Annotated in this window: 52 protein-coding genes and 1 pseudogene (1 of these 53 running past the window's edge); 23 read left to right on the forward strand and 30 right to left on the reverse strand. The window is 36.3% G+C overall.

Annotated features, from left to right (window positions below):
• Positions 1-174 precede the first annotated feature (174 nt).
• Positions 175-678 (reverse strand): YkgJ family cysteine cluster protein, encoded by a 504-nt coding sequence (locus JK139_RS03110; RefSeq protein WP_074420158.1) that lies wholly within the window; start codon positions 676-678, stop codon positions 175-177.
• A 225-nt stretch (positions 679-903) separates the two neighbouring features.
• On the opposite strand from JK139_RS03110, the gene xerD reads away from it, so the two are divergent.
• A complete protein-coding gene (gene xerD, locus JK139_RS03115) occupies positions 904-1806 on the forward strand; it encodes a site-specific tyrosine recombinase XerD (protein ID WP_074420790.1) in 903 nt (300 codons plus the stop codon).
• 62 nt (positions 1807-1868) lie between these two features.
• Positions 1869-2711, forward strand: a complete 843-nt coding sequence (locus JK139_RS03120) for a DUF2911 domain-containing protein (protein ID WP_074420157.1) — start codon at positions 1869-1871, stop codon at positions 2709-2711.
• 99 nt (positions 2712-2810) lie between these two features.
• Here JK139_RS03120 and JK139_RS03125 read toward each other — a convergent pair whose 3' ends face one another.
• A complete protein-coding gene (locus JK139_RS03125) occupies positions 2811-4070 on the reverse strand; it encodes an aminotransferase class I/II-fold pyridoxal phosphate-dependent enzyme (protein WP_074418173.1) in 1260 nt (419 codons plus the stop codon).
• 251 nt (positions 4071-4321) lie between these two features.
• Between JK139_RS03125 and pafA the strand changes: the two genes are divergently transcribed.
• Positions 4322-5986, forward strand: coding sequence for an alkaline phosphatase PafA (pafA, locus tag JK139_RS03130; protein WP_218330576.1), 1665 nt, complete (start codon positions 4322-4324; stop codon positions 5984-5986).
• 88 nt (positions 5987-6074) lie between these two features.
• Here the strand turns inward: pafA and JK139_RS03135 are convergent, their stop codons facing one another.
• Together JK139_RS03135 and JK139_RS03140 are read right to left on the reverse strand one after the other, a co-directional pair.
• Complete coding sequence (locus tag JK139_RS03135) at positions 6075-7307, reverse strand: NADP-dependent isocitrate dehydrogenase (RefSeq protein ID WP_218330577.1); 1233 nt, start codon at positions 7305-7307, stop codon at positions 6075-6077.
• 134 nt (positions 7308-7441) lie between these two features.
• The gene (locus JK139_RS03140; protein ID WP_218330578.1) at positions 7442-9328 is read right to left on the reverse strand and encodes an Nramp family divalent metal transporter; all 1887 of its coding nucleotides are present in this window, start codon (positions 9326-9328) and stop codon (positions 7442-7444) included.
• Positions 9329-9416: 88 nt separating this feature from the next.
• On the opposite strand from JK139_RS03140, the gene JK139_RS03145 reads away from it, so the two are divergent.
• Both JK139_RS03145 and glgP read left to right on the forward strand, forming a co-directional pair.
• Positions 9417-10376: a hypothetical protein gene (locus JK139_RS03145; protein ID WP_074418169.1), complete on the forward strand. Its 960-nt coding sequence runs from the start codon at positions 9417-9419 to the stop codon at positions 10374-10376.
• Positions 10377-10571: 195 nt separating this feature from the next.
• Entirely contained in the window at positions 10572-12224 is a 1653-nt protein-coding gene (gene glgP / locus JK139_RS03150; RefSeq protein ID WP_074418168.1) for an alpha-glucan family phosphorylase, read from the forward strand.
• Between the two features lie 192 nt (positions 12225-12416).
• Here glgP and JK139_RS03155 read toward each other — a convergent pair whose 3' ends face one another.
• A complete protein-coding gene (locus JK139_RS03155) occupies positions 12417-13781 on the reverse strand; it encodes an OmpA family protein (protein ID WP_218330579.1) in 1365 nt (454 codons plus the stop codon).
• 89 nt (positions 13782-13870) lie between these two features.
• Entirely contained in the window at positions 13871-14281 is a 411-nt protein-coding gene (locus tag JK139_RS03160) for a septal ring lytic transglycosylase RlpA family protein (RefSeq protein ID WP_074418166.1), read from the reverse strand.
• 597 nt (positions 14282-14878) lie between these two features.
• Between JK139_RS03160 and JK139_RS03165 the strand changes: the two genes are divergently transcribed.
• A complete protein-coding gene (locus JK139_RS03165) occupies positions 14879-15259 on the forward strand; it encodes a M15 family metallopeptidase (protein WP_074418164.1) in 381 nt (126 codons plus the stop codon).
• A 40-nt stretch (positions 15260-15299) separates the two neighbouring features.
• On the opposite strand, the gene JK139_RS03170 is transcribed toward JK139_RS03165, so the two are convergent.
• The 11 genes and pseudogenes from JK139_RS03170 to JK139_RS03220 all read right to left on the reverse strand — a co-directional run bounded on the left by JK139_RS03170 (position 15300) and on the right by JK139_RS03220 (position 25860).
• Entirely contained in the window at positions 15300-15599 is a 300-nt protein-coding gene (locus tag JK139_RS03170) for a thiamine-binding protein (RefSeq protein WP_074418163.1), read from the reverse strand.
• A 10-nt stretch (positions 15600-15609) separates the two neighbouring features.
• A pseudogene (locus JK139_RS03175) lies at positions 15610-15801 on the reverse strand (DUF952 domain-containing protein); the annotation flags it as partial.
• Between the two features lie 147 nt (positions 15802-15948).
• Positions 15949-16944 (reverse strand): chorismate synthase, encoded by a 996-nt coding sequence (locus JK139_RS03180; RefSeq protein ID WP_074418162.1) that lies wholly within the window; start codon positions 16942-16944, stop codon positions 15949-15951.
• Between the two features lie 18 nt (positions 16945-16962).
• A complete protein-coding gene (aroA, locus tag JK139_RS03185) occupies positions 16963-18243 on the reverse strand; it encodes a 3-phosphoshikimate 1-carboxyvinyltransferase (protein ID WP_218330580.1) in 1281 nt (426 codons plus the stop codon).
• Between the two features lie 14 nt (positions 18244-18257).
• Positions 18258-19277: a 3-dehydroquinate synthase gene (gene aroB / locus JK139_RS03190; RefSeq protein WP_074420797.1), complete on the reverse strand. Its 1020-nt coding sequence runs from the start codon at positions 19275-19277 to the stop codon at positions 18258-18260.
• A gap of 150 nt (positions 19278-19427) precedes the next feature.
• Entirely contained in the window at positions 19428-20513 is a 1086-nt protein-coding gene (locus JK139_RS03195) for a chorismate mutase (protein WP_081300519.1), read from the reverse strand.
• Between the two features lie 92 nt (positions 20514-20605).
• The gene (locus JK139_RS03200) at positions 20606-22279 is read right to left on the reverse strand and encodes a DEAD/DEAH box helicase (RefSeq protein ID WP_074418571.1); all 1674 of its coding nucleotides are present in this window, start codon (positions 22277-22279) and stop codon (positions 20606-20608) included.
• Positions 22280-22391: 112 nt separating this feature from the next.
• Positions 22392-23240, reverse strand: coding sequence for a prephenate dehydrogenase (locus JK139_RS03205; RefSeq protein ID WP_074418570.1), 849 nt, complete (start codon positions 23238-23240; stop codon positions 22392-22394).
• Between the two features lie 8 nt (positions 23241-23248).
• Positions 23249-24397: a pyridoxal phosphate-dependent aminotransferase gene (locus JK139_RS03210; protein WP_228733098.1), complete on the reverse strand. Its 1149-nt coding sequence runs from the start codon at positions 24395-24397 to the stop codon at positions 23249-23251.
• 1 nt (position 24398) lies between these two features.
• On the reverse strand, positions 24399-25226 hold the full coding sequence (locus tag JK139_RS03215) for a prephenate dehydratase (RefSeq protein WP_218330581.1): 828 nt from the start codon (positions 25224-25226) through the stop codon (positions 24399-24401).
• 445 nt (positions 25227-25671) lie between these two features.
• The gene (locus JK139_RS03220; protein ID WP_218330582.1) at positions 25672-25860 is read right to left on the reverse strand and encodes a hypothetical protein; all 189 of its coding nucleotides are present in this window, start codon (positions 25858-25860) and stop codon (positions 25672-25674) included.
• 146 nt (positions 25861-26006) lie between these two features.
• On the opposite strand from JK139_RS03220, the gene JK139_RS03225 reads away from it, so the two are divergent.
• Both JK139_RS03225 and JK139_RS03230 read left to right on the forward strand, forming a co-directional pair.
• On the forward strand, positions 26007-26573 hold the full coding sequence (locus JK139_RS03225; RefSeq protein ID WP_218330583.1) for an RNA polymerase sigma factor: 567 nt from the start codon (positions 26007-26009) through the stop codon (positions 26571-26573).
• Between the two features lie 5 nt (positions 26574-26578).
• On the forward strand, positions 26579-27691 hold the full coding sequence (locus tag JK139_RS03230; protein ID WP_218330584.1) for a S1C family serine protease: 1113 nt from the start codon (positions 26579-26581) through the stop codon (positions 27689-27691).
• Between the two features lie 70 nt (positions 27692-27761).
• Here JK139_RS03230 and JK139_RS03235 read toward each other — a convergent pair whose 3' ends face one another.
• Positions 27762-28667, reverse strand: coding sequence for a nucleotidyltransferase family protein (locus tag JK139_RS03235; RefSeq protein WP_218330585.1), 906 nt, complete (start codon positions 28665-28667; stop codon positions 27762-27764).
• A 77-nt stretch (positions 28668-28744) separates the two neighbouring features.
• Between JK139_RS03235 and JK139_RS03240 the strand changes: the two genes are divergently transcribed.
• Positions 28745-29644: a 1-aminocyclopropane-1-carboxylate deaminase/D-cysteine desulfhydrase gene (locus tag JK139_RS03240; protein WP_218330586.1), complete on the forward strand. Its 900-nt coding sequence runs from the start codon at positions 28745-28747 to the stop codon at positions 29642-29644.
• Between the two features lie 25 nt (positions 29645-29669).
• Entirely contained in the window at positions 29670-30518 is an 849-nt protein-coding gene (locus JK139_RS03245) for a hypothetical protein (protein WP_218330587.1), read from the forward strand.
• Here the strand turns inward: JK139_RS03245 and lipB are convergent.
• Positions 30515-31207: a lipoyl(octanoyl) transferase LipB gene (gene lipB, locus JK139_RS03250; protein ID WP_074421246.1), complete on the reverse strand. Its 693-nt coding sequence runs from the start codon at positions 31205-31207 to the stop codon at positions 30515-30517. The two genes, JK139_RS03245 and lipB, sit on opposite strands and share 4 nt — an antisense overlap.
• A gap of 141 nt (positions 31208-31348) precedes the next feature.
• On the opposite strand from lipB, the gene JK139_RS03255 reads away from it, so the two are divergent.
• From JK139_RS03255 to bioB, 3 genes are read left to right on the forward strand one after another with little or no spacing between them, the layout of a single operon-like run.
• Entirely contained in the window at positions 31349-32398 is a 1050-nt protein-coding gene (locus JK139_RS03255; protein WP_228733099.1) for an RluA family pseudouridine synthase, read from the forward strand.
• A complete protein-coding gene (locus JK139_RS03260; RefSeq protein WP_179855961.1) occupies positions 32395-33135 on the forward strand; it encodes an FkbM family methyltransferase in 741 nt (246 codons plus the stop codon). The genes JK139_RS03255 and JK139_RS03260 overlap by 4 nt, the downstream gene beginning before the upstream one ends.
• A 57-nt stretch (positions 33136-33192) precedes the next feature.
• Positions 33193-34185, forward strand: a complete 993-nt coding sequence (gene bioB / locus JK139_RS03265) for a biotin synthase BioB (protein ID WP_218330588.1) — start codon at positions 33193-33195, stop codon at positions 34183-34185.
• Positions 34186-34206: 21 nt separating this feature from the next.
• On the opposite strand, the gene porQ is transcribed toward bioB, so the two are convergent.
• Positions 34207-35283, reverse strand: coding sequence for a type IX secretion system protein PorQ (porQ, locus tag JK139_RS03270; RefSeq protein WP_317196290.1), 1077 nt, complete (start codon positions 35281-35283; stop codon positions 34207-34209).
• Between the two features lie 68 nt (positions 35284-35351).
• Between porQ and mutS the strand changes: the two genes are divergently transcribed.
• Positions 35352-37988 carry a DNA mismatch repair protein MutS gene (gene mutS / locus JK139_RS03275; protein ID WP_218330590.1) on the forward strand — a complete coding sequence of 879 codons (2637 nt, stop codon included), beginning with the start codon at positions 35352-35354 and terminating at the stop codon, positions 37986-37988.
• Between the two features lie 162 nt (positions 37989-38150).
• On the opposite strand, the gene JK139_RS03280 is transcribed toward mutS, so the two are convergent.
• Positions 38151-38702, reverse strand: coding sequence for a fasciclin domain-containing protein (locus tag JK139_RS03280; RefSeq protein ID WP_074420294.1), 552 nt, complete (start codon positions 38700-38702; stop codon positions 38151-38153).
• A 148-nt stretch (positions 38703-38850) separates the two neighbouring features.
• On the opposite strand from JK139_RS03280, the gene JK139_RS03285 reads away from it, so the two are divergent.
• From JK139_RS03285 to JK139_RS03295, 3 genes are read left to right on the forward strand one after another with little or no spacing between them, the layout of a single operon-like run.
• Positions 38851-40101, forward strand: coding sequence for an MFS transporter (locus tag JK139_RS03285; RefSeq protein WP_074420295.1), 1251 nt, complete (start codon positions 38851-38853; stop codon positions 40099-40101).
• A gap of 28 nt (positions 40102-40129) precedes the next feature.
• Positions 40130-41632, forward strand: a complete 1503-nt coding sequence (gene treA / locus JK139_RS03290) for an alpha,alpha-trehalase TreA (RefSeq protein ID WP_074418367.1) — start codon at positions 40130-40132, stop codon at positions 41630-41632.
• Between the two features lie 21 nt (positions 41633-41653).
• Positions 41654-42649, forward strand: coding sequence for a LacI family DNA-binding transcriptional regulator (locus JK139_RS03295; protein WP_074418368.1), 996 nt, complete (start codon positions 41654-41656; stop codon positions 42647-42649).
• Here JK139_RS03295 and JK139_RS03300 read toward each other — a convergent pair.
• The 3 genes from JK139_RS03300 to JK139_RS03310 form a co-directional block, all read right to left on the reverse strand.
• Entirely contained in the window at positions 42641-43540 is a 900-nt protein-coding gene (locus JK139_RS03300; RefSeq protein WP_074418369.1) for a glycerophosphodiester phosphodiesterase family protein, read from the reverse strand. The two genes, JK139_RS03295 and JK139_RS03300, sit on opposite strands and share 9 nt — an antisense overlap.
• The gene (locus tag JK139_RS03305) at positions 43537-44166 is read right to left on the reverse strand and encodes an FMN-binding negative transcriptional regulator (protein ID WP_074418370.1); all 630 of its coding nucleotides are present in this window, start codon (positions 44164-44166) and stop codon (positions 43537-43539) included. The genes JK139_RS03300 and JK139_RS03305 overlap by 4 nt, the downstream gene beginning before the upstream one ends.
• A gap of 95 nt (positions 44167-44261) precedes the next feature.
• On the reverse strand, positions 44262-45356 hold the full coding sequence (locus JK139_RS03310; RefSeq protein WP_074420297.1) for an Mrp/NBP35 family ATP-binding protein: 1095 nt from the start codon (positions 45354-45356) through the stop codon (positions 44262-44264).
• Between the two features lie 237 nt (positions 45357-45593).
• Here JK139_RS03310 and JK139_RS03315 point away from each other — a divergent pair, with 237 nt between their 5' ends.
• The 3 genes from JK139_RS03315 to JK139_RS03325 all read left to right on the forward strand — a co-directional run bounded on the left by JK139_RS03315 (position 45594) and on the right by JK139_RS03325 (position 48039).
• Entirely contained in the window at positions 45594-46265 is a 672-nt protein-coding gene (locus tag JK139_RS03315) for a carboxypeptidase-like regulatory domain-containing protein (RefSeq protein ID WP_074420300.1), read from the forward strand.
• Between the two features lie 41 nt (positions 46266-46306).
• The gene (locus JK139_RS03320; RefSeq protein ID WP_074418372.1) at positions 46307-47197 is read left to right on the forward strand and encodes a 3-hydroxyacyl-CoA dehydrogenase family protein; all 891 of its coding nucleotides are present in this window, start codon (positions 46307-46309) and stop codon (positions 47195-47197) included.
• Positions 47198-47283: 86 nt separating this feature from the next.
• Positions 47284-48039 carry a YdcF family protein gene (locus JK139_RS03325; RefSeq protein ID WP_218330591.1) on the forward strand — a complete coding sequence of 252 codons (756 nt, stop codon included), beginning with the start codon at positions 47284-47286 and terminating at the stop codon, positions 48037-48039.
• Here the strand turns inward: JK139_RS03325 and JK139_RS03330 are convergent, their stop codons facing one another.
• Positions 48040-48648 carry an IMPACT family protein gene (locus JK139_RS03330; protein WP_218330592.1) on the reverse strand — a complete coding sequence of 203 codons (609 nt, stop codon included), beginning with the start codon at positions 48646-48648 and terminating at the stop codon, positions 48040-48042.
• Positions 48641-49693 carry a bifunctional diaminohydroxyphosphoribosylaminopyrimidine deaminase/5-amino-6-(5-phosphoribosylamino)uracil reductase RibD gene (gene ribD / locus JK139_RS03335; RefSeq protein WP_074418375.1) on the reverse strand — a complete coding sequence of 351 codons (1053 nt, stop codon included), beginning with the start codon at positions 49691-49693 and terminating at the stop codon, positions 48641-48643. The genes JK139_RS03330 and ribD overlap by 8 nt, the downstream gene beginning before the upstream one ends.
• 51 nt (positions 49694-49744) lie before the next feature.
• On the opposite strand from ribD, the gene prmC reads away from it, so the two are divergent.
• From prmC to JK139_RS03350, 3 genes are read left to right on the forward strand one after another with little or no spacing between them, the layout of a single operon-like run.
• Positions 49745-50617 carry a peptide chain release factor N(5)-glutamine methyltransferase gene (gene prmC, locus JK139_RS03340; RefSeq protein WP_218330593.1) on the forward strand — a complete coding sequence of 291 codons (873 nt, stop codon included), beginning with the start codon at positions 49745-49747 and terminating at the stop codon, positions 50615-50617.
• 21 nt (positions 50618-50638) lie between these two features.
• Positions 50639-51535, forward strand: a complete 897-nt coding sequence (locus JK139_RS03345; protein ID WP_074420712.1) for an ABC transporter ATP-binding protein — start codon at positions 50639-50641, stop codon at positions 51533-51535.
• A 31-nt stretch (positions 51536-51566) separates the two neighbouring features.
• Positions 51567-52394, forward strand: a complete 828-nt coding sequence (locus JK139_RS03350; RefSeq protein ID WP_074419697.1) for an ABC transporter permease — start codon at positions 51567-51569, stop codon at positions 52392-52394.
• 6 nt (positions 52395-52400) lie between these two features.
• Here the strand turns inward: JK139_RS03350 and JK139_RS03355 are convergent, their stop codons facing one another.
• From JK139_RS03355 to JK139_RS03370, 4 genes are all read right to left on the reverse strand, one after another.
• Positions 52401-53336, reverse strand: a complete 936-nt coding sequence (locus JK139_RS03355) for a TIGR01777 family oxidoreductase (protein WP_074420711.1) — start codon at positions 53334-53336, stop codon at positions 52401-52403.
• 133 nt (positions 53337-53469) lie between these two features.
• A complete protein-coding gene (ftsZ, locus tag JK139_RS03360) occupies positions 53470-55317 on the reverse strand; it encodes a cell division protein FtsZ (protein ID WP_074420710.1) in 1848 nt (615 codons plus the stop codon).
• Positions 55318-55379: 62 nt separating this feature from the next.
• Positions 55380-56810 carry a cell division protein FtsA gene (ftsA, locus tag JK139_RS03365; RefSeq protein ID WP_228733101.1) on the reverse strand — a complete coding sequence of 477 codons (1431 nt, stop codon included), beginning with the start codon at positions 56808-56810 and terminating at the stop codon, positions 55380-55382.
• Positions 56811-56852: 42 nt separating this feature from the next.
• Positions 56853-57671, reverse strand: partial view of a cell division protein FtsQ/DivIB gene (locus JK139_RS03370; protein WP_218330594.1) — the 3' portion only. The gene runs 261 nt beyond the window's last position; only the last 819 of its 1080 coding nucleotides appear in the window; its start codon lies beyond the right edge, outside the window; it ends in the stop codon at positions 56853-56855.

Below are 57671 nucleotides of genomic sequence, written 5' to 3' on the forward strand. Positions count from 1 at the left end.
TTTAGACCTCAATTTACTAATTTATTTAGTTATTTCACCCCCCTATCTCTTATTTGTAAATGTTCTACCTAATCCTATACATTTAAACTTTGGGGCAATTTTTCTTAAATTTAAGCAATAGATTCACTTTCTTTAAATTTTAAAAAGGAACGATAAGTCTTAAACAAGCAAACATCAGGAGGGCAACTGCTCCATCATTTTTTCAACCATTTTATAAGTAGCCGGACAATAAGCAACATTTTGTTGATGTACGTGAATATATTGTACTACCGGCTTTTTGGCCAAATGCGGGAAACCGGCACAACTTTGTGGGCGTACAGAATATATACTGCACTTATTATCTTTTAAATTTAAAAACTGGCAGGGTTGTTTGTTATTCACCCAGTCTTTGTCTTTTTTATCAAAATGCAACCAATAATCTTTCATTTCTGCAACACTTATATTTAAATAAGCAGCAATTCGCTTCATGTCGGCAGTTGTAAAAGTAGGTGTCATTGTTTTACAACAATTGGCACAGCTAAGGCAATCAATTTCATTCCACACAGCTGTATCTAACATTACCACCAATTTATTTAAAGATGTGGGTGCCTTTTTTTCTATTTTACCTAAATATTTTTTAAAAGCAGATTTATGATAACGAACTTTTTGTTTAAATGAACGGAGATTAACAGGTTGCATAAATGTGAAATAAATTGTTTTAGAAAGTATTAACGGTAAAAATATTGTGGATTGAGCAATTACTGAAATAAATATTACAAGATTGATGGAATTGACCCTGCTTAAAAAAGCACTACTATCGCCACTTTACTGCTTCATCTTCTAAAAATGATATCAAATACTAAACAGCTAAAAATATTGTATTTTTATGGGTTGTAACCTGCAATGATGCAACAATGAAATGTTATGTGGGAAGCATATAAAAAAGGATTTAAAACCTATTTACAATTAGAGCGCTCATTAAGTGAACATTCGGTTGAGGCGTATTTGCGTGATGTTGATAAATTAACTCAATACATTCAATTACAATCAACACCTAAAACCCCGGCCGACATTCAATTAAATGACCTGCAACATTTTTTGGAATGGATTGGCAATTTAGGAATGCTGGCCACATCGCAGGCCAGAATTATTTCAGGCATTAAACAATTTTATAAATACTGCTTAACTGAACAAATTGTAATTACAGATCCTTCCACACTTTTAGAGGCACCTAAAACAAAAAGAAGTTTACCTGATGTACTCAGCTTTGAAGAAATTGAAAGCATTATTGCTCAAATTGACTTAAGTACACCAGAGGGTACCCGCAATAAAGCTATAATAGAAACCATGTATAGTTGCGGATTAAGGGTAAGTGAAGTAATTAATTTAACCATCAGCCATATTTATTTTGATGTTGAATTTATACGTGTTACCGGAAAAGGCAATAAAGAACGCCTTGTGCCCATTGGTGCACCTGCTTTACGGTACATTCAATTATATATGGAAACCATCCGCAAACACCTTCCCATCCAAAAAGGTTTTGAAGATGTTTTATTTTTAAACAGAAGAGGCAAGAGCCTAAGTAGAATCATGATTTTTTATATTATAAAAGGTCTGGTTTTAAAAGCAGGAATTCAAAAAAATATTTCACCCCATACTTTCCGCCATTCTTTTGCCACACATTTAATTGAAGGAGGAGCCGATTTAAGGGCCATTCAGGAAATGCTGGGGCATGAAAGCATTACCACAACAGAAATATATACCCACTTAGATCGTAATTTTTTAAGAACCACTTTACAGGCTTTTCATCCTGCCTTTAAAAATTAACAACAAAAGCTGGTATATTCAACAAACGTTTAATAGGTTTGCAGCACATTAAACACTATTATATGAAAAAAACATTGTTTGCAGTCCTTGCTTTACTGACTGTACAATTTGGTTTTAGCCAAATAAAAGTACCCGCAGCAAGCCCTACAGAAACCATTATCCAGGATTTTGGTATGGGCAGATTAGAATTAACGTACTCAAGACCCAATTTAAGAGGTAGAAATGTTTTTAAAGAAAACAGTGAATTAGCACCATTGGGAAAAGTTTGGCGTACAGGTGCCAATGCTTCAACCAAATTAAAAGTAACCGACGAAATTGATTTGGCCGGTAACAAATTGGATTCAGGTACCTACGCCATTTTTACCATCCCGGGTAAAAAAAAATGGACCATTATCATCAATAAAGACTCAAAGAATTGGGGAACGGATTATGCGCAGGCCGATGATATATTCCGGTTTACAGTTCCTGCAGAAAACATGAAAGAAACGATGGAAACTTTTACCATGCAATTTACCAACATACAACCCGAAAGTTGTGAGCTGCATTTAATGTGGGGTAATGTGGCAGTAAAAGTGCCCATTATTACGCATATTGTAAGCCGGCTGAATGCACAGTTTGAGCAGGCGCTGCAAGCAGATAATGTTAACCCCAATCTCTATTTTGCAGCAGCTAATTTTTATTACGATATAGCCAAAGATTACAATAAAGCTTTAACCAACGTTACCAAAGCAACTGAAAATAATCCTAAAGCCTATTATATGTTTTTATTAAAAGCAAAAGTTGAAAAAGCCATTGGCGATAAAGCCAGTGCTAAAGCTGATGCTGAAAAATGCATGCAATTGGCCACCGAAGCCAAAAATGATGATTATGTGCGTGGTGCCAATATGCTGTTGAAATCATTATAATTTAGATTAATGCATTATTAAGTGTTCATTTACCCATAAAAAAGCTGCTGTCACTAATTTGAGAAACAGCAGCTTTTATTTTTTAAGCTATTGGAAAACTTAATGCACTTCTGCCATATCTGGAATAGCATCAACTTTATAAACACCTGCATCTAACTTAGCCTTGGTTTCGCTAAATGCTTGTAAAGTTTCCTGAATATCTGCATCGGTATGCGCAGCAGTAGGTATTAACCTGTAAATGATGTGTCCTTTGGGAATAACAGGATACACCACAATAGAACAGAAAATATGATAGTTTTCACGTAAGTCCATTACCATTGCAGTTGCCTCTTCTACCCCACCTTTCATGTAAACGGGAGTAACTACTGAATCGGTATTCCCAATATCAAAACCTCTTTCTTTTAATCCCTTTTGCAATTGAATGGCATTACTCCACAATTTTGCCTTCATTTCAGGCATATTTCTTAACATTTCCAAACGCTTCAAATTACCAATTACAATAGGCATTGGTACACTTTTGGCAAAAATTTGAGAACGGATATTATAGCGGATATAATCTATAATTGCTTTAGGCCCTGCCATAAAAGCACCAATAGAAGCCATTGATTTGGCAAAAGTTGAAAAATATAAATCAATTGCATCCTGACAACCCTGTTCTTCACCTGCTCCAGCACCGGTTTTACCCAAGGTACCAAAACCGTGGGCATCATCTACCAGCAATCTAAACTCAAATTGTTTTTTTAGTGCAGCTATTTCTTTTAATTTTCCCTGATCGCCGGCCATTCCAAATACACCTTCTGTAATTACTAAAATACCGCCGGCATTTTGCTTTTCAATTAAAGCAGTAGCCCTCACCAATTGCTTCACTAAATCTTCAATATCATTGTGTTTGTAAACATAACGGTGGCCGGTATGTAAACGCAAACCATCTATAATACAGGCATGGCTTTCTGCATCATACACAATTACATCATGCCTGCTGCAAAGCGCATCAATTGCACTCATAATACCCTGATAACCATAATTCATCAGAATGGCATCTTCTTTCTGTTCAAACGCTGCTAATTCTTGCTCTAACTGTTCATGGTAATTGCTGTTACCACTCATCATTCTTGCGCCCATTGGTGCAGCCAATCCAAATTGTTTGGCAGCTTCAGCATCGGTTTTTCTGATTTCAGGATGATTGGCTAAACCTAAGTAATTATTCAGGCTCCAAACAATCATTTCTTTACCACGAAATTGCATTCTATTGCTTATTTCTCCATCTAATTTAGGAAATGCAAAATAACCATGTGCTCTTTCCCGATGCTGGCCAAGAGGGCCATAATGTTTTACTAATCTTTCAAAAATGTCTGCCATGCCTAATTTTTATTTTAAATGAGGAATGCTTCAGGAGGTTGCCAACAAAGCAATATTGATTGATTGGTTGGTAAACAAAAACCCAACATATTTGCTACAACACTGAAATATATTCGGCTGCAAAATTAATAAATTGGTAAGATGAAGGAATAAAAAAGATTTTTTAATTACCATATACACCGATTTATACAATAAATTAATAGCTGCAAAAAATCAGGCAACTTATCTTTAACACCTTAAATATGGAAAAAATGAATAGAAAAAGTTTATTAATTGCTCTGGGATTTATGGTGTTATCCATTCCGCAGTTGCATGCACAGCCAAAGATGAATAATACACAAACGGCAACTATTGCAAGACCAAAATTAATAGTAGGAATTATTGTAGACCAAATGCGGTGGGATTATTTGTACCGCTTTTATAATGTATATGAGCCCAATGGCGGTTTTAAACGATTGTTGCATCAGGGATTTTCCTGTGATAATACTTTAATGCCTTATGTGCCAACGGTTACGGCTGTGGGCCATACTTGTGTGTATACCGGCAGTGTACCTGCTTTAACAGGCATTACGGGCAATAACTGGTTTGATAACAACATCTTAAAAAACGTGTATTGTACTGATGACGCCGGTGTTGCTACAGTTGGCAGTATTACCAAAGCAGCCGGTGAAATGAGCCCACGCAATTTATGGGTTACTACCATAACCGATGAATTACGCCTCGCTTCTAATTTTAAAAGTAAAACAATTGGTATTTCCATTAAAGACAGAGGAGCTATTTTGCCTGCAGGACATGCCGCCAATGCAGCCTACTGGTACGATTACCAAACCGGCAATTTTATAACCAGTACCTATTACATGAATCAATTACCTGAATGGTTAACTAATTTTAATAATAAAAAATGGGTAGATACTTATTATGAAAAAAGATGGTCGCCCATTTTACCGCAATCAACCTATCAGCAACTGTGTGATGTTGATGAAAACAATTATGAAGGCAAGCCTTTTGGAAAAGATGAGAAAGGATTGCCGTATGATTTGTCAAAATTCAAAGGAAAAGATTACAGCAAAATTGCCAGTACACCTTATGCCAATGATTTGTTAGAAAACTTAGCCGAAACCACCATTGCCAACGAGCAAATGGGGAAAGGCAACGAAACAGATTTTTTGGCAGTAAGTTTTTCAAGCACCGATTATATTGGCCATGCATTTGGACCCAATAGCTGGGAATTATTAGATACCTACGCCCGTTTAGATAAAACATTGGGTAAATTATTGGATTATTTAGATAAAACCGTTGGTAAAAATCAATACACTCTGTTTTTAACTGCCGACCATGCCGGTGCACAAATTCCTGAATTTTTAACCAAACACAATATTCCCGGCGGCAGGGCTGATGATCGTGATTTAATGAAAGAATTGAATCAACATTTAGCAGCACAATTTCACCAACCCAATTTAATTCATGCTATTTGGGAATTTGATATTTATTTAAATCATGGTTTAATAGATTCACTGCAACTGAATCAGGCTGCTATTGAAAAAAGTATTGCACAATATTTACAAACAGATAACCGAGTGTTAACTGTTGTAAACAAAACCACTGCTGCAACTGCTTCTTTACCTGTCAGTATCAGAGAAATGATTGTAAATGGATATACACCCAAAAGAAGTGGCGATTTACAGATAGTGATGAAATCCGGCGTTATGGATGCCGGAAAAACCGGTATGAGCCATGGCGTTTCTTATACTTATGATACCCATATTCCTTTGTTATGGTTTGGATGGGGCATACAGAAAGGCCATACCAACAAAACTACTTACATGACCGATATTGCCGCAACTTTAGCTGCATTATTAAAAGTTCAAATGCCCAGCGGTTGCATTGGAAAACCCATTACAGAAGCCTATCAATAAAATTTCAACTTGCTGATAAAAAAGCAGTGCTCCTAATGGAACACTGCTTTTTTAGTTTTATCAATGCGATAAGCATAAGCTATGCAAATTATTTTGCCAGCTTAGCCTGAAGGTTTTGATTCAAAGCTTCTAAAAATTCTTCTGTATATAAATAATGCTCACCGTGATTTACTTTATTGCCATAAATGCAAACAGCCAAATCTTTCGTCATTTTTCCACTCTCAACAGTTTCAACACAAACGGTTTCCAAAGCATGGCAGAAATAAATCAATGCCTCATTATTATCCAACTTACCGCGAAATTCCAGGCCTCTTGTCCAGGCAAAAATAGAAGCAATGGGATTGGTAGAAGTTGGATTCCCTTTTTGATATTCACGATAGTGGCGGGTAACCGTACCATGTGCAGCTTCTGCTTCCATTACAGTACCATCCGGTGTAATTAAAGTAGAGGTCATTAAGCCCAATGAACCAAAACCCTGGGCAACGGTATCGCTTTGTACATCGCCATCATAATTTTTACAAGCCCAAACAAAGTTGCCATTCCATTTTAAAGCAGAAGCCACCATATCATCAATTAAGCGATGTTCGTAAGTAATGCCGGCTGCATCATATTTGGCTTTAAATTCATTTTGATAAATTTCTTCAAAAATATCTTTGAAACGGCCATCGTATTTTTTCAGGATGGTGTTTTTAGTAGATAGATAAAGGGGCCATTTTTTGCTCAATGCCTGATTAAAGCAGGCACGTGCAAAACCTTTAATGCTTTCATCGGTATTATACATAGCCAGAGCAACACCATCTCCTTTAAAATTATATACTTCAAATTCCTGAACAGAACCATCATCACCTTCAAACTTAATGGTTAGTTTTCCTTTCCCTTTAGTTACAAAATCGGTAGCGCGGTATTGATCGCCAAAAGCATGGCGGCCAATGCAAATAGGGGCAGTCCAGTTAGGTACCAATCGTGGTACATTTTTGCAAACAATGGGTTCACGAAATACAGTTCCATCTAAAATATTGCGGATGGTACCATTGGGGCTTTTCCACATTTGTTTTAAGTTGAATTCTTTTACACGAGCTTCATCAGGTGTAATAGTAGCGCATTTAATACCAACACCTGCTTTTTTGATGGCATTGGCAGCATCAATGGTTACCTGATCATTGGTGGCATCGCGGTGTTCAATACCCAAATCAAAATATTGAATATCAACATCTATATAAGGCAGAATAAGTTTGTCTTTAATATATTTCCAGATAATTCGTGTCATTTCATCGCCATCCAGTTCTACTACCGGATTTGTTACTTTAATTTTTTGTTCCATATTGCTAATTTAGTTTTTAAAGGGATACAAAAGTAGGGGTTTTGCTATTTTGAATAGAAAAGATGAAAGCATTAGGTAATAAAACCATCAACAGCACATCTGCTATGAAAAAAGTTTACATGTATATATTCAATCTAAACATTCACAACCAAAACGGGAATATGCACATGGTGCCTGACCGATTCAATAGTTTCGCCAAATAAATAATCTTTAATACCCCGGTGTTGATGTGCCCCCATTACCAATAAATTAGCTTTGTTTTTTTCAACGATACGCACAATTTCTTTTTTTCGGTTACGATAACCCAGCTCATATATTGCCTCATAGCCCAATTGTTGTAATTGCATGGCATAATTTTCAAGCCGGTCTTTATCTTTCCGGGTTTCATCATCATCACTTTCTTTTCCTAAAAAAAGAGCCGATACACTTTCCACCACATGTATTAAAATAAAAACAGAAGCTTTATTACCCTGTGCCAAGGCATAAGCAATTAATTTTTCATCTTTAGCAGTAAAATCTAAAGCAATGGCAATTTTATTATTTTCTTCTAAACGCAAAGCATGTAATTGAGGGGTTTCACCATGTAATATAATACTCTTACGCATCTTGCGTTGAATGGCAAGGGGTAAAAATGTGGTCGTTAAAAACAACCACGATAAAAAAACTGCTCCTATACCAACTAGTATTTTCCATATATAATTTCCCGGCTCCTGATATAAAACAGCTACTTCTTCTATCACCATTTTTACATTCAAATAAATTAATATAATAGCTACTAACCATGATAATAATTTAATGGGCAATGAAATGGTAAATTTGCCCATGGTTTCCTTATCGCTTACAAAATGTATGAGCGGAATCATGGCAAACCCTAATTGCACGCTCAGTATTACCTGACTTAAAATAAGTAAGGCGTCTATCCTGTCATCACCATAAATTAAAATCGTAATTACAGCGGGAATAATAGCCAAAAGCCTTGTAATTAATCTGCGTAACCATGGATTAATGCGCAGGCTGATGTAACCCTCCATTACAATTTGCCCGGCATAAGTGCCGGTAATGGTAGAGCTTTGGCCGGCAGCAATTAAGGCAATGGCAAATAACAAAGGGGCCAGTTTAGAACCCAGCAGTGGTTCTAATAAACGATGTGCATCTTCAATTTTTGCTACACCTGTATTACCGGTGGTAAAAAAAACAGAAGCAGCCAAAACCAAAATAGCAGCATTTACAAAAAATGCGGCATTCAACGCAATAGCGCTATCAATATTATTGTAACGGATGGCTCTTTTTATACCTTCCTCATCTGTTTTTATTTTACGGGTTTGCACTAATGCTGAATGGAGGTACAGGTTATGCGGCATTACTGTTGCACCTATAATTCCTACGGCAATATATAATGCTTCTTTATTTAGATGATGGGGCACAAAACCATACATTACCTGATTTAAAATAGGATGCGCCAGAATAATTTCAATTAAGAAGGATACGCCAATAATGGCTACTAATGCTATAATAAAGGCTTCTAATTTGCGAATACCAAAATTTTGTAACCAAAGTAATAGCAGCGTATCCAACACTGTTAATGAAACACCCCATATTAAAGGCAATCCGGTCAATAAATTAATACCCAATGCCATACCCAGCACTTCGGCTAAATCGCAGGCAGCAATGGCAATTTCAGCAAGAATATATAAACAAAAATTTACAAATTTAGGATATATTTCTCTGTTGGCCTGGGCCAAATCTCTTCTTCTTACAATTCCTAATCGGGCACTTAAACTTTGCAATAACAAAGCCATTAAATTACTCATTAATAATACCCATATAAGGCTGTAACCAAATTGAGCGCCACCCTGCAAATCGGTAGCCCAGTTTCCGGGATCCATATAACCTACACTCACCAAATAGGCAGGCCCAATATAAGCCAGTATTCTGCGCCAGCCTTTTCTGGGTTGCAGTGTATCTACACTTTCGTGTACTTCGCTTAAAGAATGTTCGTTACGTTGCACCAATCTATCCATAAATATTACTTACAAAAATAATGGTTAATCTTCCTTAAACTATAAAACTTACCACAGAAGTATTACTTTAGTGCCTGAAATAAACGCCATGAAAAGTATTCAACAGCTTATTACGTTTATACTCATCTTCATTTTTTTAGTCGGCTGCCAAACACATCCTGGCGACTTAAGTGGTACAAAACCAGTTAGCAGCAGCGATTTTTTTGCTGCCTTCCCTCCCATTGGGTTGCCCATTACCATTGCCGATACCAACATCAATTCATTTGCCGACACTACTGTAATAGGTATAAAAGCCATGTCTCAGTTTATACCCGATAGTATTTTAAATCATTTCCATCTCAATAAAAAAGCCATTATACATCCCGTAGGAAGTATTCAGAAATTAAAAGAAAAATACATTTTGGCTAACTTCAGCTATAAAAATAATACCATACTTGGGGTATTTGTGTTTAACGAAAAGAATGAATTTCTGGCTGCAAAAAATTTGGTTCAATCAAAACAAAATGATGGTTATGTACACAGTGTATATATTAATAAAGAACCTACTTTTTTAATTAGCCGGGAAAAATACACTGCTGATAAAAAGTTGTTATATACCCGTACAGGCTGGGTGTATAACAACGGAAATGCCTTTATGGTAGCTATGAATGACGGCAATGAAGATGAATTAAAAAACAATACCATCATTAATCCTATTGATACTTTGCCCGAAAAAAATAAACACAGTGGCAATTATGCAAAAAACTCAAAAAATTTTATTGCAATCAGGGATGGTAAAACGCCCAAATTATATCATTTTTTTATTCACTTTGAAAATAAAGACAATTGTAACGGCGAATTAAAGGGAATGATGAAAATGGTGGGTGAAGATAAAGCCGTATATAAAGAAATTGGGGAACCCTGCAGTATAGAATTTACATTTAAAAACAACGAAATTACTTTTAAAGAAAATGGCAAATGCGGCAATAAACGCGGCATACAATGCTATTTTGATGATACCTATCCTAAACAAAAATCACATAAGATCATTAAGAAAAAAAGAACCTGAATTTTTCTATTCATTGGGTAAGGCACTTGTTTCAATCGATTGCGGTTTATAAAATTTAAACTTTTATGTGCTATAATTGAAGCTTTTAACATAGTTTCACTTTTTAGGTCTAATTAATGTGTAAAAAATACATTTTAAATAAAACCCTTTATATTGCAAGCCCAATTCAAATAACCAATCAAGAAAAAGTAATTTATGAACTTCCGAAGTTATCATGTGCCATATGTTGTAAGTGAACAATACAATAAAAGAGCAGCCTATTTTTCAATGGAATTTGCGATTCATCAGCCACTTAAAATATATAGTGGCGGCTTAGGATTTTTAGCAGGTTCGCACTTGCTAAGTGCTTATGAATTAAGACAGAATATGGTAGGTATTGGAATTTTGTGGAAATATGGCTATTACGACCAAACCAGAAATCAGGATCAAACCCTGCAACCCACCTGGATGGAAAAAATATATTCATTTTTAGAAGATACGGGCATTAAATTTCAAATTATTATACATGATCATCCGGTATGGGTAAAGGCCATGTATTTAAATCCTGAAACTTTTAAATCAGCACCTCTGTTTTTATTAACTACCGACTTGCCGGAAAATGATTATGTATCGCAAACCATTTCACACCGGTTGTACGATGCCAATGTATCTACCAAAATTGCCCAATTTATGCTACTGGGTATAGGCGGGGCCAAATTAATGGATGAACTTGGATTTAATCCGGATGTATATCATTTAAATGAAGCACATGGTGTATCGGCTGCTTTTTATTTAATGAATAAATTTAAAAGTGCTGAAAAAGTAAAAGAACATCTGGTATTTACTACCCATACACCAGAGGAAGCAGGCAATGAAAAACACGATATTTATCTCTGTCAGAAAATGAGTTATTTCTGTGGTATTAGTATTGATGAAGTAAGACGTTTAACCGGTATTACAGATGATTTATTCAACCATTCATTAGCAGCCCTGCGTTTTGCACGTAAAGCCAATGGCGTTAGCCGGCTGCACGGTGAAGTAAGCAGAAAAATGTGGAGTCATTACATCGGCATTTGTGAGATTATTCACATTACCAATGCACAAAACTGGCGTTACTGGGCAGATAAACAGTTGTACAAAGCCATGGAAGAGGGCAATGACCTTGCTTTTGATGACAGAAAAAACTATTTGAAGAAAAGAGCATTTGAAATTGTAGCTGACCAGACCGGTAAATTATTTGACCCTAATGTATTAACCATTGTTTGGGCCAGAAGATTTGCAGGGTATAAACGTGCCGACTTTCTTACACAGGATTTAGAAAGATTTGAAAAACTGATCAATAGCTTTGACCAGCCGGTACAAATTATTTGGGCCGGGAAACCTTATCCGGTTGATTACCCTGCCATCAGCCAATTTAATAATTTGGTGCATTTAAGTAAAAATTATAAAAATGTAGCAGTATTAATTGGATATGAACTTACATTAAGCAAAAGGTTAAAACAGGCGGCAGATGTTTGGTTAAACAACCCCCGTGTGCCCAGAGAAGCATCCGGCACCAGTGGCATGACGGCAGCTATGAATGGAGCAGTTAATTTTTCAACAGATGATGGCTGGATTCCGGAATTTGTAAATCATGGCAATAATGGTTTTGTAGTGCCCAAGGCAGATTATGAAAACTTAAGTGTACACGATCAGGACAATTATGACCTGAATAAGATGTATGAAATTTTAGAACAACAAATTGTGCCACTATATTATAAAAATTTTGAAACCTGGCGCCAAATTATGAAAAATGGAATGCGTGATGTGCGTTTTCAATTTGACAGCAATAGAATGGCACATGAGTATTACGAGTTAATGTACAAATAATTTATATTTATAATAAAAATAAAAATCTGCTGTTCTTATCAATACAGCAGGTTTTTTTTGGATGGAACCAGCGGTTTTGTTTTAAACCCACAAGCACTAACAGTTCATCGCTTCTGTAATAAATAACCAAAAAAGCCCCTTACAAATAAAGTAAAGGGCTTTTTTAAAAATGATGATTAAAACCAAAACCAATTAGTAATACCTGAGTTTTAATTCTACCCTCCTGTTCATGGCTCTGCCTTTGGCAGTTTTATTATCAGCAACAGGTTTTTTAGAACCATAACCGGTTGCATGCAACCGATCGGCACTAATACCACCTTTATCAACAAAGTATTGCATTACCGCATTGGCACGTTTATCACTTAAAGCCTGGTTTACAGCTTCACTACCTACGTTATCTGTATAACCTTCAATATCTAATTTTAAATTAGGATCATCTTGTAAAATTTTTACTAATTCACTTAATGGCTTGTAAGAATTAGCAATTAATTGTGAACTACCTGTTGAGAAAAAGATGTTTTTGGCAATGCTATTCACTCTCACAATTACCTCTTCTTTTACAACAGGGCAACCAAAGTTTTCTTTTACACCAAAAACATTGGGGCATTTATCTTCTTCATCATTAATGCCATCCCCATCCGAGTCTGGCACCGGGCAACCCTGATAACGTGCAACTCCTGCCACATTCGGGCATTTGTCTTCATCATCATTAATGCCATCACCATCTGTATCAGGAATGGGGCAACCATTATATTTGGGCAAACCCGGAACGGTAGGGCATTTATCGTTGTCATCATTAACGCCATCACCATCTGTATCAGGCACAGGACATCCATTGTATTTTGCAACACCGGGTACTGTGGGGCATTGGTCTTTATCATCAGTAATACCATCACCATCAGTATCTTTTGGTACTTCCTTTACAGGTGGTGGTGGCACAGCCAATTTTACCTGTTTTTTGCCGGGAGCAATGGGTGAGGCAAAACCTAAACTATATTGAAAGTTATAGTTGGTTAAATCAGATATTCCTAAATGATAGGAATATTGCAGATTAATAAAATTGCCTTCGCCCAAATTAAATTGCAAACCTGTTCCAACTGGAATATAGGCTCCAAAATAAGTTCCTGCATACATGGATGCACCAATTCCGGCAGATAAATAAGGCACCATAAAATACTTATCTGTTAATAATTTTAAATTTACACTGGCATCGGCTTCCAATAAAAATTTATCCTGAAATGGTACTTGTACGCCACTCTTGTATAGGAATGGATATTTTAAGAATGAACCTCCAATGCCCGCCATAAAATCTAAATGATCTGTTAAACCTTGAAAATACTGCACATTTAACCCCGGCAACATATCCTTCATTTTTGTCCATTGGCGATTCTCAAAAACAGTAGTAATTGAGCTGCTGCCGATTAAATCGGGGGTTTTAAAATCCTTGAGAAAGAAATTGATACTCAAAGAAGGCCTTTTTATCAGTTGTGTTGCTTCCTGGCCAAATACAGAAAGCATACTGCCAATACTGATTAAAAGTAGTAGGGTTTTCTTCATAATGTTAATTTTATTGTAGCAAAAATAAAGGGGTTATTCAGTTTTAATAAAATTATTGCAATTTTAATATTCAGTTAATATTAACATCCTCATTCCAACGTGTCTTTATTTACCTCTTCTACCCTTACTTTCACCAGCCCACGCTTCATAAATTGCAGTTTTCGGGCAGCAGTTCTGCTTAAATCAATCACCCTCCCTTTTTTGGCCATGTGCTTGCTCATTCTGTCATTAATCCGCACAATCACCGATTTATCATTTCGCAGGTTAGTTACCCTTACCCAGGTATTCAATTTAAAACTGTTGCTGGCTGCTGTCATATTTTTATTATCAAAACGCTCTCCGGTTGCGGTTTTGGTACCTGTTAAATTTAAACTGTAAAAACTGGCAATACCAGTTACCGTTTTGGGCTTTTTTACAGCAATGGAATCCATGCTATCCTGGCACTTTCCAATTACAGCAATGCTTAAAAAAAACAAAAAGTTAAGCAAAAAAATCTTCATTTGCTATTATTTAATTTAAAAAATTACCGCTGATTTATTATTATATATGAACATATCGGCCAGCGGTTACCTACTTTCATCCAATATGGAGTTAAGTATTGATTAACAAGATCTTATATACCATTATAAGCATCTTGCAATAAATAATTTCTATATACTGTATATTAGTGTTTATAAAAAAGTTGTTATTGCAACAAGTCAACTGAAAATGTGACATTTTAGCAGGATGATACCTGAAATTATTACAAACTATACTCCAAAGCCTATTATTTGTAAACTACATATACATATAGGATACCGGTTATATTGTATCTGCCTTTGGACAATATTAAGCTGTGCTCTTCATCCAAGTACTGTGCCAAAAAATGAAAATACAGCATTCATACCAGAAAATCTACACAATTTTAAACATTTTGATGCTGCATTTGATTGTTTGCATATGATAAACCTGAATGAATTTGTACCTAACATTTACATTGACTCGCGTTATGCCGGAAATGATAATTTTATGCATACACCTATGTATCTTTTCCATACGGCTATTGCCTATGCCAGAAAACCAGTAACTGAAGCTTTAAAAGCAGTACACAAGAAGCATTGAATGCAAAAGGATTATCCTTAAAAATTTGGGATGCCTACCGTCATTATGCAGTTACTGTGGCATTTTGGAAAAGGGTGCATGATGAACGATATGTAGCCAATCCTGCTAATGGCAGTGGAAATAACAGAGGTATTGCAGTAGATGTTACTTTGGTTCAATTACATAACGGTATGCCATTAGACATGGGTACTGATTTCGATAATTTTACGGATAATGCGCATGGTAATTTTAGTCAATTTCCATCGCAAATATTGGCGAGTCGAAAACTATTGCAGGATATAATGACAACACACGGGTTCAAGGCTTTGCCTACTAAGTGGTGGCATTTTAGTTGGACCAAATGCAGCAAATTTTCCTGTTCTGAAAATTCCTTTTAAAAAGATGAAAAAAATAGTACAATAATTTGTAGGAATGGAATTACTGAAGAAATTTTTGTGTTTTTTCAATCCTTGTAATATCCATACTACTTCTTATCTGAAGCTGAATATTCTGAATCCATTCGGCGCAGCCACGTTGGTATAAATGCTCATTAATGGCTTGTATTACCTGCATCACCGCATCATATTTTCCTTCAATTACAGTAGCAAAAGGCCCAACTTCATAATCAATACCCGATTGTTGAATAATGGCAATGGCTTCATCTACCCACTCATAGGGATGCTTATCCATTACAATTGGCACAATTTGAATGGAGGCATTTACAATAAATTGATGCATGATTTAAATTTTATATTTCAATAATACTTACAATAGCATTCAAAGAAATAGTTCCATAAACATGCAGAAACTGATCTTGAACAGTTGGAGATGCTTCGTATTTTAACGGAACATTTAATTGAAGGGTATCAATGGTTAATTGGAGTAAATGAGTTACACCGGCATAATACCGTTCTAGCACGCCGCCGGCAATTTGCTTATGTGAACAACAATGAAAAACCCTTTAGATTGCAAAGAAAGGGCGGGTATAATAGCCCAATTGCAGTGCAACTGCCCATTGTTGTTTTGTAGTGATATGATAAATTATTGGTGACATTATTCTAAAACACAATTTTCGCCATCAAATCCATTATTTCCAAACACGTTGTATCTCTTGATTCAGCATCATTAAATCGGCCAGCACCATTGCTGTTACAGCTTCTAATACTACCGGCACACGAAGTGCAATACACAAATCGTGACGGCCTTTTACAGAAAAAGGCTCAACAGTATTGGTTTCCCAATTCAATGATTCCTGCTCCTTGGGTGTAGAAGAAGTTGGTTTAACGGCTACCCTGAATATAAGCGGATTATGATTAGTGATACCTCCAACAACGCCTCCTGCATGATTTGTTTTTGTAGTGCCATCAGCAGCAACAATTGCATCATTATGCTCTGAACCTAACATTTTAGCCGCAGCAAAACCGGTTCCAAATTCAATACCGCGTACAGCAGGAATGGCAAAAACAGCATGCGCCAATAACGACTCAACCGAATCGAAAAAAGGTTCACCAAGGCCCATCGGCAATCCTGTTACAAAACACTCTACAATACCGCCTACGGAATCTTTCGCTGCTATTGCTTTTTCTAATCCTGCTTCGATAGATGGAAGGCCACCTATTTCTGTAACTGCAGCATTTATTGAAATATTTTTTAATATTTTTTTTGCAATTACACCCACTGCTACCAAAGCAACGGTTAAGCGACCACTAAAATGTCCACCACCTCTATAATCTTCAAACCCACCAAATTTTTGATGTGCCACAAAATCGGCATGACCGGGCCTGGGAATGGCACGTTGTTTGGCATAATCATCACTGCGGGTATTATTGTTTTCAAATAAAATAGTTAAAGGTGCACCGGTAGTACAATCGTTAAAAACCCCACTTTTAAAAATGGGTAAATCAGATTCCTGACGCGGTGTAGTACCTTTTTGCGCCCCACCTTTTCGCCTCTCAATATCTTCTAAAAAATCTTCCACCTTCAGTGGTAATCCTGCAGGGATTCCATCAACACAAACACCTACACTTTCGCCATGCGATTCGCCAAATATTTGTACCCTGAAAATTCTGCCAAATGTGTTCAAAGTTTGAAAATTTAATGGTTAATGATGTAAAGATACAACTGCACCCAATGCAGATATATGGTGATAAAAATCGGGATAAGATTTGTTGATGGCTTCAGCAGATTCTATCACTACAGGGCCATTTGTTTTTAAAGCAGCTAAAGCACAAGCCATTGCTATACGATGATCATGCCGGGACGAAACAGTTGCAGCATGCAATTCGGTTCCACCTTCTATCATCATAATATTATCTTGTAATTGAATGCGTATTCCCAATTTGGCAAACTCTTCTTGCAAAGTAAGTGCCCGGTTACTTTCTTTATGCGTAAGCCTTTCAGTACCCTCAATAACGGTAGTGCCTTTACAGTAAGCAGCCAGCGCTACCAATGGCGGAAATAAATCCGGACAATCTGTTGCATTAAAATGAAATGCCTGAAGGTTGCTTTTCTGAATGTGAATTTGATTGAGTTCAATAGAAATAAGGCAACCGGTATCTATCAGTGCCTGCAATATAGCTTTATCGGCCTGTGTTGAATGAATATCTAATCCTTTAACAGTAATATTTCCCGCTATTGCACCAGCCACCAATAAAAAAGCCGCCCCACTCCAATCGCCTTCCACTTCATATTCTACAATATTATTTTGTGAAGTAGCATGCCATGCTTTATCAAAATAAAAAGAAGTATACCCGTTATTCTTTGGTGTTTTTAAACCAAAGTGTTCCATTACTTTTAACGTTAAATCAATATAAGGTTTACTTTTTAAATTATTTACGAAAATGCTTACATCTTTAGCATCGGCAGCAGCATATGCCATTAATAAGCCCGTTAAAAACTGCGAGCTGAGGGTACCATCAATTGTAATATTAGCCGGTGTTAATGGGCCTGTGACCTGTATAGGTAACTTGCCCTGATTGGTTTGTACTTTTACATTTAACTGTGGTAATATTTCATCAAAAAAATTCATGGGGCGCTGTAATAAGCTGCCTTCACCGGTAATAGAAATGGCAGTAGTATTGAGAGCTATTAAAGGTGTAAACATTCTGATACCTAACCCACTTTCTCCACAATTCATTTGATGGGTGTTGGCATATATTCCTTTTGAAGCAATAATTAAACGGTTGCTTTCATTTTGAATAGTAGCCCCAAGCTGCTGAATTACCTGCAGTGCCGCTCTGTCATCATTTGAATAGCCAGGGTTCTTTATAATACTAGTACCCGTTCTCACTAATGCTGCAGCACAGGCTCTTTGCATAGAACTTTTAGAAGCAGGTGCCTGAAGAATGCCTTTTATTTCAGAAGGATGAATCGTTGCAATCATTGAATCAAATTAAACTAAATTATTTTATAAAATTTTTCAAGATCTTTCAATGGAATGGGTAAAATAATACCCTTTCCAATTTTTTCAATCAAAATATAGTGAACAAACTCTTGCTGCCGTTTTTTATCCATTTGCAGCATATTCATTACCTTTTTTGTATCAAATACAAAATGAGTAGGCAGACCATATTGGGTTAACAAGGCCGATATACGTTCGGGCTGTTTAAAACCCAATATTTGTTGAGATAAAATGGCTGCATAGTGAATACCAATTGCTACTGCATGACCATGTGAAAGGCCATATTGGTTTTCAATGGCATGACCGAGTGTATGCCCCAGATTGAGTAATTTTCTTTCCCCTTTTTCAAATTCATCGGCTTTTACAACCGACATTTTTAGCTGTACATTTTTTTGTATCAGCTCATTCAATTTTTGTTTGTTTTTCTTGAGTAATGCAGGTGATAATTTTTCTAAATTTCTGAACATGGCTGCATTTTTAATACAGGCATGTTTAATAATTTCTGCAAAACCGTTCTGCCATTCTGCATCAGGAAGAGTTTTTAGAAAATGTGTATCATACAATAAAAATGCAGGTTGACGAATGGTGCCCATTAAATTTTTGTACAATCCAATATCAATCCCATTTTTTCCACCGATAGAGGCATCTACCATTGCCAGTACAGTAGTTGGTACAAAACCAAAAGCCACACCACGCATATAAATGGCTGCAACAAAGCCAGTAATATCGGTAACAACGCCACCCCCTACACCAACCAATGTTGCTGTACGGTCGGCCTGCAACTGAATTAATTGTTCAATAATGTATTGAACTGTTGCTATGTTTTTGTGCGCCTCACCTGCAGGTATAACAATGGTTTTCCAACCTTTAAAATAGGTTGTATGTAATGGAAAGATATTGGTGTCGGTAATAATAAAAGTGTTTGCCGGCTTCAGCATTTGCTTCAATTGCCGGAATGATGCATCAAAATAAAAATCAGTATGTTGCTGATTGAATTGAACAGATTGATGCAGCATATATAATTAGTTTATTAAATGTAAAAAAATAAACAAGATGAGAATGTGTTTATTCATTAAAAATAGAACATATTACGCCAAAGGTGAACAACAAATATGGCTATTATACAAAACAGCCAATAACAATTGACGTTATTGGCTGCCATTAATTTAAGAATTCATGATTTTATTTTGATGGTTAATACTTTCCATGTGTACTGCATCAAAATAACGGGTAATAAATTCTTTGCTGAGGCCTAATTTTTCACCTTTTGCATAAGCTCTTTCTAATATTGCATTCCATCTGTTGGTTTGAAGAATGGTGATATTGTTTTCCTTTTTGTAAAGGCCAATTTTTTCGGCTGCTTTCATACGTTGACCCAGAATTTGCATCAGTTCATCATCCAGATGATTAATTTGTTGACGCAATTTTTCTAATGCTGCATGGTATTCTTCAGATGGTACATCTTCTTTTCTCCAGTTAATATTGCCAATCATTTCTCCCAACCGTTCGGGGGTTATTTGCTGTTTGGCATCACTCCATGCATTATCAGGATCAATATGGCTTTCAATAATTAAACCATCATAATCCAAATCAATAGCAGTTTGCGCAACATCCTGTAAAATATCGCGCCTGCCGGAGATATGAGAAGGATCATTAATCATTAACATGCCGGGATTTCTCCTTTTCATTTCAATAGCCAAATGCCACATGGGTGCATTTCTATATTCTGTATTACCATAAGAACTAAAACCACGATGTATTAATCCAATATTTTGAATACCGGCTTTGGCAATGCGTTCTACTGCCCCTGTCCATAATTCCAAATCGGGATTAATTGGATTTTTAATTAATACCGGAATGTCTATACCGCGCAATGCATCAGCAACTTCCTGTACACTAAAAGGATTAACGGTTGTACGTGCACCAATCCAGAGTATATCTACATCAAAATTAAGCGCATCTTCTACCTGTTTGGCAGTAGCTACTTCCACCGTGGTAAATAATCCGGTAATTTTTTTAGCTTGTAATAACCACGGCAATCCCTTTACGCCAATTCCTTCAAATTGCCCGGGTCGTGTACGGGGCTTCCAAATTCCAGCCCTTAACATATCTACCTTTCCCGTTGCCGCCAAACGGGTTGCGGTTTCTAATACCTGTTGTTCTGTTTCAGCGCTACATGGGCCACTAATGATGAGTGGGCGCTTTTGCCACACATCCATGATGTTTTTTGTTTGTTGGGTTGCCTGCTCCATCTTCATTCAAATTGTAAGTGATGATTAATTGGTTGTTACAGCAAAAAATAGAACAATTGTTGACCGCACTAATCTATTTATTTGCAAAAAATTTAGCGCTCATTGGCTTCATTCATTCTGATTTTGCGGCCGCGATAGTTTTTACCATCAATGGCTTTGATCATTTTAGCAGCAGATTTTTTTTCAATTTCAATCCAGCTGTTCATATCTCTTAAATCAATTCTGCCTAAAACATCTTTTTTCAAATCGCTCATATCTAAAATAAACTGAAGAAAACTGGCTTTATAAAAGCCATCTTTACTTCCCAGATTAATGAATAAGCGAGTGGTATCTGCACCAGACAAATTACTATGCCTGTCTGAAGCACCTCTTCTGCCATTTTCGCCATTACCGGTTACAGCATTGCGCCCTACTGATTCCCTTTTTTCTCGTTTAGCTTCTCTTAAGTTTAAATCTTCTGCGTTTTCATAATATTTAAGGAAACGGTCAAACTCTAATGCTGCAATTCGGGTTAAAACTTCTTCTTTTGTTATGTCGGCAAATTTTTCACGCAGCATGGGTAAATAGGATGCATACCTGTCGTTTGATACATCGGTTTGCAACAATTTATCCATGAAGGCATAAAATTGTTTACGGCAAACATCTTTACCGGTGGGTAACTCTAATTTATGGAAAGTTGTTTGTACCAATTTTTCAATTGAACGTATTTTGTATACTTCCTTTACATGTATTAAACTCATGCAAATACCTGTACTTCCTGCACGGCCGGTTCTACCACTACGGTGGGTATATACTTCAATATCATCAGGCAAATCGTAGTTAATAACATGGGTAATTTCTTTTACATCAATTCCCCTTGCTGCCACATCGGTGGCTACTAATAACTGCAATGCCTTTTCTCTGAATTCGCCCATTACTTTATCTCGTTGTTGCTGCGATAAATCGCCATGCAGTGCATCAATATCATATCCATCACGGGTTAATTTTTCAGAGATAGATTGTGCTTCGGCTTTTGTTCTGGTAAAAATGATACCGTAAATACCGGGATTAAAATCAATTAACCTTTTCAATGCTTCATATTTGTGATGTGCATTCACCACATAATACTGATGGTCAATATTTTTATTAGTGGTATTCACCTTACCCACAGTAATTTCAAAAGGCTCTTTCATGTAGCGTTTACTAACCTTTTTAATTTCGGGAGGCATGGTTGCACTAAACAACCAGGTAGATTCTCTTTTAGGAGTATTTTCCAGAATAAACTCAATATCATCTTTAAAGCCCATATTCAGCATTTCATCGGCTTCATCTAAAACCACATAACTGATTTGTTCCAGATTAATGGCTTTTCTTTCAATTAAATCGATTAAACGGCCGGGTGTTGCAACTACTATGTGCACACCTTTTTTCAGGTCGCGAATTTGCAAGCCAATGGAGGCGCCTCCATATACTGCCACTACCTGAATGTTTTGTTTAAATTTTTTAAACAATTGAATTTCGCTTACAATTTGCAGGCAAAGTTCTCTTGTAGGGCATACAACCAATGCCTGAGGGTATTTCTGATTTTCGTTAATTAACTGAAGTAAGGGCAATCCAAATGCTGCAGTTTTACCGGTTCCGGTTTGTGCCAATCCAATTAAATCTTTTGTTCCACTCAATAAAACCGGAATTGCTTTTTCCTGTATGGCAGTAGGATTCACGAATCCTAATGATTCAGTAGCCTTTACTAAATTTTCTTCTAATCCTAACGCTTCAAATGTTATCATGTATTCTTAAATTTTGTGCAAAGGTAGATTATATTATCTCCTTGCTTTGTTTTGTTTATGTAACCTGCACAATGCGCTATTTCATTTTTAAAGCGTTTTGTGCTTTCCGTTTTTATTGAAGAATGCGTTTTATTTTATTAGCATTCTCCATTAATTCTATTAAATAGGTATAATTTTCTTTTTCCAGACAGGCTTTAAATTTTCTCAATTGTACAATATGCTCATTCAGTACATCCAGTACATTTTCTCTGTTTTGCATAAATATGGGCCCCCACATAGCGGGATTACTTTTAGCCAACCGAACTGTACTTTCAAAACCACCACCGGCCAAATCAAAAATGGCATCTTCTTCTTTTTCTTTTTCCAACACAGTATTTGCCAATGCAAATGAGGTGATGTGTGAGATATGACTTACATAAGCCGCATGCACATCGTGTGCATTGGGAGTCATATACACCAAATGCATTCCTAATGCTTTGTACACCCCTTCCATTTTTTGCACAGCTAAACCATCTGACAATTCTTTTTCACATATAACACAGGACCGGCCTGCAAAAGCATCGTGTACAGCTGCCTCGGGGCCACTGTATTCTGTACCCCACATAGGATGTGTTGCCACCAGTCTGCGCCGCATGGGATGCTCTTGCACTGCTTTACAAAGTGCCATTTTGGTGGAGCCTGCATCGGCAACAATTTGTTGATCATTGATTTGATCTAAAATATCCACAACAACAGGAATGGTAACATCCACCGGGATGGCCACATAAATTAAATCGCTTTTTTGGATTGCCTCTTTTAAAGGAAGTGCCTCATCTATCAATCCTAATTGAAGCGCTTTTTGTTCACTTTCTCTGGTTCGGCTAACGCCAATAATATGTTTGGCCATACCCTTTTCTTTTAAGGCAATGGCAAAAGATCCGCTGATTAATCCAACACCTACTATCGTTACATTGTTAAACATGAGTTCATTTACTTAATTCGATGAATGGCTTCCATTAATTTTTCTTCTGTTGCACAAAGGCTTATCCGTACATATTGATTACCTGCTGTTCCAAAAATACCTCCCGGTGTAATAAAAACACCTGCGTTGTATAATACCGAATCGCTCATAGCAAAACCATCTTGTATAGTATTTGGAACTGAAGCCCAAACAAATAGCCCTACCTGATTGGTTTGATAAATACATTTTAATAAATCCAGTAATTCAAAAACTTTTTCCCGGCGTCTGGCATATACTTTATTCAATTCAATAAACCAGTCTTTACCTAATGAAAGTGCTTTTGCAGCGGCTAATTGTAATGGCAAAAACATGCCACTATCCATATTACTTTTAAAGCGCAATACTTCATCAATTCTTTCTTTCCTGCCACACAGCATTCCCACACGCCACCCGGCCATATTATGGCTTTTGCTTAATGAATTTAATTCTATCACTACATCTTTAGCCCCATTCACCTGTAGCATACTAACCGGATGTTCATTCAAAATAAAACTGTAGGGATTATCGTGAACAATTAAAATTTGATGCCGGTGTGCAAATGCTACCATTTTTTCAAATAAGGCCAAATGCCCGTTCTGACCTGTAGGCATATGCGGATAGTTTACAAACATTAACTTTACCTTCGACAAGTCTTCTTGCGCCAATGCGTTGAAATCTGGTGCCCAGTTTGTTTGTTCCTTCATTTCATAATTTCTGCAAATACCACCTGCTAACGTAACTGCACTGCTGTAGGTTGGATAACCAGGATTAGGAACCAAAACTTCATCTCCCGGGTTCAGATAGGTCATGCAAATATGCATTAACCCCTCTTTGCTGCCTATTAGTGGTAAAATTTCCGTCTCGGAATCTAAATCAACCTGATACCATACCTTATACCAGTCGGCAATTGCCTTTCGCAATACAAGTGCACCCTTATAAGATTGATAGCCATGCACATTGGGCAATGCAGCATTTTGTTGCAATGCAGTAATTACGTCGGGATGCGGAGGCATATCAGGACTGCCAATACCCAAATTAATAATTTGCTTCCCTTCGCGGTTCAAAGCATCTATTTCTCTGAGTTTACCAGAAAAATAATATTCTCCCACTCCTTGTAGTCTGTCTGCAATGGGTATCATATTAAATATTTCCGTTTTTATAAATACCGAAATTTTTAAACATATCGATATGAGGCTTCAAAAGCTTTAATACTTTATTCAATTCGTTTACATTTTCAAATTCCATGTCAGCATAAAAGCTGTACTTAAAATTAGTACCGGCAATAGGCATACTTTGCAGCTTACTTAAATTGATGCCATTATCGGCAATAATGGTGAGCACTTTAGCCAGACTTCCTTTTGTATGATCGGTTGCAAAGTGAACGGTTGCTTTGTTTGCATCGGCAGCCTCGGTTGCATCCTCTGTACGTTCTACTACCAGGAAACGGGTGTAATTATTTTTCTGTGTTTGAATATTGGGGGCAATGATATCCAATTCATACAATTCTGCTGCCAATGAACTGGCAATAGCTGCAATCGCTTTTTTATGTTGTGTACTTAAAATCTGTGCGCTTAATGCAGTATCTTCCGTTTCAACCAATTTCCAGTTATGTTTTTCTAAAAACTCCAAACATTGCTGAATAGCCATGGGATGTGAATGCACTTCTTTAATATCTTCTATCCGAACACCCGGATCAACCATAAGGTGTTGCTTAACCGGCAAATACACTTCTCCAGTAATTTGCAGATTACCTTTCTGCAATAATCCGTAATTGGGTAATATGCTACCCACAATAGAATTTTCAATAGCCATTATACCACCATTACTTTCCTTTTTGGTGCCGGCTATTTTTACCAGATCTTTAAATGTAGCACATGCTATAATTTCTACATTTTTACCGAAGTATTCGATGGCAGCCATGTGATGAAAACTGCCTTCATAACCCTGAATTGCTATTTTTTTTTTCATAAAATAAAAAATCCCGGCTTTAGGCCGGGTGTTATATTGGTTGTTTTAAAATTAAACATTGGCAAATTACACCCGGCTACTATTGAATAAAGTAGTAATAAAAGAAAAAACAGAAACCGGTATTTGCTGTAATTTGTTTCATAATGCCTCAAAAATAAGGCATTCAAAAATCACCACAAAAAAAATTTTAAATATTTTTAAAAACTAACATGCTTTAGTTTTTAATTATTTATAATTTATATACTAATTATATTACATGAGGTACTGATATGAAATGATCTAAAAAAGGGTACAAATTGTTAAAAATATTGACTTTACCGAAAGAAAAAAGCCCTTCCGTGGAAACGGAACGGCCTCTAACGATTGCTTGCCATATGAAAAACTCTTCTATACTTTACTTCGACTGCAAGCCGCCTTTTGAAATAAGTATACTTGCTTATTGCAATTATTTTTTAGCAGCGCTATCTACTTTTGCAGCAGTAGTATCTACTTTTGCAGTAGCAGTATCTACTTTTGCAGTAGCAGTATCTACCTTAACGGCAGTTGTTGAATCAGTTTTTGCTTCATCAGATTTTGCATTGTTGCAGGCTGCCATAACACCGGCTACTGCTAAAACGGCTAATAATTTTTTCATTGTTGTGAGCTTTTTTTGTGAATGAATTTTCTATTAATACCACACTGCAATAAAAGGTAACCCTGCCACAAGATTTTTTTTGAAATAATATTTTAAGTAATTTTTGGGTTACTTTTACCCTCCTTCAAGTATTAAAAGTACATCGCGTGAAAGCTGAGTTTAACGAACAGGAATTACTGAAAGGTTTGGCAAGCAACGATACCAGAGCTATTGAAACCATATATAAAAAAAACTTTAATATGGTACAGTCTTTTATTCTTAATAACAATGGTACTTACGATGATGCCAGAGATATTTTTCAGGAAGCTATGATTGCGCTATATGAAAAAGCAAAAAGCGAATCATTTGTTTTAACCTCTAAAATTAACACGTATGTATATTCCATATGCAGGAGATTATGGCTTAAACGATTACAACAAATGGGCAGATTTGTTCAACAAATTGATGGCTTTGAAGAGACTGTTCAGGTGGAAGATGACCTTGAGATTCATGAAAAACGCAACGCCGAGTTTGCAATAATGGAAAGAGCACTCAATAGTTTAGGTGAACCCTGTAAAAGTTTATTGGAAGGCTATTATTTGAAAAAATTAGATATGCAGGAACTGGCCAAATCGTTTGGGTACACCAATGCAGATAATGCCAAAAACCAGAAGTATAAATGTTTAACCCGATTGAAAAAACTATTCTTTGCACAATATAATATTGGAGAATAAATACAATGGAAGACATTCTTTTAATACAAGCAATTGAGCGTTACTTAGACGGTACCATGTTACCTGCAGAGAAAGCTTATTTTGAGCAGTTGCGAAAAAACACGCCCGAAATTGACCAAATGGTGGTAGAGCATAGCATGTTTTTAGCACAAATGGATGCATTTGCCGATCGCCAGCAATTTAAACAGGCATTGCACCAAAGCCATCAAAAACTGATGGAAAAAGGTGAAATTAATGAAGGCTCGGCTATTCATACCAAAGGCAAAATTGTAATGTTATGGAACAGGTACAAAAAAGTTACAGCCATAGCTGCAAGCGTTGCCGGTGCCATTGCCATTATAACCAGTGCTATGTTTGCTTATTTTAGTCCGGCAGTGAATGTAAGCCAATTGCAACAGTTGAGTAAAGACATTGAGGTAATTAAACGCAACCAACAGGTGCAAGGCTCTTTAATTAACGAAGTAAAAAGTAAATTACCCGAAAATGCCCGTTTAATTAGTGGTGGTACGGGTTTTTTAATTGATACCAAAGGATATCTGGTTACCAATGCACACGTATTAAGAGGCTCAGGCGCTATTGTGGTAAATAATAAGGGACAGGAATTTACCGCCAGTATTGTTAACATAAACCCTGCCGTTGATTTGGCAATTTTAAAGATTAATGACAAAGATTATCAGCCATTAAAATATTTACCTTACAGCATTGCTAAAAAAACCGGCGATTTAGGAGAAGAAATTTTTACGCTGGGCTATCCCCGAAATGAAATTGTTTACACGCAGGGTTATTTAAGTGCAAAAACAGGTTTTGATGGAGATACTTTAAGTACACAAATTCAAATGAATTCTAATCCCGGTAATAGCGGAGGCCCGGTTTTAAACAAAAAAGGTGAAGTAATTGGTATTTTAAGTACACGCCAAACCCATGCCGATGGTATTACTTTTGCTATCAAAAGCAAAAATATTTACAGCTTAGTGAACCACTTAAACAACAATGATTCGGAAAAAAATATCACAAAAATTAAACTCCCCTTAAAATCATATATTGCCAATAACAACAGAGAAGAACAGGTGAAGAAAATGGAAGATTGTGTGTTTTTGGTGAAGGCTTATAATAACTAAGCAAAGTTTTATAACATTAAAAAAGCCACCTCATTAAATCGGGTGGCTTTTTCCTTTTCAAATAAAACCATTATTTCCATAAATATTCAGGATATACTCCGGTTTGTACCAATGCTTCAATGCTTTTTTTCACTTCCGGCGCATCTTCTTTATAAGTAACCCCAAACCATTGGGCAGATGTAGGCAATACTTTTACCACGCCTAAATTTCTTTTCACAAATTCATCAACCACTAAAGGAATAAAAAATTCTGATTTAATATTTTTGATATGCTTATCGAGAAATTCACCAAACAATTTTTCTGCCAGCGCAATAATGTTGGGATGAAAACCGAAGAAATTCATACTGACAAGGGTATTATCTGGCAAAGTACCATTCCCGTTTTCCTCTTCAAATATAATTTTTCCGGATGTATGATCTCTATAAATTTTTGTTCTTTCCCTGATATTCACCAATTGTTGTGCTTCATTTACAGAACAAACACCGCGGCTTACACTTCCATTGCCACTCAGTGTTTTCGATAATTCATAACCCATAATGGCATAAGTTGTTTCATTGCATTCCTGCTGCAAAAATTTAGCAGCTTTTTCAAAAGCTTCTCTTCCATAAAAATCATCTGCATTGATGATGGCAAATGGTTCAGTTATTTTCCCTTTACAGCATAATAATGCATGGGCTGTACCCCAGGGTTTTACCCTATCAGAAGGAACAGTGTGGCTTCCCACAAAATCATGTATGCGCTGGTACACATAATCTATTTCAATTTTACCATTTAAACGGGGCTCAAATTGTGCTTTAAAGGCATCCGCAAATTCTTCACGAATTATAAAAACTACTTTCGAAAACCCACTTCTAATGGCATCAAAAATAGAATATTCCATAATGGTTTCGCCACCGGGACCAAAAGCTTCTGTTTGTTTCATAGAACCATACCTGCTGGCCATACCTGCTGCTAGAATAACGAGTGTTGGTTGCATAATTGTAAATTTGAATCTTTGCGAAGCTAAAAGATAAGTTTAAAACATCCAATAGTTTTATTACAAACACATGCTGCATGTTTACATTACCTTTTGATAAAATGCCCTATTTGCAAGCCATTCCACTAACTTATGCAGCTGTTAATCAAAACATAACACTCGCTGTTTTGCGATTAGATGTTATTCATCCGGAAGTAAGTGGTAACAAATGGTTTAAATTACAATTTTATTTAAATGAAGCCATTCAGCAAAACGGCAGTCGCATTGCTACTTTTGGGGGTGCATATTCCAATCATATTTTAGCAACAGCTGTAGCCTGTAAAATGGCAGGCATGCCTTGTATTGGTTTTATAAGAGGTGAAGAAAAAATTACCCCTACACTGAAAGCTGCTGCCAATGCCGGTATGGAATTGCATTTTATAAGCAGAACAGATTATCGGAATAAAACCCTGCTACAGCAGCAATTTCATCAATCCGGTTATTATTGGGTGCAGGAAGGCGGTTATGGTGAACCGGGTGCAGCAGGTGCAGCAACCATACACCGGTTTATTCCTTCGCAAACCACCCATATTACCGGGGCTGTTGGCACAGGTACCATGCTGGCAGGATTGCTAAAGGGTGCAGTACCACACCAAACTATTTTAGGAATTCCCGTTTTAAAAGGCGCCGAAAATATACAGCAGGATATTGCACTATTGGTAAAAGAACCGGAAAAAATGAAACAAATGGTTTGGTTGAATACCTATCATTTTGGGGGCTATGCAAAACATAACAATCAGCTACTGCAACAAATGAATGAATGGTGGCAATTATACCGTTTACCTACCGATAAAGTTTATACAGCAAAACTCATGTGGGCTGTTTTCGATTTAATAGAAAAAAATTATTTTCCTTCAGGAAGTAATATTGTAGCTGTTCATAGTGGCGGTTTACAGGGTAATGCATCCTTGTTGCCGCATATTTTGAAGTTTTCATAACAGCATCACCATTATATTTGTCTGAATGAAACGTATTTATTTTCTTGCCTTTGTTTTTCTAGTTTGTGGTCAATTACCTGCACTTGCACAGCAAAACGATACCTTGCCCAATTTTTCGGTGCATGCGCTCACTAAAAATAAAAATCAAATCAGTTGGATCAACCCATATCCAGATTGCAATCAATTAGTTGTGCAGCGCTCTTATGATAGTTTAAAGTTTTTTACCAGTATTTTTTCGGCCCAATCACCAGAATTGGTGCAAAACGGATTTGTAGACAATCAGTTTACACCGGGAGTTACAGTGTATTATCGTATTTTTTATGTACAGCAGGGAGGTAAATATTTTTTTACTGCTTCCAAATCGGCGGATAATTTAAGAGTTATGGCAGATGCCCAAAAAAATAACCAGATTTTATTACCGGGTCAGCCTTTACAAAATAATGAAACGATTATCATGTTCCGCATCTTTAATAAAGAGCGTGATTCGTTGTTGTATATGCTGGAACCCAAAGATTACAGGCATTTTAAAGATTCTATTACTACAAAAACCAAAGACACATTAAGTATAGTAGCAGAGAATGAAATTATATTAAAAAGGTATATCCCCAAAATGGTGTGGAAGCCATCTATATTTGTTTTTACCAATAATAAAGGCTATGTAACCATTGCTTTACCCAATACAAAAATACATGATTACAGTGTAAAATTTTTTAATGACAAGAATGAATTTGTATTTCAGATGAATGGAATAAAAGATCCCTATCTGGTGGTAGATAAATCTAATTTTTTACATGCAGGCTGGTTTTATTTTGAATTGTATGAAGACCACCACCTGCAAGAAAAAAACAAGTTTTATATCGAAAAAGATTTTTAAACTGCCCATTCCACCTCAAACACCTTTGCAAAGTTTTCTTTTACGTGTTGTTTTACCTCATCCATGGGGATAAACATTCCCAACTCTTTTTGCAGCGAAGTAACCTGTTTATTTTGAATACCACAGGGTATAATATTGTTGAAATAATTTAAATCGGTATTGATGTTGAAAGCAAAACCGTGCATGGTAATCCACCTGCTGCATTTAATACCCATGGCACAAATTTTACGTTCAAAACCTTTTTTATCCGGATCAATCCAAACACCGGTTTCGCCCTTACTGCGGCTGCCTTTTATACCATAAATTGCCAATGTTTGAATGATGACTTCTTCCAAACTGCGCAGGTACCAGCCTAAATCGGTTTTAAATTTATCTAAATCAAGAATAGGATAACCAACAATTTGTTGCGGACCATGAAAAGTAATATCACCGCCTCTGTTAATATGAAAAAAATCAATACTTTTTCCCTTCATTTCAGCTTCTGAAATCAAAATATGTTCGCGTTTTCCGCTTTTACCCAATGTATAAACGGGTGTATGTTCAACAAAAAGCAAATAATTTTTGGTTTGTTTCCGGGTAGCCTCATTCGATTTTAAGGCTACATTGGCTGCAAGCAGTTGCTCCTGAAAATCCCATACACTTTTATAATCTTTTAAACCTAAATCTTCAAAATAAACCAACCGCTCCATAACTGTATAAATTAGAATTGAATATAAATTTCAGCAGCACTTTTCAAAGTATTTCTTCAAAGTAATTTGGCAAAGTTACAAAAGCAGGCCGGTGAAAATAATACAGTTTTATGGCCTGCACCTATATTTGCAATAATGAATATGGAATACATTCAAATACCTGCTGAAGAAAACAATGAAAACCTTTATGAACGCAAAGCGTTTTCAATTGATAAAAATCAGGAACCCATTCGTATTGACAAATGGTTACAAATGCGATTGGAAAATGCCACACGCAACAAAATTCAGAAAGGTATTGAAGCAGGTTTCTTAACTGTAAATGGAAAAATTGTAAAGAGCAATTACAGAATTAAACCCGGCGATGAAATTGTATTACTCAGTTTCAATAATCCTGAATATACCGAAGTTAAAGCTGAACCCATTCCTTTAAACATAGTATTTGAAGATGATGCCATTATGGTCATTAATAAAACAGCCAATATGGTGGTGCATCCGGGAATAGGTAATTATACCGGCACATTACTGAATGGTGTAAAATATCATTTACTGCAACAAAACGCTGCTTTAAATGAAGATGAATTGCCGCGTTATGGCCTGGTACATCGTATTGATAAAAATACAACCGGTTTAATTGTGTTGGCTAAAACTGCCGATGCAGCCGCACATTTGGCCAAACAATTTTTTCATCATACCGTTAAACGAAAATATGTGGCATTGGTGTGGGGAAATATAGAAGCAGATGAAGGTACCATTGATGCACATATTGCCCGGCACCAGCAATATAGAAAAATGTTTGCCGCATATCCCGATGGTGAAATTGGCAAGCATGCCATTACGCATTACCGTGTGTTGGAACGATTTAATTATGTAACATTAATTGAATGTGTGTTAGAAACCGGAAGAACCCACCAAATAAGGGTACATATGAAATATTTAGGCCATACCCTGTTTAATGATTTTGAATATGGTGGCGATAAAATTTTAAAGGGAACCATTTACACCCGTTACAAACAATTTGTTGAAAATTGTTTTACTGTTTGTAACAGATGTGCATTACACGCAAAAACGCTGGGCTTTGTGCATCCGGTTACGGGCAAAGAGGTATTATTTGAATCTGATTTACCGACCGATATGACACAGGTAATTGAAAAATGGAGAAACTATATTCAACACAAAAACATAACAGATTGACAGTTTACCGCTTCATCAGAAATTTGTTGAAACAATGCGTACTGCATGCTCCCATTGCACTCACAAAGAATGAACAAATAGATCGTCAAACCCATCGCGTTATAAAAAAAGTTTTACAAAATGAAGGCATTGGTGCAGATGTAGGTGCTCACAAAGGAAAAATTACAGCAATGATGGTAGCGGCATCACCCCGCCAACAACACTATGCTTTTGAGCCCATCCCACAATTGTTTAAACATTTAGAAAAAAAATTTAATGAAAAAGTAAAAGTGTATCCTTATGCATTAAGTAATAGTACAGGCATATCAACGTTTAATCTGGTTACAACCAATATGGCATACAGTAGTATACGAAAAAGGCCTTATGACCGGCCTGAATTAGATGACTACATACCTGTTAACTTAAATACGTTAGATGCAGTTATTCCTTCATCCATCCAAATACAGCTAATTAAAATAGATGTGGAAGGGGCAGAGTTTTTAGTATTAGAAGGAGCTATGCAAACCATACAACGCTGTAAGCCCATAGTTTTGTTTGAATTTGGCAAAACCGGTGCCGGTGTATATGGTATTCCTTCCAGAAAAATGTTTACCTTATTTAACCAAACACTGCGCTATAACATTTTTACTTTAAGCGGATGGCTACAGCAAAAAGAACCACTTACTTATGCCCAATTCAACCATTTTTTCATTCATGAAAAAGTTTATTTCTTTTTAGCGGCACCTCAACCGGATTAATCGCAAAGTTTTACAGGTATTCCTATATTTGTCGCTGAAAAAGTAGAAATCAATTATATGGAAACAGATATCAAAAGTAACTGGACCCTTTTAGAAATTGAAAATATATACCGCTCACCTTTATTGGAATTAATATTCAATGCAGCAACCCTGCATAAAAAATACAATAACACTGCAGAAGTACAGGTTTGTACTTTACTGAGTATTAAAACCGGAGGTTGTACCGAAGATTGTGCCTATTGCCCACAGGCAGCACGTTATAATACCGATGTAAATGTTCAGGCTTTAATGCAAAAAGAAGAAGTACTGGCTTATGCAAAAAAAGCAAAAGATGCAGGCAGTACCCGTTTTTGTATGGGTGCAGCCTGGCGTGAAGTACGCGATAACAGAGATTTTGACCGGGTATTGGAAATGGTAAAAGGCGTAAATGAAATGGGCATGGAAGTTTGCTGTACACTGGGTATGCTGACTGAAGATCAGGCAAAAAAATTAGCAGATGCCGGTTTATATGCCTACAACCATAATTTAGATACCAGTGAGGAACACTATCACGAAATCATTACTACCAGAACATACAACGACAGATTAAATACTTTAGAAAATGTAAGAAAAGCTGGTGTTACGGTTTGTTGCGGCGGTATTATTGGATTAGGCGAAACACATGAAGACAGAATAAAAATGCTACATACACTGGCAACAATGCCCCAACACCCGGAAAGTGTACCCATTAATGCACTGGTACCCATTGCCGGAACCCCTTTGGCACATAATAAAAAAGTAGATGTATGGGATATGGTGAGAATGATTGCCACAGCAAGAATTATTATGCCTGCAACCATGGTACGCCTGAGTGCCGGAAGAACCAGTATGACTATTGCAGAGCAAGCACTATGCTTTCTGGCAGGGGCCAACTCAATTTTTGCCGGAGATAAATTGTTAACCACTCCCAACCCCAGTTTTGAAGAAGACAATGCTATGTTTGAATTACTGGGCTTGGTACCAAGAGAATCTTTTAAAGAAGAAAAACAACATTTGAGTGAAATGGTATAGCGGTTCAACAATTCATTTATTCTAAAGGCCATCACCCTTCCAGTTAAAATTTAAACTAACCTGGTGAAACATGTTTTGCTGATAAAAACCGGTTGCATAACGAATGTGTATTTTTTTAAATAGCACACCTGCACCCAACGTAAATCCATTTAAACCATTGGCCGTAGTATAAGCATTTAAATCGTGGCGGCGTAAAAAATTATAGCCTGCTGTAACTTCTACTTTATGATCAATCAACAATTGTACAGAAGCAACCAAATGGGTTACCAATTGATTTATAAAATTAGCATTATTGCTTGTATTACTATAAGCTGCATTAAAAGCAGTATCATTATACAAGGTATTAAAGGTTTGCAAATGATGCGCAGTTAAGGAAAATTGCAAAGGTGCCTTTTCTAATCTTTTGGTAAAGCCCATTTGCACATCAAAAGGCAATTCTTCTCTTATGCCATTGGTATAAGTTTTTAATTGTGATCCCATATTTTTAACAACCAATCCGGCCTGAAAACCCCGAGCGGAATCATAATAATTTAATCCAATATCTATTGCTATTCCGCTGCTTTTATATTGGGCATACTGGCTATTCATGAATTTAAAAGTACTACCCACCCACCAATTGTTGTGATAAGCATGCGAAAATAGGAGCTGCGCCACATAATCTACAGGTTTGAATGTTCCGAAAACATTGCCGGAAGCATCTGTTTGAGTTAAAATGCCATAATCAAAATAATTAATACCAATGGCTACATTGGTTTTTGATTGATTCAAATACCATGCAGTGGTTAAGCTATAATTTTTAATACCTGCAATAAAATTATTGAAAGCAGTATTGAGTTGCTGTTGCATAGCAGGCCTTAGCAGAGCCGGATTTTGAAAAGCCATACCCACATCATTGCTAATATTGGAAATATTTACCCCTCCCAATGCAGACAATTGGGCTGTATTAGGCTGTGTAACAAAATTATATACAGTATTTCCACCCAATGTTTGGGCAAACAAACCCATACTGCATAATAGCAAAAAAAGAAGGAATTGTAGTTGTTTCATTAGCGCGGTCAAGATACTAAAACTTGTAATTGTTCCGGTAAAAGTTACCATTCAAACTAAATTTTCCCCTTTAAAAAAAGGAATGGGTAAGCTTTGCAGCAATAATTATATTTGTTGCCATGCAAAAATCAGTTTCAGAAACCCCCTTAATGCAACAGCATAATGCAATCAAGCAAAAATACCCTGATGCCATTCTGTTATTTCGGGTAGGCGATTTTTATGAAACTTTTGGTGCCGATGCTATTGTTGCATCATCCGTTTTAGGTATTACCCTAACCAAGAGAAATAATGGCGCTGCTGCTGCATCTGAGCTGGCCGGTTTCCCGCACCATGCCTTAGAAACATATTTACACAAATTAGTAAAAGCCGGCTATCGGGTGGCCATTTGCGACCAGTTAGAAGATCCAAAACAGGCCAAAGGCATTGTAAAAAGAGGTGTAACCGAATTGGTTACCCCGGGTATTGCCACCAATGATAAATTACTGGAACATAACAGCAATAATTTTTTAGCTGCTGTTCATTTTACAGAAACTATTACAGGAATTGCTTTTTTAGATATCTCAACCGGTGAGTTTTTTATTGCAGAAGGCAATATAGAATATGCTGATAAATTACTGCAAAGTTTAAAACCGGCAGAGGTAATCTTTCAACGCAACCACCAAAAACAATTCAAAGAATTATTTGGTAACAAGTTTTATACCTACACGCTAGAATCATGGATTTTTGATGAATTGTTTGCCAATGAAAGCTTGCTCAAGCATTTTCAATCGCATTCATTAAAAGGTTTTGGTATTGAGCATTTAAGAGCAGGCATTGTAGCAGCCGGTGCAATTCTGCATTATCTGAAAGAAACAGAACACCCCAACTTACAACATATAACTGCTATAAAACGTATAGAAAAAGATGATTTTTTATGGATGGACCGTTTCACCATACGCAACTTGGAATTATTGGGCAGTGGATATGGTGAAGGAAACGGACTATTACAAATTTTAGACAATACCGTAAGCCCAATGGGCGCCCGTTTATTGCAACGCTGGATGGTTTTTCCACTTAAAAATAAAATTGCGATTCAGGAAAGGTTAGATGCGGTTGCTTATTTAATTAAGGAACCTGAATTACGCAGCAAAACTGCCCATGCCATTAAGCAGTGTGGTGATATTGAACGCTTACTGAGTAAAATTCCCACAAAAAAAATTAATCCCCGCGAAGTATTGCAAATTGCCAAGGGATTACAGCAAACCGCTGCCATAAAAAGCGCATTTGCCAATTGTAACAATATTTATTTACAACGTTTATCTGATGCGTTAAACAATTGCAGCGTAATTACAGAAAAAATTATTAAAGAGCTAAAAGATCCACCCCCGGTTTCTGCACAGAAAGGAGATGTTATACAAGTTGGGGTGGATGCAAACTTAGATGAATTAAGAAAAATTGCTTCAGGAGGTAAATCATACTTACTCAATATCCAACAAAAAGAATCCGAAGCCACCGGAATAACATCATTGAAGATTAGTTTCAACAATGTATTTGGTTATTACCTGGAAGTTACCAACGCTCATAAAAATAAAGTACCCACACACTGGATAAGGAAGCAAACTTTAACCAATGCTGAGCGATACATCACGCCTGAGTTAAAAGAATATGAAGAAAAAATAATGGGTGCTGAAGAAAAAATTCTTGCACTAGAGTCCGGTCTATATGATGCACTGTTAACTGCGCTGCAAGATTATATTGCACCCATACAGGTAAATGGCAGTACGTTAGCCATTATGGATTGTTTAATTTGTTTCGCTGAAAATGCATTGAAATTTGAATACAGAAAACCTGAAATACACGATGGGTTAGCATTGCATTTAAAAGAAAGCCGGCATCCGGTCATTGAACGAAATATGCCTTCAGGTGAAGCATATATTGCTAATGATATTTCATTGGATCCTTTAACCCAGCAAATTATTATTTTAACCGGACCAAACATGAGTGGTAAAAGCGCCATATTACGTCAAACTGCCTTAATTACGCTCATGGCTCACATGGGCAGTTTTGTACCTGCTGCAAATGCCTCTATTCCATTAACCGATAAAATTTTTACCCGTGTTGGTGCCAGCGATAATTTAAGTGGAGGTGAATCTACTTTTATGGTAGAAATGAATGAAACAGCCAGCATTATTAACAACCTTTCGGAACGGAGTTTAATTTTATTAGATGAAATAGGAAGAGGCACCTCAACTTATGATGGTATTTCCATTGCATGGAGTATGGTAGAATACTTGCACGATTCGCCATTTACGCCAAAAACATTATTTGCTACCCATTACCACGAATTAAATGCACTGGAAAACCAATTGTTGCGGGTAAAAAATTTTCATATTACTAATAAAGAAACAAGTAATAAAGTTATTTTTCTGCGAAAACTGGCGCCGGGTGGCAGCACACATAGTTTTGGTATTCATGTTGCTAAAATGGCTGGCATGCCGCCTGAATTAATTGAACGGGCCAACCAAATTTTACTGCAATTGGAAGGAAAAGAATTACAACATCAACATAATGATGATGAACCTGATACAACAACACATTTGCCGAAAATAAAATCAGGAAAATTGATAAAAGCGCCACAAGTTCAGTTATCTATTTTTGATGCACATACCGAAACTTTTGAAAATATTCGTAAAATGCTGGCTGCCATTGATATTAACCGACTTACGCCGGTTGAGGCGCTGATGAAGTTGAACGAAATAAAAGATATGCTTCGCTAGTATTTGAAATACAGAGAGACGATCCTATTACTGATACGTCTCTCTGTTTCCTGTTACCCTGATTGTTTTTAAAAGGTTGTATTGGATTTTTGGTTTTTTAAAAGTATTGGATGCTGAATTATATTGGATATTAGATTCTAAAGTATTCCCCCTCCTTCATTTTTATGCACCTGGCATTAATACGGTATCAATTACATGTATTACTCCGTTACTTTGATTTACATCGGCAATAGTAACATAGCTTTTACCTCCTTTGGCATCGGTTAATACTAGTTTTTTACCTTCTATAGTAGCGGTTAATGTACCACCCTCTACTGTTTTTAAAGTTGCTTTACCATGGCCTTCTTTAATTAATTTCGCAATGTCTTTGGCATTGTATTTTCCTGCCACTACATGATAAGTCAAAATTTTAGTTAATAAAGCCTTGTTTTCCGGTTTTACCAAATTATCAACAGTTCCAGCTGGTAATTTATCGAAGGCTTCATTGGTGGGTGCAAAAACCGTAAACGGACCGGCACTTTGTAAAGTTTCAACCAATCCGGCGGCTTTAACTGCAGCTACCAGTGTGGTATGATCTTTTGAGTTTACTGCATTTTGCACAATGTTTTTACTGGGATACATTGGCGCTCCGCCAACTTCAACGGTTTTTTCTTTTTGAGCCATAGTTGCATTCATTACCAAAGCCGCTGTCATCATTAAAAAAATTCTTTTCATAGTGTTTTTTGTATTTGTTTTTAAATGTTTTGTACAATAGTTACGAGGGCGGAATCAATTCGGTTTTGTATTTCTGATTTTTTTTGTATCCCGGTATGCCAATAAGTAATTAAATTCAACCTTTAAACTTCATCTTAAACGATCTGCCATGTATCAATGGAGAATTAAACTCTCGATATTCATTAATTATTTCGTGTTTGCTATTTTATTAAATAGTGTAGGCACGGTTATCCTGCAAGTTCAAAATAATTATGGTGTAACACAAAGCGCTGCAGCCGTTTTGGAGCCCTTTAAAGATTTAAGTATTGCCATCGTTTCATTTATTATATCTTCTTTTATTACTAAAATAGGCTATAAAAAATCGATGCTCATTGCACTTGCATTTATTTCATTGGTGTGTTTTTCAATGCCTTATACCAATAGCTTTTTTGCCACCAAGCTTTTATTTGCGGCTATAGGTTCCAGTTTTGCATTAATTAAAATATCAGTGTACAGTACCATTGGATTAGTTACTCGCTCTGAAAAAGAACATATCAGCCTCATGAATTTTGTAGAATCATTTTTTATGGTGGGTATTTTAGCAGGCTATTTTATATTCAGCTATTTTGTAAACGATAAAGATCCACATTCTACCGCCTGGCTGAAAGTGTATGTTTGGTTGGGGGCCTGCACTACATTTGCTTTTATTTTATTATTGAGTGCACGACTCGATGAATCAAAAGCACAACAGCAAGTTCAGAAAATTTCATTAGCGAAAAGTGTTGGAGAAATGTTTCAATTAATTGTTTCTCCAATTGTACTTATTTTTATTGCCTGTGCATTTTTTTATGTATTAATTGAACAAAGTATTATGAGCTGGCTGCCCACTTTTAATAGCCAGGTTTTAAAATTACCAACCACACTAAGTATAGAAATGGCCAGCATTTTAGCCGGCTCTACTGCAGCGGGCCGCTTTTTAGCCGGCCTGGTACTAAAAAAATTAAATTGGTTTACAGCACTGTTTTTATGTTTGATTCTGGCAACCATTTTAGTGTTAGTGGCCATACCGTTAGCACAAAAAACAACGGGGCAACCCATTACCGGTTGGGCTACTGCTCCCATTGCAGCATTCATTTTCCCTATGATTGGATTATTAATTGCACCTATTTATCCGGCCATTAATTCAGTTATTTTAAGTACACTTTCGGTAGAAAAGCAAGGTGTTATGTCTGGATTAATTATTATTTTTTCCGCATTGGGCGGTACAACAGGCTCTTTAATTACCGGCAATATTTTTCAATATTATGGGGGTACTCAGGCATTCTACTTTTCATTGGTACCAATCACTATTTTGGCGCTTTGTTTGTTTATTTTCAGAAAATTACAACTCAAATACAAGCAACAACAGTCACAAGTGTAAACATTCAATCAATTTCATTTTATTCTATATGCAAACATTTGATAACTTATTAAATATTGAAGATTTTGGAGAATTATATGTTACCATCCAACAAAGTAATTTATTTTCTGATTCTAAATTTTTTGTAGATGCCATTCCTGTTGATTCCGTTGAACAAATTATTCATTCCTATCAGTCACAAAAAAATTCAACCAATTTTAATTTGTTATCGTTTATTAAAACGCATTTTAAACTGCCAAATGACAGTACACTTCATTATCATTCAGACAATAAAGATATTACTACCAATATTCAGGATTTATGGGAAGTATTAACCCAGCAACCCGGAGAAAAGGGTGGCACATTGATTCCACTACCCTACCCTTATATTATACCCGGCGGACGTTTCAGAGAAATTTACTATTGGGATAGCTATTTTACAATGCTTGGGTTAAGTGTGGATAGAAGATGGGATATCATTGAAAATATGATTAAAAATTTTTCCTATTTAATTAATACGTTCGGTCATATTCCCAATGGTAACAGAACCTATTATCTTAGCCGCTCACAACCGCCATTTTTTTGTTTAATGGTGGAATTACTGGCTGCAAAAAAAGGGACGCATATTTTATTGGATTATTTACCTGCAATTGAAAAAGAATATGCTTACTGGATGGATGGAGCTGACCAGTTATCTGAAATCCAATCAACTTACAGAAGGGTTGTTTTATTAGAAAATGGTGCTGTTTTAAACAGATACTGGGATGATGATGATACACCAAGGCCTGAAGCCTATAAGGAAGATACACACCTGGCTCAACAGGTAGCAGGGGCTACTGCTAATGAAATATACCGCCATATAAGAGCTGCAGCAGAATCGGGCTGGGATTTTTCGAGCCGGTGGTTTACTGATGCGCAAAACATGGCCACAATTGAAACCACCCATATTATTCCGGTTGATTTGAATTGTTTGCTTTTATTTATCGAAGAAACGCTTGCTAATATTTATAATGGTACTGGCCATACTAACAAAGCAAACTTATTTATCCAAAAAAGTACAAAACGCAAGGAAGCCATTCGGCAGTTTTGCTGGAATGAAGAGAAGGGTTTTTATTTTGATTACCAGTTTATTAAAAAGCAACAAAAAACAGTTTATTCACTGGCAGCATTGTATCCATTATTTTTTTCAATTACATCGAAAGAAGATGCAGCTAAAGTTGTAGCCATTACGGCTGAAAAATTTTTACAACAAGGCGGTGCCGTTACTACTACATTGCATTCAGGCCAGCAATGGGATGCACCGAATGGATGGGCACCTCTGCAATGGATAACTTATAAAGGTCTCAAAAATTATCAGGAAAATCATTTAGCCCATCAGTTAAAAGAGAACTGGCTTTTACTCAATGAAACAGTGTACAGAAATACAGGAAAATTAATGGAGAAGTACAATGTTGAAACATCCGGCATACATGCGGGTGGTGGTGAATATCCTACCCAAGATGGTTTTGGGTGGACCAACGGTATTTTTCTGGCCTTGAAAAATGATGATTAATTTTTTTGAAAAATATACGCAATGCAACAAACCAGCACTTTAAAGCAATTGGCTCAAATATTAAACATGAGTATTTCTACCGTTTCCAGAGCGTTAAAAAATCATCCGGATATTGCCGAAAAAACCAAACAAAAAGTAAGAGAATTGGCAGCATCTTTAGAATATGAACCTAATGCATATGCCATTCAATTGCGAACCAACGTTAGCAACGTACTGGGTATTATGATACCTACTATTACAAATTTTTTTTATGATACCTTTATTGCATCTGTTGAAGAAGAAGCAAGAAAGGCCGGCTATTCTTTATTAATTATGCAATCGGGCGAAAGCAGTGAAGTGGAACAAAACAATTTAAAATTGTTAAAAAAAAACAGGGTTTCGGGATTATTTGTATCGGTTACTAAAGAAAATAACGACATATCAGCATTTGAAAAATTAGAAGAACAGGACATACCGGTGGTGTATATTGATAGGGTTCCGCATCATGAAAACTGTAATAAAATTTGTTTGGCAGATACAGAAAGTGCAACCATAGCTGCACATGCACTTATTGAGCATCAGAAAAAAAATGTTCTGGCTTTATTTGGTTATCCGAACCTATCTATCACAGAAAAAAGATTGGAAGCATTCACACATACTTTTCAAACATTTGCTCCTGCTGCAATTGTAAATTGCCGGTTTCCTGATCAAACAAAAGCTGCTAAAAAAGAAACCTTACACTTTTTAAATTCCAAAAACATACCCGATGCTATTTTTTGTATGGGCGATCAAATTTTAATGGGTGCCATGCAGGCATTATATGAAAAAAAAATAAAAATTCCTGAACAAACTGCTGTTATCAGCATCAGTAATGGATTTATTCCTACTTTATTTCAACCCAATATCACATACATTGAAACCAGTGGGAAAAAATTAGGAAAATATGCTTTCAAAAGAATGATGGAATGTTTGCATGGTGATAAAACATTCAAAGAAATATTAGTTCCGTCTATTCTTGTTAGCGGTAACTCACTTTAATTTTTTATACAAATCAGGATAATCGCTGATTAAGCCGTTTACACCCATCTTTTTTAAACGCTGCATGGTTGAAAAATCATCCACCGTCCAGGGTATTAATGCAATACCCAAATCCCGGCATTGTTTTACCAGTAAAGGCGTAACCATACTATAATCGGGCGAATAAATGGCAGGGATAAATCCGAGTTGCTTTAACTGTGCCGCAAAATTCAATTGCATTGGGGGTTCTACCAATAAAGCAGTTTTAATTGCAGGATAATGCTGATGCAGGTATTGCAATGTTCTGATATCAAATGATTGAATAATAACTCTTGAAGCAATACCTTTCGCTTCAACTATATTCATAATTAAACGAACAAAAGTGGCAGGATCAGGATGGAAAATACCGTCGGTAGAATCGGTACTTTTTGTTTCAATGTTGTATTGAACCAGTGGTAAATGGTGTAAATGGGTATAGGCTTCTACTGTATCAATCACTACACTAAGTTTGGGCTTATGTACCGCAATTTTTTGCTGATTGGGAAATCGCGGATAAAATTTCGTACCCACATCATATTGCTGTGTTTCAGCATACGTCATCTGATAAATATTCAAAGTTTTTTCTTCTGCAGCTGTTACCGGTGTTCCATCATGATGTAAAGAAAATTCTTGATTAATATAAGGATCGTGACTAATTAGTACCTGACTATCTTTCGTAGTCACTGCATCCATTTCAAGTGTAGTTACCCCTAACTCAATTGCTTTTAAAAATGCAGGAATTGTATTTTCAGGCATCAACCCCCTGCAACCCCTATGGCCTTCTTTATCAAAAAAACCGGGTTGGGTGGCTTGTTGTATTTTAGCAGTGGTACAAGATATCATCAATAAAAATAAAATACTATATTTTTTCATTTGGCTGATTGAATTTTTATTTTCAACATTTCATTGGCCAAAGCCTGTTGTGTTGCATTACCGGTTTTTAAATGCCCCACAACAGACTGAAAACTTTCTTCATCTTTATTCTGACTGAGTTTAAACACATGGTTGCATTGTGTAACTTCTATTTCAAAAGCTACAATAGCTTTCATGTTTTCTTTTACATAATCAGCGGGCATCTTTTCAACATCTGCAGTACTGTTTGCTGTACCTTCAAAATAACGGGTTTGCCGTACTAATAATTGATACAATCCTGCATCATCTAAAAACCTGATGATTCCTGATGCATGTACCGCCATATAATTCCAGGTACTGGCCACTGCGGGCGGGCTGTACCAAGCTGCGCTAACATAACTTTCCGGCCCCTGAAAAATTGCCAATACCTTGTTATTTGCTTCATAAGCCAGTGTATGTAATTGATTGCGCATAACATGACCTGTAAGAAAAATAGTTTCACTTCTTTTTTCAATCAGTACAGGAATATGTGTTGCCACAGGCCAGCCCTCAGGCGAACATCCACATAAAGTAATGAAAGGATGTGCCTGCATAAATGCAAATACATCGTTGGGATAATTGGCTTTGAAATGTGGCAAATGATACATGTTCGCAATTTGGGGATTCAACCGATGTCCATTTCCAATGCCCGGTTCGTAATAAATTGAAACAGAGCCTATCCGTTTTCCAGGCTATCCTTTTTTTAAGATGGAACGGCTACCGGTTGGGTATTGATCATATTCGCATTCCGCATGGCAATATTCCTTACCGCAATATTGGTAATAGTTCTAAATGCTTCCTGCGAAATAACATCACCCCCCACCATTGCAGGAACACCGGTGTCTCCCCCCTCACGTATGCTTTGCACAATGGGAATTTGCCCCAAAAACGGCAACTCATACTCTTCAGCTAATTTTCTGCCTCCTTCTTTTCCAAAGAGATAATATTTATTTTCAGGCAATTCGGCAGGCGTAAAATACGCCATATTTTCAACCAACCCGATAATTGGAACATTAATTTGTGCCTGTCCAAACATGGCAATTCCTTTCTTGGCATCTGCCAATGCCACGGGTTGCGGTGTTGTTACAATTATCACTCCCGTTACAGGTACTGTTTGCATCAGCGTTAAATGAATATCGCCGGTACCGGGGGGCATATCTATAACCAGATAATCCAATTCACCCCAGTCAACTTCTGTTACAAACTGTTTTATGGCACTGCTGGCCATTGGGCCGCGCCATACCACCGCATTTTTTTCATCTACCAGCAACCCAATGCTCATTAATTTAATTTGATATTTTTCCAAAGGAACAATGACCCCTTTCCCATTTATTTCGCGCATCATGGGGCGTTGACCTCTTACACCAAACATAATAGGTACACTGGGCCCATAAATATCGGCATCCATTAAACCTACATGCGCACCACCCTCAGCCAATGCCAATGCCAGATTTGCAGCAACGGTACTTTTTCCAACTCCGCCTTTTCCGCTTACCACTGCAATAATATTTTTTACTCCGGTCAATAGTTGAAGAGCATCTTTTCTGTTGGTGGTAGTTTGGGCAGTAAAATTGATATTCACTTTTGCATTTTTATTGACCAGTGTATGAATGGCATTTTCACTGGCTTTTCCAATTGTTTCTTTCAACGGACAAGCCGGAGTGGTTAAAACAATAGTGAAGCTAACTTCATTATCATCGATAACAATATCTTTTACCATTTTCAATGTAACAAGATCTTTACCCAGATCGGGGTCCTGTACATTACTGAGTGCTTTTAAAATATCAGCTTCTGTCATCACGCAAGTTTTTGTTAAAAAATGTAAATTTTCGCAAAGTTAATCCCCATCCCCCTTACTTTGTTACGAAATTAGCAGTAATCAACATTTATAGAAAACCTTTGTTCTCATTGTGTACAACACCCTATTTTTGTGCCATACGATTGGTATGCACATGAATTGAATAGACAGAGATTTTACCCTAAATTGCAATTCAGTTTACAGAAAGTAGCAAAACATGATTTTATAAATCAACAAATGAAACAAATTCTACAATATTTTTTGCCTGCCATTGTTTTATTTCTGTTTGTGCCAAAACTTCAGGCACAAATCAGTAAAGCACCAAGAGATTCTGTGATTCAGTTATATGGTGTGGTAATGACTTCTGATAGTTTAAAGGCCATTCCATCTACCAGTGTTATTGTGGATGGCAAAGGCAGGGGTACTATTACCAATTATGATGGTATCTTCTCCATTGCTGTTTTAAAGGGCGATAAAATTACATTCTCATCAGTAGGTTATAAAGATAAAACTTACGAAATTCCCACACATTTATCTGATAACCAATATAGTTTAATTGTATTATTAGTTAGTGATACCAACTATTTGCCTGCTGCTATTTTAAAACCCAGGCCTACCCGCGAACAATTTGAAAGAGATTTTGTGAATACACAAATTCCCGATGATCAATATGAAATTGCACGGCAAAATACCGACGAATCGAAACGCAGGGCTCTGTTAGCTGCTTTACCTGCCGATGGCCGTGAAGCAGTAAATTATCAATTAAGGCAACAGGCTAACCGATACTACTACCAAGGTCAGTTACCTCCACAAAATATTTTTAACCCTCTGGCATGGGCCGATTTTATTAAAGCCTGGAAAAGAGGTGATTTTAAAAGCAAAAAGTCATCTTCCTCCAGTGGATATTAGTTAACTATTGTAACAATTTAGTTTAGTTAAATAATTTATTTATGGAATATGTTTCAATAATTGGTGCTGGCACTATGGGCAATGGCATTGCACATGTATTTGCACAAAATGGATTTAAAGTTGCTTTAATTGATGTACACCAACCTCAATTAGACAAAGCAATGGCTACCATTGCAAAAAACTTAGACCGGCAAGTTGGAAAAGGTATTCTTACAGAAGAAAAAAAAATTGAAACGCTCCAAAATATTGTTACACATAATACGATAGAAAAAGGGGTACAACAGGCAGCCCTTGTTGTTGAAGCAGCTACCGAAAATATAGACATTAAATTACAATTGTTTAAACAATTAGATGCCTTTGCACCTGCCAATGCCATTCTGGCTTCAAATACATCATCCATTTCCATTACAAAAATTGCTTCGGTAACCAAAAGGCCACAGCAGGTAATTGGAATGCATTTTATGAATCCGGTACCGGTAATGAAATTAGTTGAAATTATTAATGGGTATGATACGCTTCCTGATGTTAGTAATACCATTATTGCGTTGAGTACACAATTAGGAAAAATACCATGTGTTGTGAATGATTATCCAGGCTTTATTGCCAACAGAATTTTAATGCCGATGATAAATGAAGCCATTTACAGTTTATATGAAGGCGTTGCTGGTGTTGAAGCCATTGATACCATCATGAAATTGGGTATGGCCCATCCAATGGGGGCACTTCAACTGGCCGATTTTATTGGGTTAGATGTTTGCCTCAGTATTTTAGAGGTGCTGCATAAAGGGCTGGGTAATCCAAAGTATGCACCCTGTCCGTTATTGATCAACATGGTTACTGCAGGAAAATTAGGCGTAAAATCCGGAGAAGGATTTTATACTTATACTGCCGGCAATAAGGAATTGATTGTAAGTAACCGATTCAGGCATTAAATATTACAGTGCATCTAACCTGAGATCAATCACTTAAATTTACCACAACGGCAATTTTTCTTTTTTAAGTTTCAACTATCTGCATCATGTTTTTTGTGCTTTCCAAACTATTGTTCTTTTTACTTTCGCCCCTTACCTGGTGTGTTATTTTTGGGATAGCATATTATTTTTCAAAGTCAAAAAAAGTAAAAAAAGTCTTTAAAATATTGGGTATTGGCCTTTTCATTTTATTCAGTAATACTTATTTGTACAACAGTGCAGAAAGCCGATGGCAAACCAATCCTGCTCCATTTAATCAGCATGGCGAGGCAGCCATAGTATTGGGTGGATTAATTAGTTTTAATAAAAACCATGAAGGCTTTTTTAATGGTGCAGCCGAAAGGTACACTGCCGCTTTGCAGTTGTATAGCGTTGGCGCCATTCAAAAAATTATTGTAAGTGGAGGTGCAGGATTGTTGTTGGATACCGTTGATAAAGAAGCCAAATTTTTGCAACAACAGTTTTTGAAAGCTGCTGTTCCGGAAAATGATATTTTGGTAGAAAACCAATCACGCAATACTTACGAAAATGCATTGTATACCAAAAAACTGATAGAAGCCGATCATCTTAAACCACCCTTTTTATTAATAACATCTGCAGAACATATGCGCCGTGCATTTGCTGTTTTTCAGAAAGCAGGTATTCCTGTAATACCCTACCCCGTTCATTACAACGTTTTACCCAACCGAAAAAATAATTGGTATGATTTTATCATTCCAAATTTTTGTAACTTCTATAACTGGCAGGAACTATTCAAGGAAATGATTGGATTTGCTGTGTACCGCATTACCAATAAATTGTAACTATAACGCTTTTATTTCAACTGATCGTAAATCATTTAGTTTAAATAAAACTTCATTCAATCTTGACTTGGGTATTCCAATTTTCATATAACAAAACAACTGCGTATCCTGATAAGTAATAGAACAATTGTATTGTTTAATTATCATCATTATATCATTCATTGCGGTATAATTGAAATGCAAATCATACAACAAGGCTACAGGGCATTGAACCACCGGAACCATTTGCAAAGCAAGCGCTGCTGCAGATTTGTATGCATTGATCAATCCTGGAACGCCTAATAAAGTGCCGCCAAAATATCGAACCACAATAATTAATACATTGGTTAACTGCCTGCTGTCTATTTGCCCAAGAATTGGTCTTCCGGCAGTTCCGGAAGGTTCGCCATCATCACTCACTCTAAAATCTGTTTTATCCATTCCCAACCGGTAAGCAAAACAATGATGCACTGCTTTGGGATGTTCTTTTTTTAAATCAGACAAATATTGTTTTACCTGATCTTTTGAAGTTAAGGGATAAGCATAAGCCAGAAATTTACTGCCTCTGTCTTTATATTCTGCAAATGCTGGTTGTTGAATGGTGAAGAAAAAATCAGGTGTTTCATTCATATTCAGCAGGAATAAAATATTGAATAAAATCGTTTTGTAAATTTTCTGAACATTGTAATTGCGCTCCATGTAATTTGGGTGCGGGTAAGCCACGGTTCATCCACATTGTTGTATTGGTAATTACCCTTGCATCATCCCATAAACCGGCATCAATAAAACACTGCAACAAAGTTGTACCCCCTTCGACCAAAATGCTTTGAATGTTTTTTTCATAACAAGATTGCACAATAGCAGGGATTGCTGATATTGAATGCTTCCATTGTATGTATTCAACACTTCCTGTTGTACGGTTTATTTTTCGATTCCAAACAAGGGTAGGATTTCCATCTGATAAAATATGTAAGCGCTCAGGAAGCTCACAATCGGCATCAATCACCATTCGCAGAGGTTGCGCACCATTAGGCCAATACCGATTGTTTAAAAGTGGATTATCCTGTAAAGCTGTATTTTTTCCAATAAAAATGGCTGCCTCCTCACTCCGCCATTTGTGTACCAGTCGGTTGGTATAAGCGTTTGTTATGAACAAACGTTCTGTTGAATGATTCGCAATAAACGCATCGGCGGTTTGTGCCCATTTTAAAATAATATAGGGTCTTTTTTTTGTATGAAACGTAAAAAATCGTTTATTTAATTCTTTACACTCCTTTTCCAGAAGACCGGTAACTACTTCAACCCCTGCTGCTTTTAATTGATCAATACCCTTACCGTTTACTGCCTCAAAAGGATCAAGAGTACCAATAACTACCCGCGGTATTTTATGCTGTAAAATCAGCAAACTACATGGTGGTGTTTTACCAAAATGTGCACAGGGCTCCAATGAAACATATAAAGTAGATTTTGAAATGAGTTGCCGGTTCGCATCAGAAACGCTATTCATGCAATTCACTTCTGCATGCGGGCCACCAAATTGTTGATGATACCCCTCTCCAATTATTCTGTCATCATATACCAAAACAGCACCCACCATTGGGTTAGGTTGGGTGTACCCAACAGCCATTTTTGCCAATTGAATACAACGTTGCATATAAAACTGATCTCTTTCCATATTACACCTGCCAATTTTACAAAAGTAGCTGAATTGGTGCTATTTTGCAGTATGACTATAAAAACTGCATATCAACAACTACTATTGGCTTTGTTTGAATTGTACAATGACAGAGAAGCTGCAAACATTGCCGATATGGTCATTGAAGCAATAACCGGTTTCAATAAAATTAACCGGATCGTGCATCCGGAAATAACACTGAATCAGGTACAAAAGGCTATATTGCAACAATATTCAGATGAGCTGGCACAATATAAACCGGTTCAATATGTACTGAAAAAAGCCTGGTTTTTTGGTTTGCCATTTTTTGTAAATGAATCTGTATTAATTCCAAGGCCAGAAACAGAAGAACTGGTTGCATGGTTGCTGCAAGAAGCAAAGAATATAGAACTTCCTGTTTCAGTTTTAGACATTGGCTGTGGAAGTGGTTGTATACCCATTACTATAAAACATCAACGCCCCGATTTCAATGTAATCGGTGTTGACATTAGTGAAAAAGCTTTATCAGTTGCTAAGCAGAATGCAGTAACACATCAAACTAATATTAATTTTAAAACAATTGATATTTTAAATACCTACAACTGGTCATTATTGGATAGGTATGATTTTATTATCAGTAATCCACCCTATATTGGATGGTTAGAAAAAAAATCAATGGCAAAACAAGTGGTTGAATTTGAACCACATGAAGCCTTGTTTGTGCCGGATAATGATCCATTGCTATTTTATAAAACAATAGCCCAATTTTCAAAAAGCCATTTAAACCCGAATGGTTTGCTTTTTTTGGAAGTGAATGAAAATCTGGCACTTGAAACTGAAAAGGAATTACAGGTATTGGGCTATACAACTTTTTTAAGAAAAGATTTGCAGGGCAAAAACAGAATGCTACAGGCAAAGTATAATTTTTTAAATGAAAATAAATAGTATATTACTTCAAATTACAGCATGGAAAAAATTCTCACCACCGATAATATTTCTAAAAGCTACGGGCCTGTTAAAGCATTGAACAGTCTGACTTTTGAGGTTCCGAAAGAAGCTATTTTTGGTATATTGGGACCCAATGGAAGTGGCAAAACAACTACCCTCAGTATTTTATTGGATGTGTTAAAAGCAGACAGTGGACATTATAGTTGGTTCAACAATAGCACCAACAAGCATTACAGAAAAAGAATTGGCACTTTATTGGAAACGCCCAACTTTTATAATTATTTATCTGCATATGATAATTTAAAAATTACACAAGCCATCAGTAGCCGGGGTAATAAAACAGATATTGATGCTGTATTAGAAACTGTTCGGTTACAAAGCAGAAAGAACGATAAATTCAGCACATACAGTTTGGGTATGAAACAACGGTTGGCCATTGCAGCAGCATTATTAGGCAATCCGGAGGTATTGGTTTTAGATGAGCCCACGAATGGTTTAGACCCGGTTGGAATAGCAGAAATAAGAACATTGATAAAAGAATTGGGCCAACAGGGAAAAACAATTATTATGGCCAGCCATTTGTTAGATGAGGTAGAAAAGGTTTGTACCCATTTCTGCATTTTAAAACAGGGCAATTTATTGGTAAACGGGCCGGTAAAAGAAATTTTGAGTAATGAAGATGTTATCATTCTTCGTTCAAGAGATCTCAACCAATTAAAGCAGGTTTTATTATCCATCCCAGGATATACGCATTTAACAGAAGAAAAAGATTTTTGTCAAATGCACTGTTCCGCAAACGCTATTCTACCGGAGGATATTAATGCCCATTGTTACAACAAAGGTGTTATTTTATCGCATTTGGAAGTAAAGAAAAAAAGCTTGGAAGAAAAATTCTTTGAATTAACAGGAAATTAAAATTATATTTTAAAAATATTTATACTGCATCATGAAACAACTATTACAAATAGAATGGCTGAAAATAAAAAAATATCCTGCATTCTGGTGGATGCTGGGCATTGTAACTTTTACTTATCCGGCTATCAATCTACTATTCCACAACGTATACGAAAATATTACCTCCAGAAAAGATATGGCCGGTAATGCTGCAAGATTTTTATTAGGTAATCCTTTTGCTTTTCCCGATGCCTGGCATTCTGTTGCTTACTTTTCTTCCTGGTTTTTGCTGGTACCTGCTATTTTAATTATTATGCTCATCACCAACGAGTATCAATATAAAACGCACCGGCAAAATATTATTGACGGATGGATCCGGGATGAATTTATTACTGCTAAACTTTTAGATGTATTGATTGTAGCTGTACTTGTTACGGTAATGTATACTTTGGTAGCTGCATTTTTAGGATTTTATTATTCTGATGCGGTGGGTCAACACAGATGGAGTGAGGAGCTGTATTTTATTCCACTTTTTTTCTTAATGACATTTGCACAACTCAGTATTGCATTTTTTACAGGATTTATTATTAGAAAAGCATTTATTGCGTTGGGCATTTTCTTTTTTTATATGCTCGTTATTGAAAATATAATGAAAGCCTATTTCAGTTTCAAAAGCATACCCATTAATGCCTATTTACCGTTTGAATTATCAAACAGATTGGTACCCAGACCAAACTTTTTAGGAAAAATTGATGAAGCATCCAATCAGGCCTATTTACAAAGTTTATCAGATATTAATTTGCATATCTTGTATACACTAATTTTTACAGGCTTTATCTGGTGGCTTTGTTATAAAACTTTTAGGAAGGCAGATTTATAAATGTTATTATTCCGAAGCTTTCAATTGTTGTAAGGCATGCTCAATTTCCGGATATAAAAATGTAAACCCTGCTGTTCTTATTTTGGTATTGTTAACGGTAGTGCTTTTCAGTACTTCAATACTCATTTCGCCCATTATTATTTTTAAAAGGAATGATGGAACATAAACGGGTATAAACCATTTTCCACGTTGAATTTTGGCTAATGTCAGTGTCAATTTTCTGTTAGTAACTGGTTGATTGGCTACAGCATTATAAACGCCATTGAGCTGATTATTTTCGAGGGCATTCATAAAAAGCCGGCATAAATCGTCAATATGAATCCAGCTTATCATTTGGTTCCCGGATCCTAATATGGTAGCAATCCCCCCCCGTAATGGTTGTCTAAATGCCTGAAGTGCCCCGCCGGCATTACTTAAAACAATACCAATTCTATATTTAACCAATCGTATTCCTAAGTTTGAAACAGGTGTAATGCTTTCTTCCCAAAGCCTACAAGTTTCTCCTAAAAAATCCTTTGCTGGAGGTGTACTTTCAATAAAGCCGTTTATTTTGCTTTCATCGTTATCCGGACCATACCATCCAATGGCAGATGCACTTACAATTGTTTTTACTTTAAAATTATTCATAGTTTGCAATGAATCAACAAGCAGTGCACTGCTTTTGATTCTGCTTTCCTGTATTGCTAATTTTCTTTTAGCCGACCAGCGTTTATCTGCAACACCCGCACCGGCCAAATGCACAATGGCATCTGCTGAAGCCAGCGCTTCAACATCAATCAACTGATTTTCTACATCCCACTTTGCATAGGAAAGTGCCTTGTGATGACTATTTCCAGGCGGATTTCTACTCAGCACAATTACCTGATAACCATTGTTTAGCAACATAGCAGTTAAATGTTTTCCTACCATTCCTGTGCCACCTGTTATAACGACAGTTTTCATAAAAATGATTTACAATAGTAATTGAATGAATAAAGTTTTTATTTAAACAAGAAATATATCAATTGTTATCAAAAATAAACCCTTCGCTACGAAACGAAGGGTTATTTTTTATTCTACCAACTAAACCTAAAAATTAATCAGGTTTTTTACCATCTAAAAAACTATTCAGACTAGAAATCTGAGTTTTGTTCTTTTCATCTTTTTCAACTGTTATTTTACTATAAAAGTTTTCTACTGATGCCAATTGGTTATTTCCAAATAATTCCATTTTACGGCGCACATAAGCAGGCACTGTATCAAATTCATTATTCGGATCATTAGAATTCATGTTATAAGATAAATTTCTTAACCGATGTAAGCGCTCAGTAGCCCTGCGACGTTGTTCTTCTGCCTCATCCAAATCACTATTGTATTGAAACAAAGAAGGCTGCTCAACCTGTGTACGTTCGTGGTAATGGTGTTTTACTTCAGGTTCTTCTTTCTTTTCATTGGTATAAAACTGAAGTGGTAATTCTTCTTTTTTAGTTTCTTCTTTTATTTCAGCAGGCTGAACCGGTAAACTATTGCCGGTAACTTCCGGTATTTCCGGTTCTGCATAAATCTTAAAAGGTTTAGAGAGAATAGAAGGTGATTCAGCTTTCTCTGTTAATTTCATGCCTGCAATATTTTCCTCAATGGCACTAGGCAGTTCTGCCTCCATTTTTACTTCCTGCTGAGGAGTTACAGGAGCTGTTATTTCAGTACTCAATTCAAATTGCAAAATCTCAGTTTCACGCATATCTAACACAGCTTCTCTTTCCACAGGAGTATACAAGGAAAATTCAGCAGTATTATTTTCCGGTTCATTTTTAATATGTGGTGCAAATGGATCTGCAATAGCTTTATCATTTGCATCAGTAGTATTTGAAGCCGGTTGCACATCTGTATACTGATGTTCATCCAAACCCAGCGTCATTACAATTTTTTCAGGTTTGGGTGCTTCCATTTTAGGAGCAGCTTGTTTTTCAAATGGATTTTTATGCTCAAATCCGGTTGCAATCATGGTAATACCAATTTTTTTATCCAAAGTATTATCATAACCCATTCCGACAATAACATCTGTATTTTCTCCTGCCTGCAGGCGCAAGTAATTATTAATCACTTCAATTTCATCCATCGTGCATTCATGATCTCCTTCCGCGCTATTGATGTTGATTAAAATCCATTTGGCGCCTTTAATATCATTGTCATTTAATAAAGGCGAGTTTAATGCTTCTTCAATCGCTCTTTGTGCCCGGTCTTCACCTTCTACCTCAGCTTTTCCTAAAATAGCAACGCCTCCATTTTTCATAACAGTGCAAACATCTGCAAAGTCAACAATAATATGGCCGCGGCTATTAATAATATCTGTAATACATTTAGCAGCAGTTGCCAACACATTATCAGCTTTACTAAATGCTTCTTTCATTTTTAAATTTCCATATTGCATCCGTAATTTATCATTGCTAATTACAAGCAATGTGTCTACGTATGGTTTTAATTGCATAATACCTTCTTCCGCTTGAGCCATTCTTCGTGGGCCTTCAAAACCAAAAGGAGTGGTTACAATACCAACGGTTAAAATACCTAATTCTTTACATATTTGGGCAACAATGGGGCCACCTCCTGTTCCGGTTCCTCCACCCATACCGGCCGTTATAAATGCCATTTTGGTATTTACTTCTAAAATACTTTTAATTTCCTGCAACGATTCTTCTGTTGCTTTTTTTCCAACTTCAGGATTCGCACCTGCACCAAGACCCTGTGTTAAATGTGGGCCTAGTTGAATTTTATTGGGTACTTTACTTTGTTCAAGCGCTTTGGCATCGGTATTACATATAATAAAATCTACACCTTCAATGTTTTGTTCATGCATGAAGTTTACGGCATTACTACCTCCACCACCAACACCAAGCACTTTGATGATGGATGATTTTTGTTTGGGCAAATCGAAATGAATCATAACGTACGGTTTAATAGTTAGTAAGTAGAATAAACGGTATTTACAGGATAGTGGTAAAAAATTTATCTTATAATTTGATCTTCTTCTTCTTTAAACAATTCAATGATGCCATTTTTAAACTTATCCCAAAAACGTGCATTCAATTTGGGAGCAGTTCCAATTTTTTCAGTTGGTTGAACCATTGGCGTTTCTATAATTTTGGTTTGCTCTTTTAACTGATGTGGCACCTGAATATATTTAAATTGTTTTGAAAAATCTTTGGATTTTGATTCGTAATCATTATAACCTTTCAGAATTAACCCCAGGCAGGTTGCATACATGGGCTGTTTTAATTCTGCAATATGATTGGGTGCCAAATGCTCATTAGGATAACCAATTCGGGCATTTAAACCGGTAATATATTCGGTTAACTGAATTAAGTGTGTTAACTGAGAACCGCCACCGGTAAGAATAATACCTCCATTTAAAGCATTATTATCTAAACCAACCTGTTTTATATGGTAGGTTACAAAATCTAAAATTTCACTCATTCTTGCCTGTATAATTTGCGCCAGATTACGCATGCTGATTTCTTTTGCAGGCAAACCTTTTAATCCCGGTATGGTAATATAAGTATTGGCTTTGGCCTCATCGGCAATAGCACAACCGAATTGAACTTTTAATGCTTCAGCCTGTTGTTTTAATACACCAAGGCCCATCCGTATATCGTTGGTAATATTTTCACCACCAAACGGAATAACTGCTGTTTGTTTTAAAATACCTTCATAAAAAATTGCCAAATCGCTGGTTCCACCACCAATGTCTAAAATAGCAACTCCGGCTTCTAAATCAATCTCACTCATTACTGCACTGGCACTGGCCAAAGGCTGCAATACCAGATCTTTTGTATGAAGTCCACTTCTCAATACCGCTCTGTTAATATTTCTGATGGCATTTTTATCGCCGGTAATAATATGAAAATTAGCTCCGACTTTTACGCCATTGTATCCAACAGGGTCTTTTATATTTTGAATGTTATCTACCTTAAAATCCTGAGGAATTACATCAATAATTTCGTCTCCTGCAGGAATAAAAGTTTTCCGTTGATCGGCAATCAGTTGATCAATTTCTTTTTGCTGAATTTCAATTTCAGGATCCTGGCGTACAATATCACCTCTTGTTTGTAAACTTTTAATATGATAACCGGCAATTCCTACATACACATCTTCAATCAACAGTTCCGGATTACTTTTGGCACAATTTTCTAAAGCCTGTTGAATAGATTTGATTGCCTGATCAATATTCAGCACCTGGCCATGATGCACACCATTGCTGTTGGCTTTTCCAAAACCGAGTATTTCTAATTTACCTTGCTCATTTTTTCTGCCTGCTATCACAGCAATTTTGGTAGTGCCAATATCTAACCCTACAATAATTGGCGACTCGTTCATTCCAACTATTGCTTCGTTTTGAACAGATGATTGATTCATATTTGGCTTATCTTGTTGCATCATACTGATTTTGTTTTGTATAGGGTACTTTGAAAATGATGATATTTAATTTTGTTTTTTCATGACTGCTTTGGGCGCTTTTTTATTCTTATTTGAATTCGTTTTTAAACCCAACTTCTGATTATCTGATAACGTGTGATTGTTTATTTTATTTTGTTTAAAATTTATTTGTTTTTGCACCTTTTGCTGCTCTTTTTCTACAGGTAGGTTATTCGTTTTATTCACACTATTTTGTACAGGTAAATTATGCTGAACAACTGCAGTATCAGACATCCATGATATAGCAGCGTCTTGTTTGGCTTTTGCAGAATCAAGGCCATTATTTTTATATTCACTTTTAACAGCTACAACCTGATTGTTAAATCGAAGATCAATTGTTTTATAAGCATTCATGCTTGTACGGGTAAATATCTGTTGATAAAAAGCATAAAGATTATTAAACTTTTTTTCCAGACTATCAGCTGTACCAAAATTGATTAAATGACTGCCAACCGTAGGCACCAGTTCAAATTCAGCATTTGATTGTATGTTGATTTGTTCAATTTGTGCCATCCAAAAACTATCGGCTTGTATAAAAGATGCCATCCGAACCATTTGCCGTAACAGCAAACTATCTGGTTTAGAAATTTTAGCTGACATACTGCCGGGATAACCAGTAAACACCGGTACACGAACCGCAAACTTATCACTTTGTGGTAAACGCATTGCTGCACTATCTATATAAAATGCATCTTCATTATTACCCAATACCATTGCAACAGGAGTTCGTTCTTTAATTTTTACGTGTAAAATATTTTTATTATCAAAATACAAGGCTGCATTTTTAACCCATGCATTCTTTTCAACCAGCATTTCAAAACTTTT

It is taken from the genome of Hydrotalea lipotrueae (assembly GCF_019249625.1).
Taxonomy (GTDB): Bacteria; Bacteroidota; Bacteroidia; order Chitinophagales; family Chitinophagaceae; genus Hydrotalea; species Hydrotalea flava.

What these genes read in the sequence shown, in the direction of transcription:
- JK139_RS03330 (WP_218330592.1), bottom strand. Translation starts at nt 48,648, where the DNA reads ATGAATGAAACACCTGATTTTTTCTTCACCATTCAACAACCAGCATTT.
- JK139_RS03345 (WP_074420712.1), top strand. Translation starts at nt 50,639, where the DNA reads ATGGAAAAAATTCTCACCACCGATAATATTTCTAAAAGCTACGGGCCT.
- JK139_RS03350 (WP_074419697.1), top strand. Translation starts at nt 51,567, where the DNA reads ATGAAACAACTATTACAAATAGAATGGCTGAAAATAAAAAAATATCCT.
- JK139_RS03200 (WP_074418571.1), bottom strand. Translation starts at nt 22,279, where the DNA reads ATGATAACATTTGAAGCGTTAGGATTAGAAGAAAATTTAGTAAAGGCT.
- JK139_RS03325 (WP_218330591.1), top strand. Translation starts at nt 47,284, where the DNA reads ATGTTTTTTGTGCTTTCCAAACTATTGTTCTTTTTACTTTCGCCCCTT.
- aroB (WP_074420797.1), bottom strand. Translation starts at nt 19,277, where the DNA reads ATGCTGCATCAATCTGTTCAATTCAATCAGCAACATACTGATTTTTAT.
- ftsA (WP_228733101.1), bottom strand. Translation starts at nt 56,810, where the DNA reads ATGATGCAACAAGATAAGCCAAATATGAATCAATCATCTGTTCAAAAC.
- JK139_RS03220 (WP_218330582.1), bottom strand. Translation starts at nt 25,860, where the DNA reads ATGAAAAAATTATTAGCCGTTTTAGCAGTAGCCGGTGTTATGGCAGCC.
- JK139_RS03235 (WP_218330585.1), bottom strand. Translation starts at nt 28,667, where the DNA reads ATGCAACCAACACTCGTTATTCTAGCAGCAGGTATGGCCAGCAGGTAT.
- JK139_RS03320 (WP_074418372.1), top strand. Translation starts at nt 46,307, where the DNA reads ATGGAATATGTTTCAATAATTGGTGCTGGCACTATGGGCAATGGCATT.
- JK139_RS03295 (WP_074418368.1), top strand. Translation starts at nt 41,654, where the DNA reads ATGCAACAAACCAGCACTTTAAAGCAATTGGCTCAAATATTAAACATG.
- JK139_RS03305 (WP_074418370.1), bottom strand. Translation starts at nt 44,166, where the DNA reads ATGTATCATTTGCCACATTTCAAAGCCAATTATCCCAACGATGTATTT.
- pafA (WP_218330576.1), top strand. Translation starts at nt 4,322, where the DNA reads ATGAATAGAAAAAGTTTATTAATTGCTCTGGGATTTATGGTGTTATCC.
- JK139_RS03135 (WP_218330577.1), bottom strand. Translation starts at nt 7,307, where the DNA reads ATGGAACAAAAAATTAAAGTAACAAATCCGGTAGTAGAACTGGATGGC.
- ftsZ (WP_074420710.1), bottom strand. Translation starts at nt 55,317, where the DNA reads ATGATTCATTTCGATTTGCCCAAACAAAAATCATCCATCATCAAAGTG.
- JK139_RS03145 (WP_074418169.1), top strand. Translation starts at nt 9,417, where the DNA reads ATGAAAAGTATTCAACAGCTTATTACGTTTATACTCATCTTCATTTTT.
- JK139_RS03310 (WP_074420297.1), bottom strand. Translation starts at nt 45,356, where the DNA reads ATGACAGAAGCTGATATTTTAAAAGCACTCAGTAATGTACAGGACCCC.
- glgP (WP_074418168.1), top strand. Translation starts at nt 10,572, where the DNA reads ATGAACTTCCGAAGTTATCATGTGCCATATGTTGTAAGTGAACAATAC.
- JK139_RS03140 (WP_218330578.1), bottom strand. Translation starts at nt 9,328, where the DNA reads ATGGATAGATTGGTGCAACGTAACGAACATTCTTTAAGCGAAGTACAC.
- ribD (WP_074418375.1), bottom strand. Translation starts at nt 49,693, where the DNA reads ATGGAAAGAGATCAGTTTTATATGCAACGTTGTATTCAATTGGCAAAA.
- JK139_RS03170 (WP_074418163.1), bottom strand. Translation starts at nt 15,599, where the DNA reads ATGCATCAATTTATTGTAAATGCCTCCATTCAAATTGTGCCAATTGTA.
- JK139_RS03230 (WP_218330584.1), top strand. Translation starts at nt 26,579, where the DNA reads ATGGAAGACATTCTTTTAATACAAGCAATTGAGCGTTACTTAGACGGT.
- JK139_RS03215 (WP_218330581.1), bottom strand. Translation starts at nt 25,226, where the DNA reads ATGAAAAAAAAAATAGCAATTCAGGGTTATGAAGGCAGTTTTCATCAC.
- prmC (WP_218330593.1), top strand. Translation starts at nt 49,745, where the DNA reads ATGACTATAAAAACTGCATATCAACAACTACTATTGGCTTTGTTTGAA.
- JK139_RS03155 (WP_218330579.1), bottom strand. Translation starts at nt 13,781, where the DNA reads ATGAAGAAAACCCTACTACTTTTAATCAGTATTGGCAGTATGCTTTCT.
- JK139_RS03300 (WP_074418369.1), bottom strand. Translation starts at nt 43,540, where the DNA reads ATGAAAAAATATAGTATTTTATTTTTATTGATGATATCTTGTACCACT.
- JK139_RS03110 (WP_074420158.1), bottom strand. Translation starts at nt 678, where the DNA reads ATGCAACCTGTTAATCTCCGTTCATTTAAACAAAAAGTTCGTTATCAT.
- JK139_RS03245 (WP_218330587.1), top strand. Translation starts at nt 29,670, where the DNA reads ATGAAACGTATTTATTTTCTTGCCTTTGTTTTTCTAGTTTGTGGTCAA.
- JK139_RS03120 (WP_074420157.1), top strand. Translation starts at nt 1,869, where the DNA reads ATGAAAAAAACATTGTTTGCAGTCCTTGCTTTACTGACTGTACAATTT.
- JK139_RS03160 (WP_074418166.1), bottom strand. Translation starts at nt 14,281, where the DNA reads ATGAAGATTTTTTTGCTTAACTTTTTGTTTTTTTTAAGCATTGCTGTA.
- JK139_RS03240 (WP_218330586.1), top strand. Translation starts at nt 28,745, where the DNA reads ATGTTTACATTACCTTTTGATAAAATGCCCTATTTGCAAGCCATTCCA.
- xerD (WP_074420790.1), top strand. Translation starts at nt 904, where the DNA reads ATGTGGGAAGCATATAAAAAAGGATTTAAAACCTATTTACAATTAGAG.
- treA (WP_074418367.1), top strand. Translation starts at nt 40,130, where the DNA reads ATGCAAACATTTGATAACTTATTAAATATTGAAGATTTTGGAGAATTA.
- JK139_RS03125 (WP_074418173.1), bottom strand. Translation starts at nt 4,070, where the DNA reads ATGGCAGACATTTTTGAAAGATTAGTAAAACATTATGGCCCTCTTGGC.
- mutS (WP_218330590.1), top strand. Translation starts at nt 35,352, where the DNA reads ATGCAAAAATCAGTTTCAGAAACCCCCTTAATGCAACAGCATAATGCA.
- lipB (WP_074421246.1), bottom strand. Translation starts at nt 31,207, where the DNA reads ATGGAGCGGTTGGTTTATTTTGAAGATTTAGGTTTAAAAGATTATAAA.
- JK139_RS03280 (WP_074420294.1), bottom strand. Translation starts at nt 38,702, where the DNA reads ATGAAAAGAATTTTTTTAATGATGACAGCGGCTTTGGTAATGAATGCA.
- JK139_RS03315 (WP_074420300.1), top strand. Translation starts at nt 45,594, where the DNA reads ATGAAACAAATTCTACAATATTTTTTGCCTGCCATTGTTTTATTTCTG.
- JK139_RS03355 (WP_074420711.1), bottom strand. Translation starts at nt 53,336, where the DNA reads ATGAAAACTGTCGTTATAACAGGTGGCACAGGAATGGTAGGAAAACAT.
- bioB (WP_218330588.1), top strand. Translation starts at nt 33,193, where the DNA reads ATGGAAACAGATATCAAAAGTAACTGGACCCTTTTAGAAATTGAAAAT.
- JK139_RS03285 (WP_074420295.1), top strand. Translation starts at nt 38,851, where the DNA reads ATGTATCAATGGAGAATTAAACTCTCGATATTCATTAATTATTTCGTG.
- JK139_RS03195 (WP_081300519.1), bottom strand. Translation starts at nt 20,513, where the DNA reads ATGGAGCAGGCAACCCAACAAACAAAAAACATCATGGATGTGTGGCAA.
- JK139_RS03255 (WP_228733099.1), top strand. Translation starts at nt 31,349, where the DNA reads ATGGAATACATTCAAATACCTGCTGAAGAAAACAATGAAAACCTTTAT.
- JK139_RS03210 (WP_228733098.1), bottom strand. Translation starts at nt 24,397, where the DNA reads ATGATACCCATTGCAGACAGACTACAAGGAGTGGGAGAATATTATTTT.
- JK139_RS03205 (WP_074418570.1), bottom strand. Translation starts at nt 23,240, where the DNA reads ATGTTTAACAATGTAACGATAGTAGGTGTTGGATTAATCAGCGGATCT.
- porQ (WP_317196290.1), bottom strand. Translation starts at nt 35,283, where the DNA reads ATGGTAACTTTTACCGGAACAATTACAAGTTTTAGTATCTTGACCGCG.
- aroA (WP_218330580.1), bottom strand. Translation starts at nt 18,243, where the DNA reads ATGATTGCAACGATTCATCCTTCTGAAATAAAAGGCATTCTTCAGGCA.